53 protein-coding genes (1 of these 53 running past the window's edge) are annotated in these 57,671 nt (G+C 45.7%); 28 read left to right on the top strand and 25 right to left on the bottom strand.

What is annotated here, in order from left to right:
* The 3 genes from psaB to QT979_RS01830 form a co-directional block, all read left to right on the top strand.
* A protein-coding gene (psaB, locus tag QT979_RS01820) for a photosystem I core protein PsaB (RefSeq protein WP_333307843.1) crosses the window boundary here: on the top strand, nucleotides 1–1,915 show its 3' portion. It extends 314 nt beyond the left edge of the window; only the last 1,915 of its 2,229 coding nucleotides appear in the window; the start codon falls outside the window, past its left edge; its stop codon occupies nucleotides 1,913–1,915.
* 164 nt (nucleotides 1,916–2,079) lie between these two features.
* Entirely contained in the window at nucleotides 2,080–3,438 is a 1,359-nt protein-coding gene (locus QT979_RS01825; protein ID WP_333211452.1) for an AAA family ATPase, read from the top strand.
* Nucleotide 3,439: 1 nt separating this feature from the next.
* Nucleotides 3,440–3,976 carry a hypothetical protein gene (locus QT979_RS01830; RefSeq protein WP_333211451.1) on the top strand — a complete coding sequence of 179 codons (537 nt, stop codon included), beginning with the start codon at nucleotides 3,440–3,442 and terminating at the stop codon, nucleotides 3,974–3,976.
* A 47-nt stretch (nucleotides 3,977–4,023) separates the two neighbouring features.
* On the opposite strand, the gene QT979_RS01835 is transcribed toward QT979_RS01830, so the two are convergent.
* The 3 genes from QT979_RS01835 to QT979_RS01845 form a co-directional block, all read right to left on the bottom strand.
* Nucleotides 4,024–4,218 (bottom strand): hypothetical protein, encoded by a 195-nt coding sequence (locus QT979_RS01835; protein WP_333211449.1) that lies wholly within the window; start codon nucleotides 4,216–4,218, stop codon nucleotides 4,024–4,026.
* Nucleotides 4,219–4,376: 158 nt separating this feature from the next.
* Nucleotides 4,377–4,589 (bottom strand): helix-turn-helix domain-containing protein, encoded by a 213-nt coding sequence (locus tag QT979_RS01840; RefSeq protein ID WP_006631308.1) that lies wholly within the window; start codon nucleotides 4,587–4,589, stop codon nucleotides 4,377–4,379.
* An 87-nt stretch (nucleotides 4,590–4,676) separates the two neighbouring features.
* Entirely contained in the window at nucleotides 4,677–4,889 is a 213-nt protein-coding gene (locus QT979_RS01845; protein ID WP_242717445.1) for a helix-turn-helix domain-containing protein, read from the bottom strand.
* A gap of 183 nt (nucleotides 4,890–5,072) precedes the next feature.
* Between QT979_RS01845 and QT979_RS01850 the strand changes: the two genes are divergently transcribed.
* A complete protein-coding gene (locus QT979_RS01850) occupies nucleotides 5,073–5,543 on the top strand; it encodes a hypothetical protein (RefSeq protein ID WP_333307846.1) in 471 nt (156 codons plus the stop codon).
* A gap of 41 nt (nucleotides 5,544–5,584) precedes the next feature.
* Here QT979_RS01850 and QT979_RS01855 read toward each other — a convergent pair whose 3' ends face one another.
* The 8 genes from QT979_RS01855 to QT979_RS01890 form a co-directional block, all read right to left on the bottom strand.
* Entirely contained in the window at nucleotides 5,585–5,791 is a 207-nt protein-coding gene (locus QT979_RS01855) for a hypothetical protein (RefSeq protein WP_172190588.1), read from the bottom strand.
* A gap of 319 nt (nucleotides 5,792–6,110) precedes the next feature.
* The gene (locus QT979_RS01860; RefSeq protein ID WP_333228735.1) at nucleotides 6,111–7,433 is read right to left on the bottom strand and encodes a CO2 hydration protein; all 1,323 of its coding nucleotides are present in this window, start codon (nucleotides 7,431–7,433) and stop codon (nucleotides 6,111–6,113) included.
* Nucleotides 7,434–7,610: 177 nt separating this feature from the next.
* The gene (locus tag QT979_RS01865) at nucleotides 7,611–9,164 is read right to left on the bottom strand and encodes an NADH-quinone oxidoreductase subunit M (RefSeq protein WP_333211444.1); all 1,554 of its coding nucleotides are present in this window, start codon (nucleotides 9,162–9,164) and stop codon (nucleotides 7,611–7,613) included.
* 111 nt (nucleotides 9,165–9,275) lie between these two features.
* Nucleotides 9,276–9,995, bottom strand: coding sequence for a carbonic anhydrase (locus tag QT979_RS01870; RefSeq protein WP_333211442.1), 720 nt, complete (start codon nucleotides 9,993–9,995; stop codon nucleotides 9,276–9,278).
* A gap of 104 nt (nucleotides 9,996–10,099) precedes the next feature.
* The gene (locus QT979_RS01875) at nucleotides 10,100–11,959 is read right to left on the bottom strand and encodes an NAD(P)H-quinone oxidoreductase subunit F (RefSeq protein WP_333307848.1); all 1,860 of its coding nucleotides are present in this window, start codon (nucleotides 11,957–11,959) and stop codon (nucleotides 10,100–10,102) included.
* A gap of 334 nt (nucleotides 11,960–12,293) precedes the next feature.
* Nucleotides 12,294–13,277 (bottom strand): glycosyltransferase, encoded by a 984-nt coding sequence (locus QT979_RS01880; RefSeq protein ID WP_333307850.1) that lies wholly within the window; start codon nucleotides 13,275–13,277, stop codon nucleotides 12,294–12,296.
* A 331-nt stretch (nucleotides 13,278–13,608) separates the two neighbouring features.
* Nucleotides 13,609–14,724, bottom strand: a complete 1,116-nt coding sequence (mraY, locus tag QT979_RS01885) for a phospho-N-acetylmuramoyl-pentapeptide-transferase (protein ID WP_333211436.1) — start codon at nucleotides 14,722–14,724, stop codon at nucleotides 13,609–13,611.
* A 130-nt stretch (nucleotides 14,725–14,854) separates the two neighbouring features.
* The gene (locus QT979_RS01890; protein ID WP_006631296.1) at nucleotides 14,855–15,094 is read right to left on the bottom strand and encodes a DUF3134 domain-containing protein; all 240 of its coding nucleotides are present in this window, start codon (nucleotides 15,092–15,094) and stop codon (nucleotides 14,855–14,857) included.
* 411 nt (nucleotides 15,095–15,505) lie between these two features.
* Here QT979_RS01890 and QT979_RS01895 point away from each other — a divergent pair, with 411 nt between their 5' ends.
* From QT979_RS01895 to QT979_RS01940, 10 genes are all read left to right on the top strand, one after another.
* On the top strand, nucleotides 15,506–17,182 hold the full coding sequence (locus QT979_RS01895) for a glycosyltransferase family 4 protein (protein WP_333307852.1): 1,677 nt from the start codon (nucleotides 15,506–15,508) through the stop codon (nucleotides 17,180–17,182).
* A 140-nt stretch (nucleotides 17,183–17,322) separates the two neighbouring features.
* Entirely contained in the window at nucleotides 17,323–17,907 is a 585-nt protein-coding gene (locus QT979_RS01900) for a PAP/fibrillin family protein (RefSeq protein ID WP_333307854.1), read from the top strand.
* A 321-nt stretch (nucleotides 17,908–18,228) separates the two neighbouring features.
* The gene (locus tag QT979_RS01905) at nucleotides 18,229–18,489 is read left to right on the top strand and encodes a hypothetical protein (protein WP_333211430.1); all 261 of its coding nucleotides are present in this window, start codon (nucleotides 18,229–18,231) and stop codon (nucleotides 18,487–18,489) included.
* 123 nt (nucleotides 18,490–18,612) lie between these two features.
* On the top strand, nucleotides 18,613–19,281 hold the full coding sequence (locus QT979_RS01910) for a Uma2 family endonuclease (protein ID WP_333307856.1): 669 nt from the start codon (nucleotides 18,613–18,615) through the stop codon (nucleotides 19,279–19,281).
* A 169-nt stretch (nucleotides 19,282–19,450) separates the two neighbouring features.
* Nucleotides 19,451–19,753 (top strand): DUF433 domain-containing protein, encoded by a 303-nt coding sequence (locus QT979_RS01915; RefSeq protein WP_333211427.1) that lies wholly within the window; start codon nucleotides 19,451–19,453, stop codon nucleotides 19,751–19,753.
* Nucleotides 19,750–20,115 carry a DUF5615 family PIN-like protein gene (locus QT979_RS01920; RefSeq protein WP_333307858.1) on the top strand — a complete coding sequence of 122 codons (366 nt, stop codon included), beginning with the start codon at nucleotides 19,750–19,752 and terminating at the stop codon, nucleotides 20,113–20,115. Before QT979_RS01915 ends, QT979_RS01920 begins: the two co-directional genes overlap by 4 nt.
* Before the next feature lie 185 nt (nucleotides 20,116–20,300).
* Entirely contained in the window at nucleotides 20,301–21,116 is an 816-nt protein-coding gene (locus QT979_RS01925) for a PD-(D/E)XK nuclease family protein (RefSeq protein WP_333307860.1), read from the top strand.
* A gap of 214 nt (nucleotides 21,117–21,330) precedes the next feature.
* Nucleotides 21,331–23,886, top strand: a complete 2,556-nt coding sequence (locus QT979_RS01930; protein ID WP_333307861.1) for a DHH family phosphoesterase — start codon at nucleotides 21,331–21,333, stop codon at nucleotides 23,884–23,886.
* Between the two features lie 351 nt (nucleotides 23,887–24,237).
* A complete protein-coding gene (locus QT979_RS01935; protein WP_333307863.1) occupies nucleotides 24,238–26,541 on the top strand; it encodes a serine/threonine phosphatase in 2,304 nt (767 codons plus the stop codon).
* A gap of 801 nt (nucleotides 26,542–27,342) precedes the next feature.
* Nucleotides 27,343–28,584, top strand: coding sequence for a protein kinase domain-containing protein (locus QT979_RS01940; RefSeq protein ID WP_333214738.1), 1,242 nt, complete (start codon nucleotides 27,343–27,345; stop codon nucleotides 28,582–28,584).
* Nucleotides 28,585–28,735: 151 nt separating this feature from the next.
* On the opposite strand, the gene QT979_RS01945 is transcribed toward QT979_RS01940, so the two are convergent.
* Together QT979_RS01945 and QT979_RS01950 are read right to left on the bottom strand one after the other, a co-directional pair.
* Nucleotides 28,736–28,954 carry a DUF4327 family protein gene (locus QT979_RS01945; RefSeq protein WP_193973492.1) on the bottom strand — a complete coding sequence of 73 codons (219 nt, stop codon included), beginning with the start codon at nucleotides 28,952–28,954 and terminating at the stop codon, nucleotides 28,736–28,738.
* Nucleotides 28,955–29,422: 468 nt separating this feature from the next.
* Complete coding sequence (locus QT979_RS01950) at nucleotides 29,423–29,560, bottom strand: hypothetical protein (protein WP_333307865.1); 138 nt, start codon at nucleotides 29,558–29,560, stop codon at nucleotides 29,423–29,425.
* A gap of 32 nt (nucleotides 29,561–29,592) precedes the next feature.
* Here QT979_RS01950 and QT979_RS01955 point away from each other — a divergent pair, with 32 nt between their 5' ends.
* A complete protein-coding gene (locus tag QT979_RS01955) occupies nucleotides 29,593–30,573 on the top strand; it encodes an aspartate carbamoyltransferase catalytic subunit (protein ID WP_333214740.1) in 981 nt (326 codons plus the stop codon).
* 137 nt (nucleotides 30,574–30,710) lie between these two features.
* Here QT979_RS01955 and QT979_RS01960 read toward each other — a convergent pair whose 3' ends face one another.
* The gene (locus tag QT979_RS01960; protein WP_333228709.1) at nucleotides 30,711–31,112 is read right to left on the bottom strand and encodes an SH3 domain-containing protein; all 402 of its coding nucleotides are present in this window, start codon (nucleotides 31,110–31,112) and stop codon (nucleotides 30,711–30,713) included.
* Nucleotides 31,113–31,748: 636 nt separating this feature from the next.
* Here QT979_RS01960 and QT979_RS01965 point away from each other — a divergent pair.
* The 3 genes from QT979_RS01965 (at nucleotide 31,749) to QT979_RS01975 (ending at nucleotide 33,753) form a co-directional block, all read left to right on the top strand.
* Nucleotides 31,749–32,240 carry a molybdenum cofactor biosynthesis protein MoaE gene (locus QT979_RS01965; protein WP_333214744.1) on the top strand — a complete coding sequence of 164 codons (492 nt, stop codon included), beginning with the start codon at nucleotides 31,749–31,751 and terminating at the stop codon, nucleotides 32,238–32,240.
* A gap of 107 nt (nucleotides 32,241–32,347) precedes the next feature.
* Complete coding sequence (locus QT979_RS01970; RefSeq protein ID WP_333214787.1) at nucleotides 32,348–33,007, top strand: sigma-70 family RNA polymerase sigma factor; 660 nt, start codon at nucleotides 32,348–32,350, stop codon at nucleotides 33,005–33,007.
* 140 nt (nucleotides 33,008–33,147) lie between these two features.
* A complete protein-coding gene (locus tag QT979_RS01975) occupies nucleotides 33,148–33,753 on the top strand; it encodes a zf-HC2 domain-containing protein (RefSeq protein WP_333214746.1) in 606 nt (201 codons plus the stop codon).
* Nucleotides 33,754–33,921: 168 nt separating this feature from the next.
* On the opposite strand, the gene QT979_RS01980 is transcribed toward QT979_RS01975, so the two are convergent.
* Nucleotides 33,922–36,363: an NACHT domain-containing NTPase gene (locus tag QT979_RS01980; RefSeq protein WP_333307868.1), complete on the bottom strand. Its 2,442-nt coding sequence runs from the start codon at nucleotides 36,361–36,363 to the stop codon at nucleotides 33,922–33,924.
* Between the two features lie 526 nt (nucleotides 36,364–36,889).
* Here QT979_RS01980 and QT979_RS01985 point away from each other — a divergent pair.
* Together QT979_RS01985 and QT979_RS01990 are read left to right on the top strand one after the other, a co-directional pair.
* Complete coding sequence (locus QT979_RS01985; protein ID WP_333307870.1) at nucleotides 36,890–37,174, top strand: ATP-binding protein; 285 nt, start codon at nucleotides 36,890–36,892, stop codon at nucleotides 37,172–37,174.
* A 54-nt stretch (nucleotides 37,175–37,228) separates the two neighbouring features.
* Nucleotides 37,229–37,945, top strand: coding sequence for a response regulator transcription factor (locus QT979_RS01990; protein WP_333214752.1), 717 nt, complete (start codon nucleotides 37,229–37,231; stop codon nucleotides 37,943–37,945).
* A gap of 23 nt (nucleotides 37,946–37,968) precedes the next feature.
* Here QT979_RS01990 and QT979_RS01995 read toward each other — a convergent pair whose 3' ends face one another.
* Nucleotides 37,969–38,373, bottom strand: coding sequence for a gamma-glutamylcyclotransferase (locus tag QT979_RS01995; RefSeq protein ID WP_333307871.1), 405 nt, complete (start codon nucleotides 38,371–38,373; stop codon nucleotides 37,969–37,971).
* A 120-nt stretch (nucleotides 38,374–38,493) separates the two neighbouring features.
* On the opposite strand from QT979_RS01995, the gene QT979_RS02000 reads away from it, so the two are divergent.
* Complete coding sequence (locus QT979_RS02000) at nucleotides 38,494–39,093, top strand: glyoxalase-like domain protein (RefSeq protein WP_333214756.1); 600 nt, start codon at nucleotides 38,494–38,496, stop codon at nucleotides 39,091–39,093.
* Between the two features lie 182 nt (nucleotides 39,094–39,275).
* On the top strand, nucleotides 39,276–40,091 hold the full coding sequence (locus tag QT979_RS02005) for a phytanoyl-CoA dioxygenase family protein (RefSeq protein ID WP_333214758.1): 816 nt from the start codon (nucleotides 39,276–39,278) through the stop codon (nucleotides 40,089–40,091).
* A 110-nt stretch (nucleotides 40,092–40,201) separates the two neighbouring features.
* Here the strand turns inward: QT979_RS02005 and QT979_RS02010 are convergent, their stop codons facing one another.
* From QT979_RS02010 to QT979_RS02050, 9 genes are all read right to left on the bottom strand, one after another.
* The gene (locus tag QT979_RS02010; protein WP_333214760.1) at nucleotides 40,202–41,473 is read right to left on the bottom strand and encodes a bifunctional sterol desaturase/short chain dehydrogenase; all 1,272 of its coding nucleotides are present in this window, start codon (nucleotides 41,471–41,473) and stop codon (nucleotides 40,202–40,204) included.
* A 73-nt stretch (nucleotides 41,474–41,546) separates the two neighbouring features.
* On the bottom strand, nucleotides 41,547–42,170 hold the full coding sequence (locus QT979_RS02015; protein ID WP_333214761.1) for a restriction endonuclease subunit R: 624 nt from the start codon (nucleotides 42,168–42,170) through the stop codon (nucleotides 41,547–41,549).
* 155 nt (nucleotides 42,171–42,325) lie between these two features.
* On the bottom strand, nucleotides 42,326–43,267 hold the full coding sequence (locus tag QT979_RS02020; protein WP_333214763.1) for a hypothetical protein: 942 nt from the start codon (nucleotides 43,265–43,267) through the stop codon (nucleotides 42,326–42,328).
* Nucleotides 43,268–43,270: 3 nt separating this feature from the next.
* Nucleotides 43,271–44,428 (bottom strand): DUF3696 domain-containing protein, encoded by a 1,158-nt coding sequence (locus QT979_RS02025; RefSeq protein WP_333307874.1) that lies wholly within the window; start codon nucleotides 44,426–44,428, stop codon nucleotides 43,271–43,273.
* Nucleotides 44,425–45,576: a DUF262 domain-containing protein gene (locus QT979_RS02030; RefSeq protein WP_333307876.1), complete on the bottom strand. Its 1,152-nt coding sequence runs from the start codon at nucleotides 45,574–45,576 to the stop codon at nucleotides 44,425–44,427. The genes QT979_RS02025 and QT979_RS02030 overlap by 4 nt, the downstream gene beginning before the upstream one ends.
* 159 nt (nucleotides 45,577–45,735) lie before the next feature.
* Nucleotides 45,736–47,385 (bottom strand): family 10 glycosylhydrolase, encoded by a 1,650-nt coding sequence (locus QT979_RS02035; protein ID WP_333307877.1) that lies wholly within the window; start codon nucleotides 47,383–47,385, stop codon nucleotides 45,736–45,738.
* A 359-nt stretch (nucleotides 47,386–47,744) separates the two neighbouring features.
* Nucleotides 47,745–48,143, bottom strand: coding sequence for a photosystem II protein Psb27 (gene psb27 / locus QT979_RS02040; protein ID WP_333214771.1), 399 nt, complete (start codon nucleotides 48,141–48,143; stop codon nucleotides 47,745–47,747).
* Between the two features lie 147 nt (nucleotides 48,144–48,290).
* Nucleotides 48,291–49,544: a DNA replication/repair protein RecF gene (locus tag QT979_RS02045; protein WP_333307879.1), complete on the bottom strand. Its 1,254-nt coding sequence runs from the start codon at nucleotides 49,542–49,544 to the stop codon at nucleotides 48,291–48,293.
* 314 nt (nucleotides 49,545–49,858) lie between these two features.
* Nucleotides 49,859–52,684 carry a cation-translocating P-type ATPase gene (locus tag QT979_RS02050; protein ID WP_333307881.1) on the bottom strand — a complete coding sequence of 942 codons (2,826 nt, stop codon included), beginning with the start codon at nucleotides 52,682–52,684 and terminating at the stop codon, nucleotides 49,859–49,861.
* 486 nt (nucleotides 52,685–53,170) lie between these two features.
* Between QT979_RS02050 and QT979_RS02055 the strand changes: the two genes are divergently transcribed.
* The 6 genes from QT979_RS02055 to QT979_RS02080 all read left to right on the top strand — a co-directional run bounded on the left by QT979_RS02055 (nucleotide 53,171) and on the right by QT979_RS02080 (nucleotide 57,523).
* Nucleotides 53,171–53,518, top strand: coding sequence for a hypothetical protein (locus QT979_RS02055; RefSeq protein WP_333307883.1), 348 nt, complete (start codon nucleotides 53,171–53,173; stop codon nucleotides 53,516–53,518).
* A gap of 335 nt (nucleotides 53,519–53,853) precedes the next feature.
* Nucleotides 53,854–54,372 (top strand): phycocyanin subunit beta, encoded by a 519-nt coding sequence (locus QT979_RS02060; protein WP_333037001.1) that lies wholly within the window; start codon nucleotides 53,854–53,856, stop codon nucleotides 54,370–54,372.
* Between the two features lie 102 nt (nucleotides 54,373–54,474).
* On the top strand, nucleotides 54,475–54,963 hold the full coding sequence (gene cpcA, locus QT979_RS02065) for a phycocyanin subunit alpha (protein ID WP_006631256.1): 489 nt from the start codon (nucleotides 54,475–54,477) through the stop codon (nucleotides 54,961–54,963).
* A gap of 149 nt (nucleotides 54,964–55,112) precedes the next feature.
* Nucleotides 55,113–55,928 (top strand): phycobilisome linker polypeptide, encoded by an 816-nt coding sequence (locus tag QT979_RS02070; RefSeq protein ID WP_333214781.1) that lies wholly within the window; start codon nucleotides 55,113–55,115, stop codon nucleotides 55,926–55,928.
* Between the two features lie 193 nt (nucleotides 55,929–56,121).
* A complete protein-coding gene (locus tag QT979_RS02075) occupies nucleotides 56,122–56,991 on the top strand; it encodes a phycobilisome linker polypeptide (protein ID WP_333214783.1) in 870 nt (289 codons plus the stop codon).
* 247 nt (nucleotides 56,992–57,238) lie between these two features.
* On the top strand, nucleotides 57,239–57,523 hold the full coding sequence (locus QT979_RS02080) for a phycobilisome linker polypeptide (RefSeq protein ID WP_333107417.1): 285 nt from the start codon (nucleotides 57,239–57,241) through the stop codon (nucleotides 57,521–57,523).
* The last annotated feature ends 148 nt before the right edge of the window (nucleotides 57,524–57,671 follow it).

Consider the following 57,671-nt stretch of genomic DNA (forward strand, 5'->3'; position numbering starts at 1 on the left):
TCAAGGGGGCGCTTCTAACCCGGTGGATATCTCTTACTCCGGTGTCTACCATTGGTGGTTCACCCAAGGGATTCGGACAAACGCCGACCTGTATCAAGGAGCTATCTTCTTGCTACTACTGGCGGCTGTCTTCCTGTTCGCAGGTTGGTTGCACCTCCAGCCCAAGTACCGCCCCAGCTTGTCTTGGTTCAAAAATGCTGAATCTCGCCTCAACCACCACTTGGCTGGTTTGTTCGGTGTCAGCTCTTTGGCTTGGACTGGTCACATGGTTCACGTTGCTATCCCCGAATCTCGCGGACAGCACGTAGGTTGGGACAACTTCTTGTCTACCCCACCTCACCCGGCCGGTTTGGCTCCGTTCTTCAGTGGTAACTGGGGCGTATACGCCGAGAATCCAGATGCAGCAAGCCATGTCTTCGGTACTTCCGAAGGCGCTGGAACCGCAATTCTGACTTTCTTGGGTGGCTTCCATCCTCAAACAGAATCCCTGTGGCTGACAGACATCGCTCACCACCACTTGGCGATCGCAGTTCTGTTTATCGTTGCCGGTCATATGTACCGGACTAACTTCGGTATCGGTCACAGCATCAAAGAGATGTTGGATTCTAAGGCTGGTTTGGTCGGCGGCAAGAGTGAAGGGCAGTTCAACTTGCCTCACCAAGGCTTGTATGAAACCTACAACAACTCGCTGCACTTCCAACTGGCATTTCACCTCGCTGCTTTGGGCGTAATTACCTCCTTGGTAGCACAGCATATGTACGCGATGCCTCCCTACGCTTTTATAGGTAAGGACTTCACGACTCAGGCTGCGCTTTACACCCACCACCAGTACATTGCTGGATTCATCATGGTCGGCGCTTTCGCCCACGGAGCTATCTTCTTGGTGCGGGACTACGATCCTGAAGCAAACAAAGGCAACGTGCTCGATCGCGTGTTGCAGCACAAAGAAGCGATTATCTCTCACTTGAGCTGGGTGTCGCTGTTCTTGGGCTTCCACACTCTCGGCTTGTACGTTCACAATGACGTTGTAGTTGCTTTCGGAACTCCTGAAAAGCAAATCTTGATTGAACCTGTGTTCGCACAGTTCATCCAAGCTGCTCACGGCAAAGCTCTCTACGGCATGGACGTGCTGTTGTCTAACCCCGACAGCATTGCTTCTACCGCTTGGCCCAACTACGGCAACGTATGGCTCCCAGGCTGGTTGGATGCGATTAACAGCGGTACTAATTCTCTGTTCTTGGCGATCGGACCTGGCGATTTCTTGGTTCACCACGCGATCGCACTAGGCTTGCACACCACCACCTTGATCTTGGTCAAGGGCGCTCTGGATGCACGCGGTTCTAAGCTGATGCCGGACAAAAAAGACTTCGGTTATGCTTTCCCTTGCGACGGCCCCGGCCGTGGCGGTACTTGCGACATCTCTGCTTGGGACGCGATGTACCTGTCTGTATTCTGGATGTTGAACACCCTAGCTTGGGTAACGTTCTACTGGCACTGGAAGCACCTGGGCATCTGGCAAGGTAACGTGGCTCAGTTCAATGAGTCTTCTACCTACCTGATGGGCTGGTTCCGCGATTACCTCTGGCTGTATTCTTCTCAGTTGATCAACGGTTACAACCCGTATGGTACTAACAACTTGTCAGTCTGGGCTTGGATGTTCTTATTCGGACACCTTGTTTGGGCAACTGGTTTCATGTTCCTGATCTCTTGGAGAGGTTACTGGCAAGAGTTGATCGAGACTTTGGTTTGGGCTCACGAGCGCACTCCTTTGGCTAACTTGGTTCGCTGGAAAGACAAGCCTGTTGCTTTGTCGATCGTCCAAGGTCGTTTGGTTGGCCTAGTTCACTTTACTGTGGGCAACGTCCTCACTTACGCGGCCTTTGTAATTGCCTCGACAGCCGGGAAATTCGGGTAACTCTGAACTCTGGTTTCTAGGTAATTAAATGAAATCCCCTGCCTTCTGGCGGGGGATTTTTTTGTATATGTTGTTTAACTGAAGCTGTTAATCAGGAATCTGAGGCCGATCGATCCTCTAAACCTCATTGTGGGTAATAATAGAGAAAAGCCTGAGTCTTCAACATGGTTCAACTGTCTTCTGACTGGAATAATGAGGCTTATGTGTCTCTGCATCTGGTTCAGACAATGCTAGAGATGGCGGGTTTGCCTCGCAAGAGTAGTTATTCTCACTGGATTCCAGAGTTTAAGGTTAAAGTACCTAAACTGACTGCCCATAGTCAGATAGTTTGGACTCAAAAAGAGGTTGATTTCTTAGTAGAAGACTTGAGTCGGTATATTAACTTTCTGGTTGAAATTAAGACGGCTAAAACTAGACTTGATGCGGCAGCTCGCATTCAGTTACAAACGTATCTCAAATACTCTAATACAAGATTTGGGATACTGATCGATCCGTTTTTAGTGGAGATTTACGAATATACACAAGGACTCGCAACTCTAAAGTGTAAGCACAATATAGAAAACCCAGAACAAGTTCAACCAGTAGCAAATTTCGTTAGAATTTTTTTGGATACAGTTAAAATGCGTACAATTGCAATTTACACAGCTAAGGGTGGAGTTGGCAAAACCACGTTAGTTGTTAACATCGCTTATGAATTAGCCAAAATAGGTAATAGAGTTTTAGTTGTTGACTTGGATGAGCAAGCCAATGCTAGTCTATCTTTGGGAGTTAATAAAGCTGATGAGTTAGATAAGGCTACAACTTTGAAAGAGTTCGTGCAAATCTTAGATTCTTTGAAGGAACGAAAAGAATTGATAAATTTTCTCAAAGAATACGATCAGCCTGGATTTAAACCTAATGAATATATTCAACCTTCAGCTTTGAATAAAATATTAAGCCTCCATAATCAGGCCAACGGTAAAATAGATGTTCTCCCAAGCAGCTACCAAACAACCGATAGTAGCATCTTAAGCTTGGGTTTATATTGCAATAAAAAGCTCGATAATGCCCTGAGAAAAACGGGTTTATCAAAAGAATATGATTATGTAATTATTGATACGCCACCTAGCTTGACTGCTGTTAGTCAGAACGGTCTCCTTGCTGCTCAGTATATCATTATACCTTCGCAAATGGAGTATTTCTCAGTATATGCAATTAGGAGACCCATAAAAAATGCAGAAGAGATTCACGACGATACCAACGGTAGGAGAGGAAATATCTTAGGAATAATTCCTATGATGGTTGAAAATGTCAATCTACACACTACTATAAAATCTTTAGTTTCTAAGGTATTTAAAGATATCCCTCTTCTTCCAGAGATAAAGCGAGCTACCGCTGTTGGTCAAGCTTCTCATGAGCGCAAACCTCTTTCTTTATTTGCTGAGCAGAATAGAGGAGCGAGTAGTGTAGCAACACAATTTTCAAATTTGACAAAACAAATCGTCAAGCAAATAGATCACTTAGAAAGGAATAGCAGTAAGTAACATGGTCAACTTTTACAAAAAAATTGAGAGCCAACCTTCTTTTGTAGTCTTAAATCAGATAGAAATTGCTAGAGAAAATTCAGGCACTTCAACCTCAATCATCAAAAAAGTTTCGCAATCTCTAACAGATTGGAACTTTAACCTGTCTCTGCCGATTGTTTGTCTCACCGATGAAGAAGATCACTACCATTTGTTAACTGGTTTACCCATCTATGAAGCAGCTAAGGCAGCTAATCTAGTCAGGCTGTGGGTGTTTGTGATTGCAGCCAAACAACCAGAAGCAGAAAAGGCTATTGAACAAGCTGTTTTGCAGTCAAAGCTGAACGAAAGAGTTGTTGAGCCTCAAGATGTTACAGATTTCTTGGATTTTATTAACAATCCAAAATCTGACCTTACCTCAATCCCTGGAGTTAAAGATGGATACGCAAAGCTGATCCGTGATAAGCGTGTTTACAGTTCTCTGGAAGATATGCAGAAAAAACTCGGTGCTAAGCGGGGCTTAAATTGGCTAAGAGCATACAAGCAATCAAAAAGCTAAGCTCGCCAGTTCTTGAAATTTTGAGAAGTGCGATCGCCCTTATCTCTTCAAATCTCCCCATTCATCTGCATTTGATGCACCTTGTCCGCCAACTCTTGGCGGCTTTCCTTATCGAGTGCATCAATTGCCAGCATTCCCAAATACACTACTTCTTTCTGAGTTAGTCTGGTCGCTAGCGCTTGTTTTTGAATGACTTCCTTGATCACGGAACTGACCGCGATCGCAGTATTAGTTTTAGCCACGAATAATAATCAACTATTAATAACAACTTTCCTTGATGTTACCATCCTCAATCCGATTAAGTGCAATAATGTTTGACTTACTACAGTTAATCATGCTATAGTGTAAAAAATAGAAAAAAGCGATCGCCCCCGGTCTGGACAACTTAATGCCGATCGACCTATTCCTCAATAATCTCCACCAAGTCCTCAATCATGACATCAAAAGCCCGCGCTAACTTGTACAGGGCGGTAAAGTCAACCATTGATATTTCTGAACGACGAGCATAGCTGGTTATGGTGCTGTAGATCACGCCCGATCGCTCAGCCACCTCCTTGAATGTCCAGCCCCTCTCGGCCGCTAACTCTCGCACTTTTACTCTAACTAAACCCATTTTTGATAAAAAATGCAGTTCCGTTTTAAGATAATTGCATCTGAAAAAGCTATCGCCCTCCGGTCTAGACAACTTAAGGCTGATCGACTATTCCTCTAAAACCTCAACCAAATCCTCAATCATCACATCAAAAGTGCGAGCTAACTTCCGCAGCAAAGTAAAGTCCACCGTTGTCAGCCCTGGACAACGGGCATAATGCTTGACAGTGTTGTACATTACCCCAGAACGTTCTGAAACTTCCTTGAATGTCCAACCTTTCTCTGCAGCTAGTTCTCTGACTTTAATTCTTACTAAACCCATGCTTGACAATGGGTGCTATAACACCTTAAAATAAATTCATCTAAAAAGCCGACCGCCCTCCGGCCTGGAAAACTAAAGAGCGATCGTCTGTAAAACCTAATCTGGACAGATTATTTCTTTCTATCAAAAAGTGCATTTGCCATATCCAGAAGTCTACTAACCATATCCAGAGGTTTACTAGCCATGATATCAGAAACTCCAGCAAAATCGCGAACGATCGCAGAATCGAGAATAATTCACAAATCGCCAATCCTGCATCCGCTGGCGAGATTCGTTACCGAAGAAACAGTTGCACTCCTGTTCAATATCTCAGCAGAGGAGATTTACCGCATAGAATGCTGTCACTACATGGTGTACGTACACGCTAAATGCATCAGCCGCTTTGTTAGCTACGCCGATTTTCCTCCTATTTTACAAGTACAGCCGATCGCACTTCAAGATTTTGGCAGATGGTACAAACGCTGGAAAAGCAAGCAAGCACCAGCATTTTGGACTAAATTCTACACGTACAAGTTCAAAAAAGCTGTTTCAGTTGACAGCTTGCTAGAGTGGGGCCAATTGGTAGCTACTGTTAAATCGGTCATTTCTGGGGCCGCGCTGCAACAGCTACGAGATGTCTATACCCAAGAAAAAGAGTTGATGGAAAAATTTTAAAGTGCGATCAACTTAATCCTACTTGAACTTTCAATTAAATTTTAAAACACTTCATCTTCGATTCCCAGCCACCATTCCCCCAGATTCATTAAATCTTTGTGAAGGTCAGTAAGTTCTGTCATATACTCTTCAGCAGAAATCTCCGATCGCCTTTCTTGCAATTTTTTCAGCCGCAGTTGCACCAACAGCCAAGGTTTAGAAATCCCGTCCTTTGCTTCGATATATTTGGCTAAATCTTTGCTGTCCATAGTTATTGGGGGAGGGGCATAGGGCATAGGGCATCTGGCATTGGATCTTGGACAATTTTACATTTTAGATTTTCGATCAACTGGTAATTTTAATCTAAAATCGGATGGGGCCTAGTAATCGGTAATCATTAAGCTGTCACGCATTTAAACCACTAACGAGGCTTGTAGGGTGCGTCAAGAGTGAACACTTACGCGAAGGATGCGGGAAACACTTCTGTACTGACTCACCCTACTATCGTCTTTTAAATGCCCAACAGCTTAGGAGTTTTTGCAATAACAAATTCCCGATGCCAGATGCCCCATTCCCAATGCGCGATGACTACCTATAATCCGAAGTCTGAATATTCTTGAGCTTCGCAGCATATTTCATACCGTATTCCGGGCGACAGAAGCGATCAAGCTGAGCCTCAAAGAATGCCCTATTTGCCTTCAAATGCTTCGGATTGGGGTCATCCAAAGGATACAAAAGAGCCGTCCGCAACGCTTGAAACACTGCCGAAGTAACGCAGTACATCGATCGCTGAAATGTCACTCCAATTTGATTGAGAATATCATCTTCGCCGCGACAGCGCTGTTTGTAGAAATCCATCAAATAAGGCGGCAGGAAATGCAGCATATCTTGTGCTAGCAAAGTCGGCGGAATCCCCGCCGTACCTACCGGGAATTTGTCTGCATACAAAACTCCGTAGTGGAAGTCTTTTTGGTCGTCAGGAACTTCCTTAGCTTGAGCATTGTAAGATTTGGTTCCTCGGAACGGTGAAGTGCGATAAAATACAGCTTCCACGTAAGGTAACGCTGCTTCATAAAGCCAAGTAAAACCCTTAGATTTGGGGATGATTTCGTAGGTTTCGCCGTCGATTTGAACGTGGTGGTAAATCGGGCGTCCGGCGATCGCAAATATGCCATTTACTAGGAAATCCATCGCCTGTGGGACTGTGGTAACTTTCCCTTCGTCGTACAAGTCGGAAACCTCAAAAAACACCGGCGCCATGACTTCCCAGAATAAACCGAGATTGCTGTAATAAGACATTTGGCGGCACTGTTCTAAAAACATTTCGGGAAATGCTTTGTGAAGTGCCAGCATGAACGGGTCTTTTTTGAAGTAAGCTTTAATTGCCCGATCGGCATTAGCCTTATATTCGTCACTGTCCAAATAAGGATCGAATTGATTGGTGGGCACGTACAAGCCCCGGTGCCAAAGCATTGACCTCATGCACTCTTCCGCAAATTCCATGTTAATGCGATCGTGCCACAAATGGTGAAACAGCCGCGGGAGTTTACCAGTTTCACCCTTCTCCATGAACTCCAAGAGTTCCGGGTGAACGCTGCCAGTCCCGCGCCAAATCCGCAAATCTGCACCGTCACCTGCATAGTGATTTTGTAAATCTAAATACTCTTGGGGTAAAAAGTATTTAAAGAAAGGAAGGGGGTGTAAAAATACCCGTTCGGCGATGTAAAGCAAGTCCCGCCAGTAAAAGTCCATCGGCACCGCGTAAGCTTTCCAAATAGCGATGATTTGCATCAGATTTTCCGGCGTATCTGGAATCATCGCACCGCCTGCTTCTAGCCTGTGAATTACTTCGGCAAATTCGTGTTTAGAAGGAGGTAGTTTTGTTGCTGGTTTATTAGGGGTTTGTACCATTGTTTCTTCCTTTGATTGAGTGAATCTAAATATTTTGAATTATTGCAAAAAGCTGCGATTCTTTAACTGGTTTTCCGGCTCTGCTTGGGAACCGATATCCAGGCCGGCAAGCCGGAAAATTGGAGGCAGAGCCTCTGGATCTGCGTTTCCAGGCAGAGCCTGGAAACAAGTAGATGCTTAGTCTGCCGAGGCGGACTTCGTTTGTGTAGACGCGATTTCCATATCCAAGTGCTCTAGGGGATAGCTAATAGCAACTTGGGTATTTCTGTCAGCCGGCAGAGTAGCAACGATCGCATTTGTAGTAGATTCGCTCCACTTGAGCAGCCAAGCAGGTTGAATTCCCAACACAAAAATGATGCCCGCCAAAACCAGCGCCGGCATATTTTCAGCAAACGTAACTGGAGGGTAGTAAGCCGTGGCATTGTCCAACTTCCCAAAACAGGTGCGGTTGAGCAGAATCACAAAGTAAACTGCTGTTAAACCCGATGCTAAAATGCAGAGTAAAGTGGGAATTGGAAAGATCGAGAAACTGCCTTGAAACACTAAAAATTCGGCAATAAAACCCACCAAACCCGGAATTCCGGCGCTTGCCATGCCACCCAAAACTAACAGGGAACTGGCAGTGGGTAAACCCCGCATCGGGTTCATCAAACCGTTAAGTACGTCCAAATCCCGCGTGCCAACTTTGGTTTCGATGATGCCTACCAAATAAAATAGCAAAGCTAAAATTAAGCCGTGGCTTACCATTTGCCCGACTGCACCGATTAATGCCAGCTTCGTACCCGCGGCGCAGGCAACGAGGATGTAGCCCATATGCCCGATCGAACTATAGGCTACCATGCGCTTGATGTCTTTTTGGGCGATCGCGCTCAAAGCCCCGTACATCACGCTCACAGTCCCAATAATCGCTAAAACCGGAGCTATAATCGACCAAGTTTCGGGAAACATCTGTAAGCCGAACCGTACTAAACCGTAAGTTCCCAACTTCGCCAGAATCCCTCCCAGCAAAATTGCTGTTGCTGGCGAAGCTTCGACGTAAGCATCCGGTAGCCAAGTGTGCAGCGGCACCAAGGGAATTTTAATTCCCAACCCAATTAGCAAAATTGTTAGCAGGATTAACTGCAAATTTCTCGGCAATTCTTGAGTGGTAATCGCACTGTAATCGAAATTTAAAGACCCACTCAGCCAAGCCACACCTAAAAATGCTGCCAGCACTAAAAGTCCCGAAACTGCCGTGTAGATCAAAAACTTCATGGCAGCGTATTCCCGCTGCTTTCCGCCCCAAATCGCAATCAACAGGTAAAAAGGAATTAATTCTACTTCGTAAAACAGTACAAACAGCAGCAAATTTTGAGACATCAAAGCTCCGGCAATACCAGCATTGATCAGCAAAATCAAAGCATAGTAAAGCTGGGGGCGCTCCATCTTTTCGCCGGTGCCGTAAATGACTAATAGCGTCAGCAAAGCGCTTAAAACCAGCAGCGGCAACGACAAGCCGTCAATGCCCAAGTTGTAGCTCAAACCTAATTGTGGAATCCAAGGCAAATATTCTTGAAATTGCAGTCCCGAATTGGCTGGATCGAATTGAGTCAACAGCCAGATATTCAAAATGAAAATAGCTGCCGCAAAAGCCGAGGCTATTGAACGCAGACGCATTCCATTGATATTTCCGGGCAGGAACCCGACTACCGCAGCGCCCAACGCGGGCAACCAGAGCAAGGCACTAAGCATAATGTGTGAAGTGAAGAGTGAAGAGTGAACAATCTATTTTGCAGCCTCTTGTCTTTGATAATTTGAGAGTTTAGATGTTAAACTTTTGCCAATTATCAATCCCAGTTTTCATCACGACTCAGAAAGAATAGTGACTCGACCCGTGTCTAAATCGTAATACCCACCAACAACTTTCAGTTTATTCTCCGCAATTAACTTAGAGATAACTGGAGAGGCTTTCAACTTGTTAGCTTGGAGCACAACATTGGCTTTTGAAGCATTTTCTAGCTTGTCGCCCGTTTGGTTTTTCGAGCTTTCTACAGCAGGCTTAATCGCATCGAGCAAACTGCCAATCTGGCCGGGAACTTGAGCTCCTTTAATGGTTGCGTCTACCGCACCGCAACGTTTATGCCCGATTACCACAAGCACTTTTGCTCCCAATACCAGGGTGCCAAATTCTAGGCTGCCAGTTTCTTCTGGAGTAACAACATTTCCGGCCACACGACAGACAAATAAATCTCCCAATCCTTGATCAAAGATAATTTCCGAAGGAAAGCGGGAATCTGCACAGCCGAGAATAGCAGCAAATGGTTTTTGAGATTTGGCAACTTCGGTGAGGCGCCCAAAGTCTTGGTGGGGGTTTTGGCGTTTGCTGTCAACAAACCGCTGGTTGCCGTCCATTAACTGTTTCAGAGCTGTGTCGGGAGTCAAGTCAGTTTGAGCAATTGCTGGTTCAGGTGCAGCGAAATCAGCGCCTGCTCCTACTGCAAGTATCCCTGTACCAATAGCACCTGCGACAAATTTGAGGGAATTGCGCCGGGAAAGATTGAATTGTCTGTGGTCTGAATTCATTTATGCTGCCTTATTTGAACGAGTTTGAAATCTTTGTTCAAGACTTCATGTTTTTAAGATTTTAGATGAAAACTGCCACCTAAAATCTTCAAGCTTATATTTCTTTACCCGCCCACAATCAGCGACAAGCGAGCTAGAAGTGGCCAGCTTATGAGCAGTCCCAAAACTGCCACTCCGAACAGAATTGTCAAGGCGTAAAACTGAGTTTGACCGTTAACGTTGTATTTGAGGCTTTGCCCGCCAAAAACCGTTGCAAAACCGATTAAGTTCACGAATCCGTCAACAATATTGCGATCGACCCAAGAGATAACTTGAGCAACTAGACCGACTGCAAATATCACTGTCACCCGGTAAAGTTTGGCAGTGTAAAAGTCGTAAGCAAAAAAGTCTTGCAGGGCTTGAGAACCAATTCGCACCGGTTTTTCCCATTTTTCGTTCAGGTAAACAAATGCTCCGGCACCGATGCCGATCGCCGTTGACAAAACTAGCAGTCCAGTGGCGGTATAATTCAAACTTGCCCCTGGCAATAAATGCCACGCAGCCAGCAAGTGCGGAACGTGCAAAGTAAAGCCCATTAAAACAGTCATCGGCAAGATAAAAGGCCAGTGAACTTCCGGCGAGCGTTCGGTCATTTGCTTTGGTTGGCCGCCAAAAACTAAACCAAAGACGCGCACCAAGCCAAAAGCAGTGACGCCGTTTACAAACAGCACTATTCCTAACAAGAAAGGGTGAGTTTCTGAAAGCCCGGATGTGAAGTCTTCTAAAGCCCAGAAGCAGCCGAAGGGCGGCAGTCCTACTAATCCAGCGCTACCGACAATAAACGATATGGCCGATATTGGCCGCTTTCCCCACAAACCGCCGAGAGAGCGGACATCCTGAGTGATGCTGTTCCAGACTACCGAACCGATGCTCATCACCAGCAAACCCATTGCCAAGCTGTAGGCAAATATTAATGTCAGGGCTGTCTGGGCTTGTCCGGTGCCGACGGCGATAAATACTAAGCCCATGTAAGAGCTGACTATATAGGAAAGCGTGCGCTTGATGTCAATTTGGGCGATCGCAATTAATGAAGCACCAACCGCCGTCGCAGCGCCTACAATAATAGTTGTCTTCAGTCCGATCGGCGACAAAGCAATCACTGGCTGCAACTTAATCAAAATCCAAGCACCAGTTTCCACAACTACGGTGTTCCGCAAAATTGTCGCCGGCAGCGGGCCTTCCATCGCCTCATCCAGCCACAGGTGCAAGGGAAACTGAGCGCACTTACCCATCGGCCCGGCAATCAAAGCTAAGCTCAACAGCGTCGCTACAGTAGGGTCAAGCTTTGCAGTCTGAGCCCAAACAGCCAACTCGTCAAAATTCCAAGTTCCAGCCAGCGGCAGAATTGCGACTACTCCCATCAGCAGGAATAAATCTCCCACCCGCTTGGTTAAGAAAGCGTCGCGGGCTCCTGTCACCACCAAAGACTGATTGAACCACAGCCCGACTAGCAGGTAAGTACCCAAAGTCAGAACTTCCAAAATCATGTAACTGAAGAAGAGAGAATTGCACAGTACCAAGCCGCACATCCCCGCTTCAAACAGCCCCATCAAGGAAAACAACCGAGCCCAGCCCCAGTCCATTTCCATATAACCGAAAGCATAAATCTGCGCTAGCAAGTTCAGTCCGGTAATTAAAACTGTCGCCCCGACGGTGACAGCAGAGATTTCAACGGGAATGGTTAAGTCTAAACCTGCTACATTCAGCCAGGGAATGAACTGGTGTTGCGCTGGTTGGTTCCAAATAGCTGTGAGGGCGATGACGCCGTGTAAGAAAGCGAACAAGGTTAAGATGGCGTTCACGTAACCGGATGGTCTTGGCCCCGTGCGACGGGTAATTGCCGGAAACCACAGCATCGACAGAACTCCACCGATGAGTGGATAGCAAGGTATAAACCAAACCGTCTGGAGTAAGATTTGAGCCATTGGCATTACCTGTAAAGGTTACAAAAATTTAAAATTCTGAGAATAATTACGATCGCGCTGACGACAGCACTGAAAAGCCAGAAGGCAGAATTAGAGGCTATTTTGGCGTCAGAATTCGAGTTACTCGTTGTTTTGAGACTAGGGGGAAAGAATAGACTTATTAATTTTATATTAAGTATTGCGTTAAATTATCGTATTTCTGATTCAGCATATTTATCGGTACCGATAAACTCTACTTATAGGTATATATAGGGGCGGATTGTGTACAAACGAATATTTGTCGATCGCAAGTGCGATCGAACAATGATTTATTGCTCTAAAATATTAAAGCCGATTAAAACCGCTCAATGTCCCAAGCTGATTCTGGAAGTTTGGCTTGGCGCTGCCCCATCGCCCTTGCCCTAACATTCAAAAAACCGATCGGCGTATTGAATAAGTCTACCAGCTCCGAAGAGCCGAGCGCACTTTTTGCCGCCGCAACCGGAAATTCCTTTAACAGCCACCTAGCCAGCCGGTAAAAATATTCGCCTGTTGTGAATTCTCGCATCAAATCGACACCGTGGAGTTCGTGCAAATATTTATTAGATTCGCCGTACCGATACCATTGACTTTGCAACTGTTTTATTGTAGAACGGTGGCGGTGTCGGACGATCGCATTTTGAGCAAAATGTAATTGATAGGATGTTTCCCGCAAAATCCGCCAACACAAGTCAGCATCGCCGCCACTGGTGAGGTGAGGGCGAAATAATCCTATTTGTTGTAAAACGAGCCTCCGTACAGCTAAGTTGGCGGTTTGGCCGTAAGGACAAAAAGGGTGAGCGAGTGTATGTTTTTGAGATAAAGTATTTTGGCGATCGGCGTGTTGTTCTAAGATAGTTTTACCGGGCAATGCGAGTATTTCCCCAGCGCTAATTCCTATTTCTAAGTCAACGAATGGCTTAACTAAATTTTCCAGCCAGTCAGATTCCGGGCGACAGTCTGCATCGGTAAATGCAATGATTTCGCCTGTGGACGCGCGAATTCCTTGATTGCGGGCGGCGTAGGAACTTTGAATCTGATTTTCACTGAGGTGGCGAATGATTATTTGATTGAAATTGCTTCCTCCCCCTACCAAAGGGGGGACTGAGGGGGGGTTAGAGGCTGCTGTTTCGAGAATTGCTGAAGTGCGATCGCGGCTGTTGTTGTCTACTAAAAGATATTCTACTCTGTGTGGCGGATAAGTTTGCGATCGCAGGCACTCGATCAACTCCGGCAAATCCCTCTCGCCGTTGTAAACAGGCACAACCACCGAAACCTCCGGTAAAAACGTTTTAGTCATTCAGAAACAACCGTAAACGATAGCATAACTAATATTGAGTAAGATTAAACGAACCGCGAAGGCGCTAAGGAAGATAAATAAGCAAATGTAGTTCTTCCTTTGTCCTAGAACCCTCTTCGCGGTTATTCAAATAATTAAAAAGTGTTACTAATTTCCATTGCATTAACTGAGGATATCAATTCTCAAAATTATAACTTCCGAGCCTTAAACAGGCAAGATGCCTGTTCCACAACTGCATTCAGTTATTGTGGAACAGGCATCTTGCCTGTTTCTATGAAATAGTAGAAAATATCTCTTACATCCCCTGTGCAATCCGTCACGCAATCTCTTCTCAAATGTTGCTAGTTAACATCAGAATCATTAACACTAACGCCCCGTTAGTTAAATAAAAAATGCCAACAACCTGAGTTTCCAACCAGCCACACAACTCTAGATGATGGTGCAGTGGAGCCATTCTTAATAGACGCTTGCCGATGCCATCAGGCCCTTTTGTAGCTTTGTAATAACCTACTTGAGCAATTACTGACAGCGTTTCTACAAAGAAAATCCCGCTGATAATTAATAATATCCAAAGGCTATTTGTTAATAAAGCTACCGCACCCAACGCACCGCCCAAAGCTAAAGCACCTGTATCGCCCATAAACACCTTGGCTGGATTGCGGTTGTGTGCTAAGAAACCGAAACAACTGCCACTGATGCAAGCGCAAAAAATCATTAATTCTGGCGAAGTTGAGGCTACAGATGCACCTAGTCCCAAAAGTGCGATCGCCCCCAAACCTCCCATCAACCCGTCAACACCATCGGTAAGATTAGTAGCATTGCTTTCGGCAACTAGCACAAAAGCGGCCAGCGGCCAGAACAGCAAACCTAATGGCAATACCCAACCGAAAGGCAAAGCAACATTCGTAGAAATTGCAGGTTGATGAAACATAAGCCACAGACAAAATAGAGCAGCAAAACTTATTTGCAAAGCCAATTTCATCCGAGGTGAAATACCTTTGTTCGACTTACGTCGCAGAATTTGCCAGTCATCAATCCAGCCAATGAAACCGTAAGCTAAAGTTAAAGCCGATACGGCAACAACATCTGAGTTAAACTTAGACCAAAGTAAAGCGACTGCTACCCCCGCAGGTATAAAAAAGATGCCTCCCATTGTCGGCGTTCCCGCTTTTTTTAAATGGGCTTGGGGGCCGTCTTCGCGAATTATTTGTCCTGCTTTTAGTTGCTGGAGTACGGGTACAACTGCATAGCCCAACCCCGACGCAACTAAAGCACAAACAACGAGCGGCATAAATAGCGATGCAGGTAAATTCAAAAATCTATCCGCTACTACATCTAAACCGATCGCTAAAGTGCCGAGCCCCAAACCCAGCAGCAGGAATAAATTCTTTCCTGTAAGTTTGAAAGGCAGACTAAAAGGGATTTTCTCATCCAAAAAGTTATCCATAACACTCCTCACCACACACTATTTGAGAATAAGCAATTGACAATGGGGGAATAGGGTGCGATACAGGAGATTGAGAAATCTCTGAGTTTTTCTTCCCTGTTTCCGGTTGATTTCTTCACCCTTCTACCCGTTATTCTTCGCCTACACTCACATCCTCTTCTACTTCCTCTTCTAAATCATCGTAAGGACTGTCGTCAACTGCCATCAGTTCAGAAATTTCTTCTTCGTGCAGATAGTCGGGTTCTTGGACATCCCTTGCTAACAGGCGGTTGTTAGATTCCAACCAGTCTAAAAGAGAAGATTGCTGTTTTAATGGAATTACATCCGCAGGTAAGTGGCGAGGAATTTGACGCAGAGATGGGTTGTACATGATTATCGGTTTTTAAAGACAAAGACGCGATCGAGTGAAGTAACGTTTTGCCGACGAACTACTAATTTGATCAAGCACTTGCAAATCGGGCATTTAGCAAGGCTAAAGCATTATACCACAGGCACTGTTTGGTTCCGGATCGGATAAGATGGGAGACCCAAAAGGCGATCGCCCCCAAGCATGGGCATGAGGATAACACTAAAATCCGCTCTTGCCAATCCTTCTTTAGCCGTAAGCATTGTAATCTGAGACGATCGTCTTTAAGATATCGCGGGACACGAGGCGATCCTATTGTGCAAGTTTCCCTAACGGCAAGGGTTTGATTCACAACAGTCTCCTGGATTTTCATCAAAGCCTGAGCCCGAATGCCCTCTGGCTTTTTCAGTCAACTCTCAAGCAATAAATCTCAGAATGGATATAACGGCAGCGGTTTTATACAACAAAGAGGGCTACCACACCGGAGGCAAAAAACTTCTGGGGCGTCATTCAGCCGGAGAAGGGTTTCTCAAAAGCTTAGTCCAACACGGAACCGCCGACTCTCTCTACTGTTGCGCCGATAGCGAAACAACCTTTAAGGAGTTTTGTTCGCACATCCAACCTTGGCTGCAAAAACCTCGGAAAGTTCGCTGGATTCCGATGGAACGACCGGATTTGCTATCTCAACCGGGCACAATTTACCGACCCGATCCGGTTCTGTCGCAGATGGTGTGGGCGCGCAGATTTGTCGATCAGCGGGCCTACAGCGTTTGTGGCGTTACTCACACGATCGGTACACAATACATCATGGAGGCGATCGGCGATTTGATAACCGCACCCATGCAGCCTTGGGACGCCCTGATCTGCACCTCTGCAGCCGTGAAAACAGCAGTAGAAGGAGTTATGACGGAGTGGTCTGAATATTTAGCCCAGCGCAACGGCGGTAAACCGGAAATTTTGGTCAAATTCCCCGTTATTCCCCTCGGAGTCGATTGCAGCGCGTTTCCGCAGGGTGTGGAAGCAGTTAATAGTCGCCACCAAATACGGCAAGAACTCGGCATTTCTCCCGAAGATATAGTTGTGTTATTTGTCGGTCGATTGACTTTTTCTGCAAAAGCTCATCCGGTACCCATGTACATCGCCCTAGAAAGGGCCGCACAACAGACAAAAGCCAAAATCCACTTAATTCAAGCCGGTTGGATAGAAGATCCGAGAGAAAAACCCGACTTTAAAAATAGCGCACAAATATTTTGTCCCTCCGTGAATGCTATTTTTTTAGATGGGAGACAGCCGGAAATTAGAATAAATATTTGGTCGGCGGCCGACATTTTCATTTCGCTGTCCGACAACATTCAAGAATCCTTCGGACTGACGCCAATTGAAGCTATGGCGAACGGACTCCCGGCCATAGTCTCCGATTGGAACGGATACAAAGAATCTGTACGCCACGAAATAGACGGCTTCCGCATTCCCACACTCATCCCGCCCCCGGAATCTTGTTTAGATTTAGCCTTAAATTATCTTGACGGCAGCTTAAATTGGCCGACTTACATGGGTCACACCTCCCTCGCCACAGCAGTTGACATTGATGCTTGCACCCGCGCGTTGTGCCAATTAATTGAAAACCCAGAAGTGAGAAAGCGGATGGGGGAAAATGCCAGACAAAGGGCGAGGGAAATTTATGATTGGAAAGTAGTAATTGCTGCTTACGAACAATTGTGGCGGGAATTAGCAGAAATTCGCCAGGGGACACCGGAGTCCGCACCTTTAAAACCTGGGAAGCCGCCTTATCCCCTAGGCGACGATCCGTTTCGGGTATTGGGTAATTATGCGACTAGAAGTTTAAGCAATGAGATGATGCTGAGTCTGGGGGCGATCGCCACACCAGAACTTTTAAAGCAGGTACAGACAATTAGGTTTACCAGTTTTGGTGAAGATAGGAGAATATCTGTTAACATTCAGATGGAGATATTGGATACAATTAAGCAGGAAGGTGCGATCAGCGTGGGGGAAGTTATCCGACGCTACGTTAAAAACGAGCAAGAATTAGCATACCTATATCGGACGATGCTCTATCTGGTGAAATTTGGTATCTTAGTTATTAGTCATTAATCAATGTAGGGTGCACACTGGACACAGACAAACCCAATAATAAGCGCGCTAAAAACGACTTGTCGCGTAATTTATAAATAATATTGAACGCGAACTCAAGAATATTTTTTCCTTCTTCATCCCTCTTCCTAAAAAAATATATGCTGAGAAAATCTGCACTCTTAGAGATAATTGCTGGTAAGAATCGCGGTTTGCTGGCGACTCCCAGCGACAAACAAGCAATTTTAAGTGCGATCGCCCAATTGGAAGATTACAACCCCACATCACGCCCTGTCGAAGCCGGAGAGCTTTTAAATGGTGATTGGCGGTTATTGTATACCACCAGCCGCGAACTGCTGAATCTCGACAGTTTTCCCTTGGTAAAATTGGGTCAAATTTATCAATCTATCCGCGTCAAAGAATCTAAAATTTACAACATTGGCGAACTTTATGGCTTGCCTTATTTGGAAGGAATTGTCAGTGTAGCAGCGAGATTTGAGCCAACTTCCGAACGGCGAGTGCAGGTGAAGTTTGAGCGGTCTATAGTAGGTTTAAGCAGGTTGATTGGCTATGAATTTCCGGGGAAGTTTATCGATGAGATTGAGTCGGGGAAAAAGTTCGCGGCTGTAGATTTCGGGATGGATACTCGCGAACAGCAGGGATGGCTTGATATCACTTATTTGGATAAAGATTTGCGGATTGGACGGGGGAATAAAGACAGTGTTTTTGTCTTGACAAAAGAGTGATTTTGTGATGTGTGATTAAGTGCGATCGCCCCTTAACTCATTCTCAATTTATCTTTCTTTCATCCGCGTTTATCCGCGTTCATCTGCGGTTAAAAATCAAAAATATATCACTTCTGCAAACGATTCAACACTTACTAAAACCCTCAAATCCATAGCCGATACAAGCTTCAGATAGGATAACCGTTAAAACTTAGCGTTAAGAATTGACAATTGACAATTCTTGTGATATGTGCTTGAATTTTAATGGAAAAGGCGTTAGTACATTCCCGCCAAGAAACTTACTAACGCCTTTTGTGTACTCCTTACGAATACAACACGATTATGCCACAAAACGGTTATCAACAGGGATTCGCAGCGAATCCTAGTGCGATCGCGTACCAAAAACGCCTTTACCCTTGGGCGATCGCCAAACTCATGCCCAGTATGCAGCGGGCGATTGTGGGGCGATTTCGCAGTCGATCGGATGCTGACGGACACTTGCTGTGTCTGCGTCAACTGATGCCTCAAACAACGCTTGTCGTAGTCTTTGACTTGCAACCAGACTTAGAAGTACCAATTGCGGCGCCCACAGCAATTCGATAAGCACAAGGATCTGATCCCCCCCTTAAAAAAGGGGGGCTATAAAAATTGACAAATACCAATTACCACGACAGATAAATATCAACCTAAGTTAGGATAATTTTATCCTCAATTTGCTTTTAAATCATGACTTCTACAACTGCCAAATTCATCGTGTCTCAAGTGGGAGAAATTCCCCAATGGCAAGCCGCGACATGGGAAGATTATGTAGCAGCCTGCGAAGATCCATCTTTGGAGAAAGCCAGAATATTTTTTTATGAAGGATATCTTTGGATAGACATGGGTAATGAAGGGCCTCAGCACGCCAGATTTAACGATCTGTTTACTATCATATTTTTCGTGTGGTTTACTACCAAAATAGGACAAACTTTTGATTCTCTCAGCGGTTGTGTAATTGAGAAACCTAAAGTGGGAGCGGGTGCCCCAGATAAAGTTTTATACATCGGCGGAGATTTCCACCAATGGCAAAAAGGGAAACCCCGCCGAATTAATCTGAATCAGTCGCGAGTTCCCGATTTAGTCGGGGAGATAGCCGATACTACTTTGGCCAGCGATTTAGATGAAAAAAAGCGGTTGTATGCTGCTTTGGGAATTCCTGAGTATTGGGTAGTAGATATTAAGGGCGAGAGAGTTTTGGCATTTCGCTTGCAGGAAAACGGGAAATATCAAGAATGCGAAATTTCCGGTGCGCTTGAGGGATTGCCAATTGCTTTGCTGTCGGATACTCTGAAACTTTTGGGTGAGGGAAATGGGACGGCGGCGATGTGGTTTGCTCAACAAATTGGGAAGTTGTAGAGAAGTGGGCGAAAAGTGCGATCGAGCGTAGCTATCCCGTAGGCAATCGCCCTTAATGCTTCTAAATCTTGTACGCAATTATCGCTTAAATAGAACCCTCAAGGGCATAAACAGTTACACATTTTTAGAATAAATCTATATAATCAAGTTAAGTGACTTGAGAAAATGTATGACAACAACTGTAGTAGACATCGGGACTTTAATTATCCGCAATCCCAACCTTCGAGGCGGCCGTCCGATTATTGCTGAAACTGGTACTTCTGTCCGCCGCATCGCCGTTTTGTACAAGCAGGGTAACAGTGCGGAAGAAATTGCTAGGCTGATGACTCACTTATCGATCGCACAAGTTTATGCAGCTTTAACGTATTATCATGCTAATCGAGAAGAGATTGATACAGATTTAGCTGAGGAACAAGAAGCTTACGAACAGTTAGCAGAGTTACACTACAAAAACCTCAAGACAAATTCATGAGCATTATTCTACTGCTGCTAGACGAAGATGCGATGAATTCGGCTCTGCTAGATGCTCTACGCCTGCGGAGTGTTGATGTTATTTCTGTGGCAGAAATAGGAATGCTGTCTCGCAGCGATGAAGAAATTTTGTATTGGGCTCATGAAAATCATCGAGTAACCTCTAGTTTTAATACTAGGGATTTTTATCGATTGCATACTAATTTTAGCACGCAAGGGGAAGAACATATGGGGATAATCTTGGGACAGCAGAATTATTCAGTTGGGGAACAATTGCGTCGCTTGCTAAAAATTATAGCTAGTAAATCCGCAGAGGAAATGTACAATCAAGTCGAGTTTTTAAGTGCTTGGGGTGAAGGATAAGCGATCGCACTTGGAAAAAAGTGCGATTCCCTACGGGATAGCTACGCTCGCGCGTACTCTCCTCTAAAAACGCGATCAAAATTATCGGCGTCCATCTCCGTCCATCTGCCTCAATCTGCGGTCAAAAAAAGATTAATAGCCTCGCTTACCAGCCCAAAAAATATAAAATCTAAAATCATAAAAAAATGCTCCGACTCTCCCAAACCCAACTCAAAATTCTCGAAGAATGCCCCCGCAAATTCCAACACAGCTACCTCGAACTACTCGCCACCACCGCATCCCCAGAACACAAAGAAAAACTCACATGGGGAAGCCACTTTCACCTATTAATGCAGCAGCGAGAACTCGGACTTCCCATTGAATTCATCATCCAACAAGACCCCGAACTGGGACGCTGTGTAGCAGCATTTATCAACACAGCACCCGAACTTTTCGCCAATTCAGAAAATAGCGATAGAATTTTCCGCCAAGCCGAACACCCCCGCACCCTAATTTTCCAAGACTACCTATTCACCGTTATCTATGACTTGCTAATAGCCGAACCAAACGCCGCCCAAATTCTCGACTGGAAAACCTATCCCCGCCCTCAAAAATCAAAATGGATAGCCGAAAGTTGGCAAACTCGCCTCTATTTATACGTCTTAGTAGAAACCAGCGACTATTCCCCCGAACAAGTTTCTATGACATACTGGTTCGTACAATTGCAAGGAGAAGAACCGCCGCAAAAACTCACGTTTTATTACAACCAAACAGAACACGATCGCACCAAACAAGATTTAACCCACCTATTACAGCAGCTAACCGACTGGCGACAGCGCTATACCGAAGGCGGCGAATTCTTACCCCAAGTAGAAATTAGTTCCAATCTTTGCGATTCCTGTCAATTTGCCACTCGCTGCAACCGCACAACAGACACAAAAACTCCCTCAGCAGATCTTCTCGCAGAAACTCCCACAGATTGGCTACCAAATCTTGCTATAATCGACGAAATATTTATTTAATATATAAACAAGCCCCCATATTTTACTCGTTACTAGGCTCTGCCTCCAATTTTCCCGATCGTAAGTGAGGCAGAGCCTCTGGAAATGGGTTCCCAGGCTCTGCCTGAAAACCAGTTACCAGTTACTCGGTTTAAGTTTTATTTAACATACAAACAAGCCCCTAGATTCATCTGTGGTCACAATCTAAAATCTAAAATCTAAAATCTAAAATCGAATGACAGAACTACTTCAAAATTTACCAACTCAACCCCTATCCGAACCCCCAGATTGGCTGCTCCAAGCTGTCAGAAACCATGCACCCGAACTACCCGGAAACTATGCCGCTACACTTCTGTGGTATAGAGGAATTCACAACCCCGAACAAATACCCGGTTTCTTAAATCCCCAACTTTACCAACCAGCAAGTCCCTTTGAATTCGGGCTAGAAATGAACTGGGCGATAGAAAGAATCCAGCAAGCACGAAACAGCGGCGAAAAAGTCGCTATTTGGGGAGATTTCGACGCCGACGGCATTACCTCAACCTCCGTACTTTGGGACGGACTGGGAGAATTTTTTGCTCAAAACGACCAACTAACTTATTACATTCCCAACCGCTTAACCGAATCTCACGGACTCAATATCCCAGGAATAGATGCCTTAGCAAAAGCGGGAATTAGCTTAATTATTACCTGCGATACGGGCAGTACAAACATCGCCGAAATCGAATACGCCACCAGCTTAAACATCGATACAATTGTCACCGACCATCATACATTACCTGAAGCTCGCCCGCCAGCTACAGCCATTATCAATCCCCGCTACTTCCCCCCAAACCACCAATTATTTAACCTTTCAGGAGTTGGAGTAGCTTACAAATTAGTTGAAGCACTATATCACACATTACCGGATATTCCGCAGCGCCCGATCGCAGATTTATTAGAATTAGTAGCGATCGGCTTAATTGCCGATTTAGTCCAACTCACAGGAGACTGCCGCTACCTAGCACAACTCGGAATCGAACAACTGCAAAAACAACTCACAAATCCCACCCGCCCAGGAGTTGCAAAATTGCTCGAACTGTGCAAAAGATCGGGCGATCGCCCAACCGACATTTCCTTCGGGCTCGGCCCCCGAATCAACGCCGTCAGCCGCATTCAAGGTGACGCTAGCTTCTGCGTAGAACTCCTCACCAGCCGCGACAAAAAACGCTGCGAAGAACTAGCAAATTTAACCGAAATTGCCAACTCCCGGCGCAAATCTTTACAAAAAGATGTTGCCAAAGATGCCGCCACCAAATTAGCCAAACTCGACCTCTCAACTACTAGCGTCATCGTCCTCAGCGACCCTCAATGGCCCGTAGGAGTATTAGGATTAGTAGCGGGACAAATCGCCCAAGAATATGGCCGGCCCGTGATTTTATTCAGCACAGAAGGAAGTGAACAAATTAATAAAAATTCCCCGGAAACGCAATTTACATCCTTATTAGATTCAGAATCACCAACACTTTCCCCATCCAAAATTGCCAGGGGTTCCGCCCGTTCCGCCAATCAAATTGACCTTTACCAATTAGTCAAAGACCAAGCGCATTTATTGCACAGATTTGGTGGTCATCCCTTCGCCGCCGGATTAAGTCTCGCAGTTGAAAATATCCCTCTCTTTACCGATGCGGTAAATCAGCAACTGCGGCAACAGTACAGCACCGATAGTTTAACAGCCGCCCCCGTTGAAGCAGACCTAAAAATTACTGTCTCCGAATTAGGCAAAGACTTATTTCAAGAACTAAAATTGCTCGAACCGTGCGGTATGGGCAACCCCGCACCCAAATTGCTGATTGAAAACTGCTGGTTTGACAATCTCTGGAATCAAAAAATTAAGGATTTGAAAGGGCAAAAAATAGAATATATTAAAACAGAATTTACAATTAGGGATGAATCTACCGATACGGGATTTCCCGGCATTTGGTGGGGACACAATCAAAACGAAGTTCCCCAAGGCCGCTGCGATGTTACGGTTGAACTAGATTTTAATACTTACAAATCGCGGTATGAAGTGCGCCTCGTAGCACTACGGGAACGCACGGAAGACAGCCAAATAAATTCTCAGACTAAAATAGATTGGATCGTAGACTGGCGCAATAGAAATAACGATGAAGAGTTGTTAGCTGCTAGCACAAACTTAGAATCTCCAATGCCGATCGACAATCTAGTTTACAATTCCGAAAAGGTCGATCGCGAAAACTCGATCGTCCTCGAAGAATGCCCCGCAAGCTGGGACGAACTGCGGATCTGGTTTCGGCAAGCACAGCACACTCAGAAAAAACTCGCGATCGCCTATACTTTACCTCCACTCGTACCCCCACAGCAAATCTGCCAACAGCTAATCGGCATCGCCAAATACCTCAGCCGCACCAACAAACCCGTCACCAGACAACAACTCCGCCAAAAACTAGGTATCAGCGACACATCGCTGCAACTAGGGTTCAAAACCCTAACATATCTCGGTTTTAAAATCAATTATCGCGATCGAGCTTTCCACATCACCAGACAACCCGAAACCGCACAGCGTCAAGACGCGCCCGATCAAATCCCCAAACCCTTATTAGATAGCCAATCCCTTCAATTCTCAGTGCCAAATTCCCCGATTGCTGCCCGTTTTGCATCGCAATTCCTAGCAGCCGTCTCCGAAGAACAATTCCGGCGGAAATATTTCTGTGAAGTACCCCTTTCGACCATTTTGTCGATCGCGCGAGAAACCGTTTTCCAAGAAGATTCTATAGCAATTCCCTTCTAACTGAGATATTGCACCATTGTTAAGAACGGAATCTCCGGCCCGTTCCACTCATGAGATAACTTTGCTTATGGGTTACACACGCTGTTACCACTGGTGGGGCTGGCTTTTGGTCTCCTGAAGCGAGAGAAATTTTTGTCGGTCTCGCTTAAGAGGTCTATTCCTGACACGGAGGCAACATCTCAGTTCTAAGAAATATCTTAGTTCTGAATTCATCCCGATAAAATAAGGCATAGGGCAATGCGAGTTATCCGTTGCGAGTCAGGCCCAAAACTCATAACTCCTAACTCACAGCCCAAAACCCAAAACTCCCCACCGCCAAACTCGCTCGCCCATCTCTCATTTAAAACCCCTATGCTTCTGTGTCCCCGCTGCCAATTTGAAAATCCCAATCCAAACAAGTTTTGTCAACAGTGCGGAAATTCCCTAATTTACAAACCTTGCCACGAATGCGGTGCCCAAGTCGCTTTTAGCGCCAAAGAATGTCAGAATTGTGGCGTCGCAACAGGTCAAGTGTGGCGGGCCATTATCTGCGGTCGATCGAATTTTCCAGCAGTCGAGCCAGACGAGTCAACCCTACCCCCAGCCGAGTTTCCGCAAAAACCAGAGATGGTTCCAGAAATCGCATCGCCCCAAAACTCTCCTGAACCAATCACAGACGCCATTAAAACGGAAATCACCACCCCACCCGAACCCCAAACAGCAGTCGCACCAACTTCTCCACAGACCGAAGCCGCCGAATTCAGCAGCGCAGAAATAGACGCTGTGGTAGCCGTGGGGGCGATCGCACCAGCCTCCTTGCAAACAACAGAAAAAAGCTCTACTACAGCACCAGAGCGCGAAATAACCCCATCTGAACACAATTTTACAACCGCACCACAGCCTCAACAAATCCAGGAAGCAACCGAGAACCCCCACAGCCCAAACATAGCTGACACCTCCCCTCCATCTCCAGAAGTCCCCATCCCCAATTCAGAATATTTAATCCCTTCCCAGCCAGCCGGAGCTTATTTAGACACTCAGCAGCGCTACCAACTCCTAGAAACCGTGCCGCCGAGAAAACGCTCAGACACAGTAGAAGTAACAGTATTGGACTGTCAGCCACTGGAAATGTCACCCCTCAAAGCCATGCTAGCAGCCAACTCTGCCAGCGTCGCCAGACGAACATCCCCCTATACCGCAGCAATCAAAGGCGGAGAAAATTCAACCAATCCCGCCTTAGCAGAGCTTTGCCAAGGCATAGCTGAACCTTACCTGGCACTCCGGTGGCAATTCTCTCAAAACCTGCCAGTCATTCACGATAGCTGGTCAGACAACGAACAGGCAGTCCTGCTCCTAGAAGACTGCTCCCAATGGCCGCTGCTGGTAGAACGGTGGAATCAGCCCGAAACTTCCATCCAGCAAATTTTATACTGGCTGCACGAAATGACAGAACTGTGGGCTGCCCTAGAACCCTGGCGCTGTCGGCAAAGCTTGTTGGAACTGACAAATTTGCGAGTCAACCCCGACTCTTCCTTTTCCTTGGCTTCTTTGCGGCTGCAATACCTCTATCCCGAACCCGCCGGCTCAAACCTGCAATTGGTAGATTTGGGGCAATTGTGGCAGGTGATATTTAGCCAGTCCGATCATCGCACTCAGTTTGGCGCCTTGCTCGAACTGCTGCAACAAATGTACAGAGGCGAGATTAACACAATCGAAGAATTGCGATCGCGCCTAGAAACAGTTCCCCTCGAACTCCAGCCCGCACCTTCACCAAGCTCAACCCCGACACACAGGCATTACCGCAGTCCCGACGAGTCGCCCCCCGAGGTGGGCGAGGTCTTAACCCAGCCCATGCCACTTCAGATTTACAGCTTAGAAGACGCAGGTCTCACCGATGTTGGCCGCACGCGCGACCACAACGAAGACTTCTTCAGCATCTGGACTCAGCTCAACAAACTCGAAAGCTCCTTCGGTCGCATTTTTCAAACCAAAGGGCTTTACATTCTCTGCGACGGCATGGGCGGACACGACAGCGGAGAAGTAGCCAGCCAACTAGCGGCTGAAACCCTCAGAGAATTCTTTCAAACCCGTTGGGAAAATCAACTACCTCCGGCAGACACCATTCGCGAGGGAGTGCTGCTAGCCAACAAAGCCATCTTTGAAATCAATCAAAAGGACGGACGCTCCGGCAGCGCCCGCATGGGCACAACTCTAGTCGCAGTCTTAGTTCAAGACACCCACTTCGCCGTTGCCCACGTCGGCGACAGCCGCCTCTACCGACTGAGAAAGGGACAAACCCTAGAAAAAATCACCTCAGACCACGAAGTCGGGCAGCGCGAAATTAAGCGCGGAGTTGACCCGGAAACTGCTTATGCTCGTCCCGACGCCTATCAACTAACTCAAGCCCTCGGCCCGCGAGACAGTAATTTTCTCAAGCCTGACGTGCAGTTTTTAGACTTGTGCGAAGATACCTTATTAATTTTGGCTTCCGACGGCCTGACAGATAATGATTTGTTGGAAAGTCACTGGCAGAACACTCTCGAACCCCTGTTCAATCCCCAAGCTGATCTCGACCAGGGAGTTACCCAGTTGATTGAACTCGGTAACAAACGCAACGGTCACGACAATATCACGGCAATTATCATTCGGGCGCAGGTAGGCGCATTTCGATTTTAGAATGTGGATGCTGCCAACTTTTTCAAAGGTGGCGTCTTTCCTACGTGACGCCCTGGGCTAAACCTGGAATTCTTGCAGAGAAAAAAACAGCTTCTGCCGTTTCCGGGCAAGGCTTTACTGCTCGCTCTGTTCTTAGCTATCTGGTGTTAAAACAGCTTCGGTTTGAGTGATCAAAAACTGATTACAGACCCATACTATTGCAGACAAGCTGTAGAGTACCAACCATTTATCCGTAGCTTTAATTTTGAGACTCTGTTCAGGGAATCTACCGGAAAAAGTTGCTTGAGAGTAAGTGGATTCATCATAGTTGAAAGAGCTTTTACTTACAAAAATAGTTGGTCTAATGAAAAAAAATCCACTAAAATGAAGTGAGTCCGCAGGCTGGCTAATGCGAAATCTGTTTTATACTCGATCGCTATCGGGGCAACGTGGGAAGTGTCTGCTCTACATATATATGTGGGGCTGACATCACAATCTGCTGCTACATCAAATTTACGTAAAAGTTTAGCGATTGTTTACCTAGTTTTTGTTGTTGCAATTTTTAAATTGATAGACTGTGTTTTAAGGAGCGATCGACTCCTCAGAATTTTTACGAATAATTGTTCCCCAAAAACTATTGATCACTTATTGTTTATGAAATCTTTAATCATAATCAGGATATTATAAAGTTTTCCTGAAAAAAACGTCTGAAGCTCATAATTAATTTTTAATTTCTAATTTTTTAAAGCCCTACGCCCCAAATCTGTAAATTTCCGCCAACTCTCACTGCCACATCAGGGAGTTCAACCACATCAATCGAAAATGCTGCTGACTCTTTTAGATCCAGAAAAACAGACCCCCCTGCAACAGTGGAGTTTCGAGAGCGAATCCATTATTCGCATCGGCCGCTCTCCAGACAATCACGTTGTGATCCCCAATGCTCTAGTGTCGCGGCAACATCTGGAATTGCAAAGAGTTAATAACGGGAGATCCAGTCAGTGGTACTTAGTCAATTCGGGGACAAATGGCACTTTGGTAAACGGTATTCTCATGTCTCAGGGTTGGATATCCGACGGTGCCCTGATCCAGTTGGCACGAGGCGGCCCTATTCTGCATTTCCAAGTTATTAATATTGAACTTGGCGGCAAAATTGAGGCGAACCCCACTGTCAATCTCGCGACCCCGAGGTGTACCCATGCGGGAAACCCGCCGGGGAATTTATTCTGCATCCACTGCGGCGAACCGATTAAAGTCGATCGCACGGTGCGTCACTACCAAGTGCTGCGAACTTTGGGCCAAGGCGGTATGGGGACAACGACTTTAGCCTGGGATCGAGATAAAGCGAAAGCTCAACAACCCGGAATTTCCCCCGCTGCTTCTCTGGTAGTCCTCAAGGAAATGAATGCTGATATGGCTCAAATCGCCAAAGCTCAAGAACTGTTTGAACGTGAAGCTAAAACTCTCAAAGCCCTCCACCATCCGGGAATTCCTCAGTTTTTTGACTTTTTTGTGGAAGGGGGTAAAAAATACTTGGTGATGGAAATGCTCCACGGCGAGGATTTAGAAAAACGCATCTATAACCGCGGGCCAGTTGCTCCCCAACAAGCAATAGAGTGGATGATCCAAACCTGTGAGGTTTTGGACTACATTCACTCTCAAAAACCCCCGATCGTCCACCGGGATATTAAACCAGCTAATTTGCTGGTGCGCCACCGCGACAATTGCATTACAGTGCTGGATTTTGGAGCCGTTAAAGAAATCGGCACTCCACCAGGGACTCGCATCGGCGTTGAAGGCTACACCGCACCAGAACAAGACCGGGGACAGCCTCTCCCTCAGTCGGATTTATATGCCATTGGGCCTACTTTGATTTTTTTGCTGACGGCCCAAAGCCCTCAAAACTTTTACGGGAAAATAGCTGGAGGTTACGGGTTTAAGATCGAAAATATTCCGACGATCGCCCCCAAGCTGCGGGACACCATTTTGCGAACCACGGCAGCTAAGCCTGGGGATCGTTTTCAAACTGCTCAACAATTAGCTCGAGCTTTAGCAGCTTCCCTTTAAATAGAAGTCAGAATTCAAAACTCAAAAGCCAAAAGTCAGAATTGATTAGGAAGAGGGAAGAGGGAAGAATTTAGCAACAGAAATTTATGAAAGAAAATTTACCGATCGCCTCGAAATTTCTCTCCGACACCCCAGTCCTCCGTCTTCTCTGTTATTCTTCGTCCCAAGCTTCTACAGCTATCAACTCGCTCACGGGGTCTTGCATAGAAAAATCAAACTCTAGCAATTGCTGTTTCCAGTACGGCCATTCGTCGCCGTAAAGCAGAGCAATTTTCCAAATACTGTCTGTCGGTTTGATAATGTCAGACGTGACAAGAGAATGCACCTGACGCTGGAACTTAACCATCGGCTGTATAACCTTCTGGCTCATAATACCTCTTGAATTGTTTAAATTTTGTGAATTACCACTTCCGATCTCACACTTTTTACCGCAGTTTCGCCAAGAACAGTCTCGCCAAGATACGTGTAGATTTTTGTCGGGAAGCTACATATTCAACTTGTATCTTAACACAGTTCGTTTTGACAAGGGCCTATAAGCAGGACTGAAGAGTCAAGACCGACTTCAAAGAATTAATCATCTTTAAAATGTCCCGCTATATGCTGTCGATCGACAGTGGGAGGTTTGCCACCTCGATTGTTTCCACATAGTGGCAGATGCAAGAGCTGCGTTCGGCTTGTTCTTGACAAGGCTGAGTTTGGGTAGGAGAAACTGCAACTACTGCGCTTTCGCTGCTACAGCGTAATTTCCGCTTTCCTGCGGGTAAACCACACCTGTTTCACCTTCGACGCTGGGTTCGCTGTGAGAGTGGGATGTGAACTACATAAACTGATTATAGCTCTACTCACCGCAAAAGCGATCAAAAATTGTTGGATACTGTTGATCGCCACCCCTAAATGTCGATCGAACATTCAAAGGCGACAGCAGGGCGGGCGTACAAGCAAGTTCCCAACCCATCGTCCGTCCTGATTGAGTCAATCTAAAATCTCAAATCTCAAATCTAAAATTGTATGACTTGGACAAGGCGACACATTCTCACTCTGGCTGATTTTACCTCGGACGAATACGATACGGTGCTGCAAACTGCAGCCAGTTTTCGGGATGTGCTCGGCCGCCGCACGAAGAAAGTGCCGGCCCTGCAGGGTCAAGTGGTCGCGAATTTGTTTTTTGAACCTTCTACCCGGACTCGCAATAGTTTTGAGTTGGCGGCGAAGCGGCTGTCAGCGGATACGCTGAATTTTACCCCTGGAAGTTCTTCTCTAACGAAGGGGGAGACTATTCTGGATACGGCTAAGACTTATCTGGCGATGGGAACGGATTTGATGGTAATCCGGCACGAACAAGCTGGAGTTCCGAGCACAATTGCTTCGGAAATGGATCGCTTGGGTTCGAGAGTCAGCGTTCTCAATGCTGGAGACGGCCAGCACGAACACCCATCGCAAGGTTTGCTAGACTTATTTACTATTTGTGCTCTGTTAGATACCGAACGTCCGCGGCTGGAACTTTTAGCGGGTAAAAAAATTGCTGTGGTGGGGGATATCTTACATTCGCGGGTGGCTAGGTCTAATATTTGGAGTCTAACGGCTTCTGGGGCAGAGGTTCATTTGGCCGGGCCGCCAACTTTGCTACCGCTGTTGTTTGCTGAGTGTGGCGATGGTAGGGAAGGCAAATTATTTTTGCATTGGCAGCTTGAACCGGCTTTGGCCGATGCTGATTTTGTGATGACTTTGCGGCTGCAAAAGGAACGGATGAGCGACCATTTGCTGCCGAGTTTACGAGAGTACCATTCTTTGTACGGGATTACGCGCGATCGGCTCAAACTCTGCAAGCCGGATGTGAAGGTGTTGCACCCTGGCCCAGTTAACCGTGGCGTGGAAATTAGTTCGGATTTGATGGACGATGCCCAGTTTAGCCTGATATCTCAGCAAGTTACCAGCGGCGTGGCGGTGCGGATGGCATTACTTTATCTAATCGGCGGCGGTAAAGTTTAGGCTGTTAGTTGTTAGTCATGAATTTCGGATATTTGATTATTTTCACTCTCCATCGCCTCTTTACAAGAATCGTTACCCAGTATGGCCGGGTAACGATTAAAACTCTTTCTAGAAATGTCAAGTGCTCTAGTTAAGAGTTAGGAAAGCCAGGATGCAGATACCCAGCCACCACCTTTGAGTTGGGCCCAGCCATTTTTGTAACGACCGGTCAATTTGATGTGGTCTCCATAATATAACTTGCCGATTACACCAGAACAGCTACTGGGGCGGTGGCGGATATTCAGTCGGCCGCCATTGGTGACAACTTTGGCGTAGCTGTGATGGCTGTGATGGGCGCGATGGCCACACTTGCGGTAGCAACCTGCAGCCTGGGCTTCGCCACCGACACTCAGAACAGATAGGGCTACTGCCATACCTGCAACGCCTATCCATGCAGAATTAGGAATTTTCAAGCCCAGTTGGTCTAACGACTTGACTTGGAGTTCGGACTCTGGAGATTCATAAGCAACAAAAGAGTGGCTCAATGCTAGTGCTTCCATAGTTTCCTCGTGATTGTTGTTAACCTTTCTTGGTGCAGACTCAGGTCAAAACCTCAATTAACAGCCCAAATTATTAACTTATGTTTCATAAAAGCCACAAAAGGGCGTTAAGGTCTTGCTTTTGCCGAGTATTGGCTAATGTTCCTGAACTCTGCACAGGTATATCATGTCATTTATGTAGCTTTCCGGAACAAAAAAATAAATAAAGTTTACATCTGCTGCTAAAAATTTTGCCGACGCGGATTAGAACTCCGGGCAGAATTAAACTTAACTGTGTCATTAAAAAGGGAACGAAGTTATCGATTGGGGTTGGGAATTGCTTGTACTGAGTTGCGAATGACACTACTTGTTTTGCTACTTATTTATTGAATTGCTACAGCAAGATGGGCAGTTAATTCGATCGAACAAGCATCCGGCTCGTCTTCAAGCACAATCTTAATTTGCTTCTGGTCAGTCATAGTGTAGCCGATCGCACTCGTGCAGAAGTTCGGGGCGATGGCGCCGGGCCCTCGGCAGTGCTACAAGATGGGTCTCAAGATTAGTCGCCCTATGTCCCCGACAAGAATGTAAGACAAATCCATCGCGACTTGATTTGTGTCAAGATCAATTAACTTCTCCAGCACCACTTCTTTCGCAATGAACTCCTTCGCTACACTTTCGATCGGCACAATTCCTCAACGCCATGAATCAGACAGCTTCGCCATTACCTTAGCGCCGTTGTCTGTAGAGGAAATATACGCTTTGGCAGATGACCCCGCGAACGGAGCCGTGGTAATGATGAGCGGTACAGTCCGCAACCAAACTGACGGTCAAGCAGTAATTTCCCTAGAATATCAAGCCTACGAACCGATGGCAGTGCGAGTATTCCAGGAAATTGCTACTGAAATCCGCCGCCAGTGGGCCGAGGTCAATCGGGTCGCTATTCACCACCGTGTCGGACACTTGCAGGTGGGCGAAATCAGCGTAGTGGTGGCTGTTGGCTGCCCCCACCGGGACTCAGCCTTTGCAGCTTGCCAGTACGCCATAGATACGCTCAAACACAATGTACCGATTTGGAAAAAGGAACATTGGGCTGACGGTTCTAGCAGTTGGGTTAGTATTGGAGCGTGCGAGGTTGTCGGGCATTAGTCAAGGGATTTAAGATTTGAGATTTCAGATTGGAGATTGCAGAGGGGAACTTGTTACGATCCCCTAACGTCAAAAAGTGTGGAATGTTCGATGAGCCAATTCCACCGATGAGCGACTTTATTTCCGTGTCCTGGTCTGCGGTTGTGGCGACCGTTCAAAGAGTGCAATTGCCAGCCGAAAAACTCTCTAATTATGACTTGGTGTTGCGGTGTCAGGAAGGAAATCGACCTGAGACCACGGCCTTTTCAGAACTGTTGAAGCGGTATCAGTCCCACGTAGACAGGGTTCTCTATCACTTGGCCCCTGACTGGCAAGACCGAGCAGACTTGGCTCAGGAAGTGTGGATTCGGGTCTACCGAAATATTAACCGTTTGCAAGAGCCTGTTAAATTTCGGGGCTGGCTGAGCCGCATCGCCACTAATTTGTTTTACGATGAGTTGCGGAAGCGCAAACGGGTGCGAACTCCGCTGTCGCTGGACGTACCCCGTACTCTGGAAGATGGCGAGGTTGATTGGGAAATTCCGGCAGACAGTCCGGGGCCTGATGAAGATTTGACAACTAGAGAATTTTACGACCAGTTGCGGGTGGCGATCGCAGATTTGCCTGAAGTATTCCGCACGACAATTATTTTAAGAGAAATTGAAGGTTTAGCCTATGAGGAAATAGCCGAAATGACGGGAGTTTCTCTGGGAACTGTCAAGTCGAGAATTGCTAGAGCTCGCCAAAGATTGCAGTTGGAATTGCAAAAGTATCTCGATGGTAATTAGCAAGAGTAATTTCAGAGGTGGGTTAAGAAGATTTGGTGATGTTTGCTGTGACATCAAAACTTCTCTTTTAAAATATAAATAAGCAGTAAATCATTCTAATAGCGAGTGCGTGATTCCCCAATTAGAGCAAGTCTGAAATTATGAATAATAACTTTGAATCGGATAAAAATCAGAATCAGCAAGGTGTTGGGGATTCACTCGCTGAAACTCAAGTTAACAACAATTATGCCCAGGGCAATGTAACTACTATGATGCGCGATCGCTTTGAATTGCTAAGTGCCTACCTAGACGGTGAAGTGACGGCGACAGAACGCCGGCAAGTTGAGGAGTGGCTGACAAATGACCCCACTACGAGGCGTTTGTACTCGCGACTGCTGATGATGCAGCAGAGTTTTCAGGCAATGCCGGTACCTGCTGCGGAACAATCTGCCGAGGAGTTGGCGACGAAGGTTTTGCAGCGGGTGGAACGCAAGCCGAAACAAACTTGGATTTTGGGTGGAGGTGCGATCGCAGCTTTGTTGGTTGCGGTGGTGTCCGGTATCGGTGGCGATCGCCAATTGTTTGCTCCTCAGTTTGCTCGATCGCCCGTTCCTGCTGAATCTGACGGTTTGATTATGGCTTTAAACGAGCCTCTGGTGGAGATGGTTAATCCCAACGATTTGATGCTTGGGGTGAATGCACCGATCATGGATATTCCCAAAGTTGGTGTAGCAACCCCTCAAAAGTCATTGCCAAAGGCGCAGTAGAATTTCTGTTTTGATCAATAACGCCAGTTGCTAAGCTCCCTAAAAAAGGGGGCTTTTGCCGTTTTTCCCAGTTTTTCAAGGTGGATAGATCCTTTGACACTTCCCTGGCTTTGAATGACGAATTGTGGGGCGATCGCATCTTGATATCGGAGTAGGTAGCGAGTGGAATTAGACCGGGCGAGCGCACTTGTCATCGGTTTTTTGCAGATTTGCGATCGGCAACAGCAATGTTCCTTCAATTTCCTGCCGCACAGCAGGAGATACGTTACAACCGCTATTGAGGCAACATACCAGCAATTTATTAGCATTGTAATACTTCCTCAGCAATGACTTCTCCTCTTCGCTGAACTGCCAAACGCGACCCAGATCGCGATACAAAATCATCATTTGTCTTAATCGCTTATCCCAAGCCTGACCGTTATCTTGCCACCATTTTGCAAATATCTCTTTGTCACTTTTTGGATCGGGCAGTTGTTGCAAAAGTTCTTGTATCGCTTGCCTTTGTTCAGGCTTAAGGGAAGGTACAAGGTGGCAGTCAAGAACAAGGTCAAGGTTAGGGACGAGGGTACGTTCAATGGTAAGGCGGATGTAACCAAGAGTAGGCTCAAGCGCATCCTTAAGGACGGTATTCAGGGCAAGGTCAAGAGCACCTTCAAGCGCAAGGTTAAGAACCTGTTCCAGAGCTTGTCCCACAACTTTTTTCAGATAAGGGTCAAGAGAAAGGGCAAAGCCACAGTCAAGGAGGGGATATTCAAGGGTAAAGTAAAATGCTCTAACTGCCGCAGGTTTGTAGGGAAAATCAACAGAAAGGGATTTTTTGTTGACCCAGAGTAGGAATTGCTGTAACTGCTCATCGTCAGCGACGAGTGCATCAACTTGCTGTTTTATTAACAGCAATAAGTCATCAGCTTTTTCCAACATCCCAACTGCTAACAACAAGACTTCTCGCCAACGCTTCTCGGTTAGGTGGCTGACCAGTTTTTCCAAAACTTGTGGATCGGAATTGTTAACTATTTCTATAGCAGTGAAATACTCTTGAAATGTTAGATGAGAAAACGAATAAATCCCTCTTGCCCTCTCCACTAATAATCCATGTTGTGTCTCGATCGCCTTCAGGACAACCTCACTATCCATTTCTAAATGAACGCGGTCAGTTGTGGCATCGGGTAAGTTAGCCAGATAGTCGGCAATCAATTCCTGAACAGTATTTTTTTCAAAAAAATAATCGCCATGCTCAAAAGTAATAGCGGCCACAAAAGCAAGTAAATGTTGTTTGCGGGAATAATTCAAATCTCGATAAACTTCATCCCGTTGAATGCCTCTAGTTTCATCCCATTTTCTGAGCATAATTTCCATTCCTTCCTCATACAACTTGGCTCGGTTGGATGGAAAATCTGCTTTGGCTTGGAATACCAAACAAGTCAGATTAAGCAAAATTGGCGTTACTGCTAGTTCTCGAATTTGCTGATTTTTTTGCAGTGTCAGCGTCTCTATAAATTGAGAGGCTAAAGCTTTCCCTGCCTCAAGATTCTGGGAAAATGCTGCAAACCAATTTTTAGCAAAGGCAGCGGTTTGCTCGCAAGTAAAATCCGCTACCTCAACACAGGTAAAGGCTTCGTCGTGAAATCGGTACTTAGCAGCGGCAATTCGACAGGTAATAATAAACTGATTGTTGTAATACTTTTGGACAAACTGACGAATCTGTCTGACGACTGCATCGCTATCAGATTCGGGCAATTCATCTAAGCCGTCCAATAAAATCAAACCTCGGCCTTGACTGAGTACAGATTCAGTTTGCGATCGCGCCTCAACTCCGCAACTGGCAAATTCGTCGCTGATATATTCTAATAAGTCAAGATTAGCGATTTCAGCAAAGGTTTTCAGAGAGATAAAAATCGGTATTTTGTGTGCTTCAAATTCTGAGCGATCGCACTGAATGGCAATGTGTTTCAAAAAAGTAGTTTTACCGGAACCAGGTTTGCCGAGTACCATCAGTTTAGAGTGATATTTCACCGCATCCAATCCTGGTACTCGTTTCTGGCGTACTTTACCTAAACCTAAGCGGTTAAAGTTATCCGCATCTGGGTTGAAGTCTCTCAGTAAGTCGCTAATTTCTCCCGGCTGCCAACTGGTAATTTCCTCCAAAATGTTGACTTCAACGTAGAGGTTGCTGACATCAACGGGCTGTGCAATATCTAACAGTTGCATTTTGCTGTAAAGCTGTTGGATTTTGCTGTGGCATTTTTGCCGTATCTCTTCCACTACCGCATCAATAGGCTGTTGGCAACAATCTCTAACCTTCCCAACCCTCCCTTGGTAAGAGGGGGCTACAGGAGGACGATCGACAATTTCTTCCCAATTCAACTGCAAAACCGTACAAAAAGCCTTGAAAGCATTAGCTTTAATGGGTTCTCTTCCTGCTAAAAAGCGCCTCCAAGTTGGCAGCGACAGGCCATCGGCATAGGGGCCGGCCTCTGTCCAAGTTCGATCGGGTTCTAATTTTTGACTAGCTTCTACTAACCATTTGGGGTCTTCTATTGTCGAGCCCCTTTCTCTTCTCGCTTGCTTAATTTTTACTAATCCCTCCTCAGAGGCTTTGAGGGTCGTCATTATATAATTTACTTCTCTAATTGTCAATGTCAATTTTAGATCAGTTTAGCGATCGCAAACTGAGTTTGTCAAGACCCCAGCAACAAAGAGAAAATGATCCTGACAACAACTGCAGGGCATACGGGAAAAGTCAGCCATAAATCAGGCAAAATTAACCTTGCAGAATGCAATTCTGTTGTGTCTCTAAAAATTACCTATTAAATAATGAGAAAGGATAGCAACATGAGAAATAGTATAAATGATCTTCCCTCCTGTGGAATAGGCATAAAACTTATTAGCAAAATTGCCGATAAGCTAAGCTATACACGCACTTCTGACGAGCGAAACTGTCTATTAATTGTGAAATATTTTCATCCAGGTATAATACCACCCCAACCTCCGCCTCAATCTGGTTATTTAAAGCGGGTAGTTGATTTGTGGAATGCCTTTATTTTGGGGTGGCAAAAGCAACGAAATTACCAATCTTGTCAAACTTATAACCAGCCCATTAAAACTATTCACCTTCAACTAAATACTGACCTCAAGAGTGTTGTTCAAGTTTTATGGTGGGTCGAGCAGTTTAGAGTATCTACCTATTCCCGAAGCAGTTTTGCAGCAGTGCAAACTTGCTACGATAGAAGGGTTTACAAATGCTGTTCGCCACGCTCATAAAAATCTGCCCTTGGCAACTCCGATCAACCTTGAAATAACCGTATTTAACGAACGCCTAGAAGTCAAAATTTGGGATATGGGAGAGCCTTTTGACCTCCAAGCTAAGTTAATTGAAGAATTACCGGTTATTTGGAGCGAGCTGGGATTTATGCTTGACTAAAGCTGTTCTGTAATTCCCAGCTTTAAATTGACAACAAAAAGAAACTTTTTTGTTATGAATACTGATACTACTCCCAAGATTCTCGTGGTGGATGATGACGCTTCCATCCGCACTCTAGTTCATCGTTTTTTAACTCATAAATATCAAGTAGATTCGGCAGCAGATGGCGAGACGGCTTTAGAATTGTTTGAGAAATTAAAGCCACTGCTAGTAGTTCTCGACTGGAATTTGCCCGATACTACAGGCTATCACCTCTGCCAGGAAATGCAGCGCCGTACTAATGTTTTTGTGATCATGCTCAGCAGCCGCACAGACGAAGCTGATAAACTTAAAGTCCTGTCCGCCGGTGCTGATGATTATATCTGTAAACCCTTTGGTTTGGCAGAGTTGGCAATTCGTATAGAAGTTGTGTTGAGACGGATGAGACCTGTGACTCCATCACGTATTGTATTCGATCAATTCGCGATCGATTCAGCGCGCCGGGAAGCAACACTCAACGATCGCATTATCAAGTTAACAGCCTTGGAATTTAATATCCTGTATTTTTTGGCAAGTCATTCTGGTCAATCTTGGAGTCGCCAACAGCTAATTGAAAAAATTTGGGGGTGGAACTGCCACGACACAGGAGAAAAGCAACTTGTTAGCGTACATATCGGTCAGATTCGCAAGAAAATGATTGAAGTTGATGCTACTGGATCGCAGTTTATTAAAACTATTCGGGGTTATGGTTACAGGTTTGAGCCGCCTTCGCCCACTGCAATGGCTATTTAGTAAGCTCATCGGCATTAACCACCTTATTTGGTGAAAAACCTATTTTCCCACGTGCCGTCGGGCAGCCAGATGCCTCCTAGGGAACGAACGCGATCGGGTAACATGAAGTAAGACCAAGCCGTGCCTAAAGGTTTGAGGTGTCGATCGAAGATTTCGATTTCCTGTCGCTGATATTCGTTGTGTGTCGGTTCCCGCAGCGGATGATAATCTTCAAGTTGGTCTAAATCGTCCAAAATAGCCGAGGAAGCGAAACAGAGGAGAAAACCGCAGACTGTGCCATCTCCGGCCATCATCGCAGGATAGCCGATCGGCAGCGCAAAAAGTTGACCGCGGGCGATCGCGGGGTAAGCATTCACAACTTTTCCTTCGCAGTAGCGAAGGTAGTTGCACTCCCCCGGTTTGAGAGTGCCGTAGACAAAGACTTTCATCGGGTAGGGCCTAACCGCTAGTTTTTGCTAACATAGATGGCTAAGCTAATAGTTTAAGTCTCGCGGGCGATCGCGACTGCAATCTTGATAAATTTCGTTGTTTACCCTTTCTTATAATTCATGACTCTAGCAGTTAGTTTTATTAATTTTGGACTTCGGCCTTTGTACTTGAGCTCTTTTTTGCCGTCCCTGCCCCTGGACAGCTTGTTTTCGACTCAAGGGATTATGGTGATGCTGCTGGCTGCCTATGCGGGGGCGATGTGGATGTTTCTCACCAGTGCTCCGAAGGTACACACGGTGATGGTATCGGATCTCGGACAAGCGAGGGAGTTCTATGAAGGTATGCTAAACTTGCCCGTAGCAGAAGTGCCGCTGCACTACTACTACAATTACGAGCAAACTTTGGGCACAACTGGTATCGATCCGCTGTATTTGTCGCCGAATGTCGGGAGGGCAACGACCTCTCAAACGCTGGGGAGTCCGGATGGTTTGTGGTATCAGTTGATGAAAAATACCCAACTGCACATCATTAGCGGGGCCGGTGCAGGGGAAAAAAATCGCCAGCGTCACGTTTGTTTCGATCGCGATTGTTTGGATCAGCTATTGATGAGGGTACAAACTCGCGGCATTAGTTATAAAATTCGCCGGGAAAAGCCTCTGAATTTTTTGGTCAAAGATTACGATGGTCGCGTCATTGAAATGGCTGAGGTTAGTAATTAAGCTGACAGGCAAAAAATTTTAGATATAGAAATCCGGTTTCTCCCAGAAAGCGGGTTTCTAAAGTTACGAGTTTGCCAGTCATTGTTGCTATGACTTCTTCGTCTCCGTTACAACTTAACTAAATCTTTAATTTCTCCCAAACATTGTTTAAAACCGAGAACTTGATTCAAGAGGTAAAGCAGATGGGACAGACAAAATTAGTCGATCAGTTTAATCAAGATGGATATGTTAAGCTCCGGGGGTTTTTTTCAGAAGCCGAGATGAGAATACTGATCGAGGATATTAAAGAAGCCGATCCGAAGCACATTGACAATAATCTGAATAAAGGAAGCTTAACTTTTCACAGTCAGCTATTCCAATACAGTGAAAAGATCCAAAACTTCATCTCTCAACCCCGACTTGTGGAACTGCTTGCACAATTCATTGGTTCAAATTTCTGGGTGCGGTGGGATCAGGCAGTAGCCAAAGGACCAGGAGCAGAAACCTTTCCTTGGCATCAGGACAATGGCTATAGCAACCTTAAGGATAATCACTATCAACTGTGGATTGCACTTACCCGAATGACCCCCGAAAATGGTGGGCTGTGGTTACAACCGGGCAGTCACAAAAAACGGCTGCCGCACAAAGTTGAAGGTAACTATGCTGTGTATGATGGAACTCCTGACAGTCCACTCTTCATTGAAGCAGAAGCGGGGGATATTGTTTTGTTTTCCTCGCTAACACTTCACAGTACCACACCTAATGTTTCGCAGGAAACCCGCTGGGCTTACGTGATTGAGTACATGTCCCTCAATCACGTCGATCCTTCTATCAAACCACCCTATTTTGTGGTTGCCCGTAACGGTAAACCCCAGCCAGAGTTTGTTAATCTTCATACAGGTTTCCTGAACCCCTGGAATCATTTGAAATACGTTGGTTATCGCTGGAATCTCAAGCAAATGTGGCCAAGCAGGCTGAAACTACTTCTAAAGAGAGCAGAGTTGCTAGGAAAGAAGTAATACCAATTCTTACTGTACCCTCACTAGGTGAAGCCCGAACGTACTTCGTAAGTCATTCGTACTTCACCTAGAACCCTAGAAGCATTAGGTTGATTTAACCGGATTTGATATCACTTAGTTATTACTTCAACGCCTGATCGCTCTAATTCTATATCTGTCAAAGAGACTGCTTTCCGGCTGAAAATTTGGAAGTAGAGAGAAACAAAAAACTCTTTGACTGGAAAAACTATAAAAGTCAAAGGATTAATTGTCACGATGATATTGCGGGCATCGGCTTGAGCTTGTTTGACAATTTGCTGCGCTACCCAGTCGGGAGACATAATGCCGATCGGGTTTAAGTTGCTTTTAAACGGCCCTAAAATCAGTTTGCGAACGATGCAGGGTGCGTCCAGCCGCCGCAGGGTGACTAAATCTCCCAGGGCGCGCTTGCTGAGTTCGTACAGGGGACTGACAGCGGGAATTACTTCTGCTTCGGAAGTGTTGATCCAGACTTCTTTGCAAGCGATGTTTTCGTTAGTACGGACTGTTAAGAAAAAGAGTTCCATCAGCCGCCACGCGGAAAAAGTGTTAATTTCGTAGGAGTTTGCGATCGCCTCTCCTGTTCTTTCTCGCTGTACGTTAATCCCGTGATTAATGACGAGAATATCGATTTTTTCTAACAATAAGGCTAAGTCTGCTTCTTGGCCAACTTGCCAAGTTACGGTTTTTACAGGTAAATTTTCGCCGTCTATATTCAAAGTAATTTCCTCATTTCCCGAGGAGAGGGCGATTACTTTTGCACCAGCTTTGTGCAGGTGTTTGAGAAGCAAACGTCCTAAAGTTCCCGATGCACCGGTGACGGCTACAGTTTTGCCTTTGAGAGAAAGTGCTGTACCCATAAGTTTGTCTATTAAGGTGAAAGTACCGCAATAGTAAGCATTTTGATTGTCGAAGTGGTGCCGCCAGTGATAAGGTTTATTAACTAACCACTTGCCAGGGGGAGTAAGGAAGTCTCCGGGTTGGTGGGTGATGTCGGTTAATTCGTCTGCGCCTTTGATGCCGCACGCCCGGGCGATCGCGCTCAACAAAAAGCCTAAAGTATAAATACAACCCGCTGCTGCGCCCCAGTGATATTCCGGTAGCCCAAAATAAGCTACAACCCACAGCAACAAGCCCAAAACCATCATCGCCGCAGCTTCGGGCACGTCGTGACGCCAGTGTGCTTGCTTGTAAATTGTCTCGCTGACGGGGGTTAAATTCGGGCGGAAAACGCGGTGATGCCAAGTGTGCAGCTTTTGCAGGGGTGCCCAATAATGGGACACGACGTGATAAAAGTCTCGTATTATTTCTGCCCAGCAGACAGAAGCTATTGCCACAGCGCCGACTATCCAGTAATTTACCATGCTCGCATTAGTTTGAAATTTGAGATATTAGAGATTGTCTGTTTTGAAAGATAACTCAAAATGGCTTTTATTGCTAGTCTGGAAGTTGACTCAGGCGTTTTAAAATCTGCAAAACGCGGTACAATTCATTGCCGGGATTGGAAATAACAAATTCAGCCGATCGCGCATACTGGGGAGTTTCGCCTCTAACTAACTTGACAAAATTGAAGTTAGCACCTGTGGAAATCATGCCAAAAGTAGGATTTTCTGGGTTCGGATATGCCAGCATATATGTCAGTAGTTGTGGGAGTGCTTCGTCAGTTGAAAACGAAAGTTGTTTGGATTCTATTACTGTCACCCACAAGTTTGCTTTCATAATTAAAATATCTATTCTGCCTTCAATGATTCTGCCTTCGTCTTCCTCTTGAATGAATATCGACTTTTCGGCTTTTACTTGAAAAGGAGACTCATACAGACCGGCAATAAACAAAATGGGGCTGATGATTGTTAGCTTGACTGCGTTTTCCAATACAGGCGGGTTGTCTACCAAGTTGAAGTATATGTCTTGGACGCGATCGAGCAATTGTTTTTCTGAGTCTGTTACTTCAGGTAAGTTTTCTTGCCATTCTGTGAAAAATTCGCTGTTGCGAAGTCGCTGCAAGCCGAAGTTATCGATTAGATAGCGGAGGTTGATATCTCTTGCTTGTAGTTTTTGCATGAGGATTAATATATGTTTTTATGGTTATTAATAAGTTTAGCATAATTGGGATTTTAACCGCAGATGAACGCAAATGAACGCAGATGAAATTATGAGTAAGTTAATTGTGCTGAGATGTCTGTTCATCGGGATTTGCGAACACAATTCGCTGTAAATTATTTTATTTTGGGGCCAATATACCCAATGATTATCTTTCCGGGCCCTAATTCTGTGCAGAAATGGAGTCGCCAAGCTCCCGGTGTCATGCGGACGTGCCAACTGAAAATACGCTTTTTCCCGTCAAGACACTCAATATTTAGTTGCTCTTTAAACTCCTTAAGCCTTGACTCGCTCTCTGGAGATACCTTGCTAGGAAGATTATCCAAATCCAGCGCTCCGTCTGTCCAATTTTTGGATAATTCATCAAGCTCAAATAACTTTCTGACAACTTGTCGTAACATTTTCGGATCGACAAGGCTTTCTATCTGTTGGCTAACCCGATCGCAAAATTCCAGGCTGGAGAATAACTCAGCTCGACGTTTCCAAAGCTCCAAACCGTCAACCACCGCTGTTTGCTGACGTTTCTTAATCCAATCAGCGTGTTCGAGAACGTGGTTTTTCTGACTAGCATGAAGAACCTCTACACTTTCTTCTATCAGCTCCCCATTGTCGTCAATTTGTATTAGTTCTAAATTGAGGCGACTGCTATTCCACAATGACTCTGAATTCAGACTAATTGCCAATGTTTCAAGGTAATAAGAAACTTTAAATCCTTCGGCTTGAATACCCTGTAAACTCAACTCACAATCTGGAGCTTCTACTTTTATTTTAATACTTACATCAGAAATATCAACAGATAAAGGAGTTTTAGTTGCAAGCGTTTTCAGAAAAGTCCGCTCGTCTTTATTAACTTCAGGATCGTTACGCCAACAAGAAAGAGGATAGCTTTCAGCAAGAATCATAGCATGAAAATCCGCTTGAATGCGAATTCCCTTCAGCCCACACCCTTTAGCTGCAACCATTGTCCTAATCAATTCTGACATCCATTGTCGTGCCGTAAAAATATCAGGAGCAAGAGTTCGTGCAGACAGTTCATTAAACACCATCTCCAAATCCATCGCTTATTCTCCTTCCACCGCAGGTTCCAACAAAATCTCCAAGCTGTTGTCCCACTCATCAAAAAAACCCTTCGGCCATCGATCAATTCGTCCGTTGCGATCGATTTTTGGCGATATTACCTCAGTCACAGCTTGTCTTTCTTTTTCTTTATTGTCACGGTGGAAGTAGTGCAACTGAACATCTTTCGGGTCAATTTTGCCACCGTGAACCGCAAGACGAATCCCATTTAAAACATGATCGCTGTGAGTTTCTATCACAACTTGAACGCCACCGCTAGCCGCCAAAGCTAATAATTGACCCATTTTAACTTGTCCTTGCGGATGGAGATGCGCTTCAGGATTTTCAATTAAAATGATTGTACCAGGTGTTGATGCAAGTGCCGCTACAATAATCGGTAAAGTGTAGCTAATTCCAAATCCCACATTAGTTGCCCGGTAAGGATTGCTATCTCCATAGGAATATTGAAAACTCATCAAATCGACATCTGATTTGGCATCAATTTTGAGTCGCGTACCCGGACTCACTTCACCCATCCACGCCTCAACTTGGTCGATTAAATCCATTGATTTTACTAAAGGTGCACCAGGTTGAGTCTTGGATTTTTTTACATTGGGATGGCTGAGACTACTATTAGGAATAGTCTCTCCCCCTTTAACAGAAAGAAAATGTGCAGTATATTCACCTTTGATACCGAGTTGACCGAGCTGTCGTACTTGGTAATCTGACATTTCATTAAATGGGCGCGGCCCAATCCGTTCTGCCTGAAGATAGTGAAACTTATTGCCAAAAAGATTTGATTTATACAATTCTGAGCTAACTGGTTCCGAGTCAATTTTCAACACGTCTACCTCTTTGTCATATTTGAAACGCCATTTCCCCTCGCTGTTGTTTTCCCAAACAATATTAAAACCAATAAAGTCTTCTTTTGCTCCCTCAAAAAGTGCATCCTGAGCAGTACCAATATTCACGAAATCCCCATTAAGCGCCAACCCTTTTTCTGGCAATAAGGCCTGTTGGTAAGATTGGCGCAGCAGCAAGAGCGATTGCATGACAGAAGACTTCCCCGTGCTGTTTAAACCAGAAAATAAAGTGAGTTTTTTGAATTCCAATAACTGATTTGCAAAAGGTTTAAAGTTGACCAAGTGCAGCGAAGTAATCATGCCAGAACCTCCTGAATTATTTTTTCAATTATCCTAAATCTGTACTCGATTTTTTCCGTAGCCTGAGAGATAGAAGTCAGAAAATCTCGATCGCTATCTACATACTTTCTAAATTTTTCAATCAATTGCTCCTTGTGCTGCTTTAAGATATCAATTTGCTCGTCGCTAAGTAAACTGAGATTAACTGACCAAACTTCAAACAATGCTTTATTAATTGGAAAGATTTTTTTCTGGTTTTGAGATACTTTACGGAAGGCATTTTCTTCAAAGATTTCCCAGGCTGCAACCATAGCTTTTTTAAAATTCTTTTCAATGGCTTGCAATTCTGCTTCAGACATATTATTAACTTTATATAATGCTTTACTCAAAAATAAATTTCTTTTTTCACCTTGATAATCTTTATAAGATGTAAGCGTAAATGCTAAAAAACCGAGTATAAATTCCCGATCGTCCATCCGCATTTTACGCAAATTACTCAATTTGGTAACTTGCTGAAATTCATGAGATGTAGCAAGTTTAGCTAAAAACTTTGTTGCCTTACCTGGGTTTAGAGCATGGCGGAGCTCTTGGGGAGTCATGGGTAATCCCCCTGTATTGATGCGTTTAAAAATATTATATTTAACTTCAGGAGGCGTACCTTTTTCAATCAAATAAACTGTAACTTGAGTTTCTTGAATACGACGCTGGTATCTGCGTTCAATTTCATCATAAGTTTTACCTTCAAAATTGGTTAAGTATTCTAGTCCGCATAATCTAAGTGTTTTATCGTTCATAAATTGCTTTAGAGCAGAGAGCCGCTGCAATCCATCTACAACTAACCAATTATCTTCATCAGTTGCATCTATATAAAAAGCGGGTAATGGAATACGAATCAGGATCGACTCAATCAGTCTACTTTTAGCCTCATCTTTCCAGATGTTTGCATAGCGCTGAAAGTCGGGTGCTAAATCAAGAGCTTCCTCGTCGATTCTTCTTAGAAGTTGCTCGATAGTTGGTTCTCTGGTGAAAATATTAATTTCATCAGGATCGTATATCAATTTGTCTTTTTCATATGGTTCATCACCGTTATCTTCTTCTTGACTCAAATTTAAGTCATCAATTGAATCTTGGTTGGATAGTTGCTGTTCTAGTTCGGGCTGACTTACCATAGGGAATACTCCTTTGTGTTAACTTTTATTACAATCCGTCTTGTCCTAATAAAACTTGAATGATTATCCGCTCCTAACAGAAAGGAACATTTTAAAATATTATCGCACAAATCTCCTCTTGTAGAGACGCCACGAACCGCATCTCTACAAATAATCTCCTTACAATCGGCAAGTTTGCCGTGCCCTTTCATCCTCCGGTTCTTGCCACCCAAAAGCAAAATGACTCACCGCATTAATTTGCGGCGCCGCCGAGCGAATTGCCGCCATTTGAATCTCCAAAGATGGCCTATTTTTCAGAGGTTTTCCCCAATCTCCAGCAATGGCAGGAATGATTTTTGCTCCCGCAGGCGCTAAACTTACTGTTCGCTGCACCTGCGGCACAATGCAGCTTACATCCCCGCAATTTCCGTAAGACATGGCGTGGAATTCTATAGCAGCCGGAAATGTGTCCCAAGGCTGCAATCTCGAATCATATCCCCCTTGATTTATCGCTTGATTTGCAGTCGGAAAAAACACTGCTCCTACAGGAATTCCCATCCTTTGAGCAGGTTGAATTGCTATCCCCAAAAAATCTAAAATCCCTTGGACTGCGTGAGCAACGCTCAGTTTCCACAGGTCTTTTTGCAGAATGCCGGTATCGGGAAGCCGCGGTGTCGGTGTCGGTTTTGGTGTGGGAGTTGTAGGGTTTGGCTTGTTAGCGGCGGGAGTTGTTGAGGCCGATCTTGATGCGGGATTCTGGCTTCTAGTAGCTGTAGTTGCTACTGACATCGCCTGCGGAATTCGGCCCTGCCAAAGAGGTTCTCGCTCAGTTGGATACTGTTTGACTACTGCTTGAACGTCATTAGAATTGATAAATCCTTTAGTCAAATACCGCTGAATTAAATCTCGGCCTTGCTGATTGCTAGCCCGCTGCAAAAGAACTTGCTGCGATGCTGGGCCGTAAATCCACAAGTCTTGAACTTTGGTAGCAACTGAAGCGGGTCCGATGCCCCTTAGATAGCGAATGTAGTCGAATAACATTCCTTGCGGCTTGCGCTTGACTATTTGATTTACTAACAAAGTATAGTCTTGCCGTGCTTGTGGGTTGTAGGGATCGATAAAGGCTTGATTGCCCGGAACTTCTCCGAAGTCCTCGTTAATTGCTGCCTCTTCACTTACTGTTAAACTTGTCTGATTTTTACCGTTGATAGCGAGGGTTTGCTGTCTGTCTGGACGCTGAGAATAGCTATAGCCAAAGTTCATGGTAAATAACCAGGCGTATACTTTTAAACCTCGCTGTTTGCCTTTGGCGATCGCCTTTTCTAACAAGTCGTATTTCTCGTAACCGCGATTTCTCACAACAGAAGGCCAAGCCGTAGGATTGTCGGCTGCTGGGAGAAGCACTTGACCATCGTAAAACACTTCGACATAGACTTGGTTGTAGCCTTTATTCACAACTTTGTCTAATACCCGATCGAGTTCTCCGGGTCTGACATCGCAGGGATACAAACGCAGCCAAACTGCTTGGGTTTCGGGCCAAGTTTTTTTACGGCATTCTGCTATTTCCCGCGCGTGTTTGTTCAAAACAGCAAAATATGCTTGCTGAGATTCCGGTTTTCCCGACAGCGCGGCGCGGCGCAAGTCTTCTTTTTGATTGACCTGTTCTGGGGATAATTGGCAATAGGCTAATGTTTGGGCAAAAGCTGGTTGATTTCCGATAAACGGCCAAACAAGCTGGCTGATGAAGCTACTGGTTAAAACAGCAGTTACCGCACTTAAAAAGCGTCGCTGGTGTTGAAAATTCGCGATGCGAGTTGGTGCAATTTTCATGGGAGAATTGAATGGGGTTTTCTAGTTTAAATTGGGTGGCGATCGCATTTTTGCGATCGCGCTCAACAAGCAGCTACAAATTTTCTACTTTTTTCGGTTGACTTAGTTATGGCACAAGTCGATCGCACAATGCAAATTCTATCTGGTGGCTATTTAAATCCAATAAGGGCGATCGGGTAAGACAAGACTCCGCGATTAAACCCTTTTGCAGTATTTTTTCCCTAAATGCTGCATAAAAAAGCGCCTGGATACAGTGGGCGCTAAAAGCAGTTGATATTTCTACTAAAAATTGTTAACACTCAAATATCAAGGATGCAAGATGAATTATTAAAATTTATCCTCAATCCTAAATTTTGAGATTAAGCTCCTCTGTTAAGAGCAGCTTCAATCTGCTGAAATTCTGACTCAAGACGCTTTTTCAATTTTTCAGGAACAGGACGGTTTGGATAGGAACTGTAATGTCCGGCCAAAGAGTTTAATGCCGTCCGCATTGTCGTGAAAGAGGCCAGCTTGGTAAGAGCGGGATCGCGGCGGTATTCAGCAAAAAAATCGTTGATACTTGTGCGAGCCTTGGCTTGAGCGGCTGATTTTTCCGGCGTACCCTCTGGCAAAGTGAGCGCTGTTCTCAAGCTCTTCACTAATGCTAATGTGTCTTGGCCATAATCTCCACTCAGAGTGGCGGGAACATTGGTACAGCCCGCTACGCCGATGACAACAACTAATACTAGGGCTAACAGACGGGAAATGTAATGCTTCATAAGGTTTAGAAAAATGGAAGCGAAAGCGGCAATCAAAATTAACCTTTATCCTATCTTGAATTGAGCTAATAGTGCCAATTTCTCAACTTTTTTTCAGCTTTACCATGAAACATAAAATTTGTCAATCTAAAATCTAAAATCTAAAATCTAAAATCGATTGATTTGTCCAGCAACGACGGAGAGAATTTGGGTTTGTCGCAGCCACTGAGCATCAAAAGCGCCTAAGTGAGTTGTAGTAATCAGAGTTTGAAATCGTTCTTGAATTGTTTCTAAAAGTTGATTTTGGCGGCTCAGATCGAGTTCTGCAAGTACGTCGTCGAGCAACAGTAAAGGCGCTTCGCCGACGACTTCTTCAATAAGCTGCAATTCGGCTAATTTTAATGCTAATACCAGAGTTCGCTGCTGACCTTGGGATGCGTATTGACGAGCTGGGGTATTGTTAATTGTAAATGTAATGTCGTCGCGGTGGGGGCCGACTAAAGTGGTTCCTTGAAACTGTTCTGCGATCGCCCTTTTTTGAATTTTCTCTAAAAACGCTTGCCGCACTCCTTCGAGATTATCTTTAGCGATAAATTCTGAACTTACTTCAATATTAGCATCGTATTTTACATCTAAAACTTCTGCTGAACCGCTAATGGAACGGTGCCAATTTCGAGCTAAAGGCATCAAACGCTCCAAAATTCGATCGCGCCTGCGGATGACGCGAGCACCCGCTGTCGCCAACTGCGCGTCCCACAAAGCTAATTCCGAACTGGGAATGGGGAATTGGGAGTTGGGGATTGGGAATGGGGAATTGGGCATTGGGCATTCTGCGATATTTTGGTCTTCGGGAGTTTCAGATCCGATAAATCGCATTTTGTCAAAACTGTCGGAAAATTCCGTTTTCCTGATTTCTTTAGAACGTTTCAACAGAGCGTTTCTCTGGCGCAAAATTTGGTTGTACTGCTGCAAAATGTGAGCGTAAATCGGTTCTAATTGGATGACTAGGCGATCGATCCAATTGCGCCTTCCTTCGGGTCCGCCACGCACTAAGTCCAAATCCAAACAAGAAAATTGCACTACATTTAAGACGCTCAAAAAGTCTAAATGGCGGCGCAGCGGTTCACCGTTGAGCTTCAGTGTCCGACGCGCCCCAGAGCGAAGAGTTAAAGCTAAGTCGATCGCTCCGGTTTGACGTTCGAGTGTAGCATCAATTTGCCCGATCGGCTTTGAGTCGAGTATTAAATCGCGATCGCGTCCTACCCGGTGGCTTTTTAATGTCGAAAGCAACTCTACCGCTTCTAACAAGTTAGATTTTCCTTGAGCGTTATTTCCTACTAAAATGGTTTTGGGAGCGTCAAAGGCTACCTTTTGATCGAAGTAGTTCCGAAACTGCCGTAGGTGCAGCGTTTTCAAATACATAATATTAGTAAGTGGTAATCGATAATTGGTAATCGGTAGTTGGTAATTGGTAATACAGTAATCGTAGGGCGCAGCTTACGGGTTGTAAACGCGAGCCTTTGCTATGGCTATTTTCGCCTAGCGTAACGCTCGCAATGACATTATAACGAAGTAATAAATGTTTAATCGTGACACAATCTATTTAGTCTTCATAGCGATGATTTTAGCTGTGAGCCAGGGGTTAAAACCCCTGGCTGATCTTCTTGAAAATAGCGCCCAATGCGAGGGATTTAGGTAATAGTAAAACATGGCTCGCTATCCGTCAGCCGTTAACACTATTTCCTAGATTTGTTGTAAAAGCGCAAAAACAGTTTTTCCATTTCGATCCAGACAAACATCAGGGCGCTGAAACCGAAGCAAACTAGCAACTCAAACCCCGTTAAATAATGAGTGCCAAAAAAAGCTCTCAGTGGCGGAACATAAATCAGCATCAATTGCAGAATAGTAGTCACAATGACAGCCCCCCACACAAAAACATTAGTGAAGGGATTTAACTCGATAGTTAGCTGAGTGTTAGACCGAATTGCGATCGCGTGACCCATTTGTGCCAAACAAAGAGTTGTAAACACCATTGTTTTCCAAGCCTCGGGATCTCCGACATGGTTGGGGTTGGTGGTATATCCGTAAGCCCAGGACATCATCGCGATCGTCAAAATTGCAAAAATAATCCCGATCCGAATTATGTAAGAACCCAAACCCCGCGCAAAAATACTTTCTCGCGGGCTGAAAGGAGGCTTTCTCATCACGTTCGGTTCCCCCGGTTCCACGGCCAAGGCCAAAGCGGGAACGCCGTCTGTTACTAAGTTCATCCACAAAATTTGCAGCGGCGTCAGCGGCACTCCTCCCAAACCCATTAAAGGTGCGGCCGCAATTGTCAAAACTTCGCCGATGTTGCTGCCCAAAATGTACTTAATAAAGCGGCGAATGTTGCTATAAACCACTCGCCCTTCTTCAGCGGCGGCGACAATCGTTGCGAAGTTGTCGTCGAGGAGCACCATATCGCTAGCTTCTTTGCTGACATCGGTGCCGGTAATCCCCATTGCGATGCCGATATCGGCTTGTTTCAAGGCGGGGGCGTCGTTAACGCCGTCGCCGGTCATTGCGACAAATTTTCCCCAACTTTGCAAAGCTTGGACTATTCGCAATTTGTGTTCTGGGGAAACGCGGGCGTAAACGCTAACCTGTTCGACTTGCTGTTTGAGTTCTTCTTGGCTGAGCTTTTCTAATTCTTGACCGGTGAGAACTCGATCGCCCTCTGTTGCAATACCTAAATCGTAGGCGATGGCTTTTGCTGTCAACTGGTGGTCTCCTGTAATCATCACCACCCGAATCCCAGCATTGCGGCACTTCCTCACTGCTTCCCGCACTTCCGGGCGCGGGGCGTCCAGCATACTGACGAGTCCCAGCCAAATCATGTCTTGTTCGCTGGTTTCCTCAGAACCTTCGGGCGGTATGTTTTCCCAGAGTTTGTACGCAAACCCGAGGACTCGCAAACCGCCGCTTGCCATGTTGTTGTTTTCGACGAGGATGCGATCGCGCATTTCCTGGGTTAAAGGTTGTACTCGATCGCCGACTATAATCCCTTTGCAGCGCTCCAAAGTCAACTCTGGAGAACCTTTGGTCAGCATCAAATAATTGGGCTGCTGTCCTTCAACTGCTGGAAATCCCGAATGTCCCGATCGGCCGGGCACTTCGCAAATTACGCTCATCCGTTTGCGTTCGGAAGAAAAAGGAAATTCCGCCGTCCGCGGCAGCAATTGAGACTGTTTTTCCTTATAAATGCCTGCTTTTCCGGCTACACAAAGCAGAGCTCCTTCTGTGGGGTCGCCTAAAATCTGCCATTCTTGCTGTTCTTGTTGCAATACTGCGTCGTTGCAAACTGCACAGGCAATTAATAAAGATTCAAGTTCTGGATATTCCTCTAAATTATTAATTTTGGCAGATGTCAGGCGATCGGTAAAATCTCCGATCGGCGCATAGCCGTCGCCTGCGACGGCGACAGTGCAGTCGCCCGTAGAGACTAGCTGAACTACCATTTTATTTTGAGTCAGAGTACCTGTTTTGTCAGAACAAATGGTTGTTACCGAGCCCAAAGTTTCTACCGCAGGCAGTTTGCGAATCAGGGCGTTTCGCTTCACCATCCGCCTAGTTCCGAGTGCCAGAGTAACTGTCACGACTGCTGCGAGCCCTTCGGGAACCACAGCCACAGCCATGCTTAGAGAAACTTCTAGCAACTCTTCCCACCTGCTGGTATCCAACCCGATGCTGCCGTTTTGGAAGGTAATCATGCCGCCGATGACGACAATTGCGACTAAGGCTAGGGCACCGGAGACAAGAACATTTCCCAACTGGCCCATCCGCTGTTGCAGGGGAGTCGGTTCGCTTTCTACTGACTGAAGCATGGCGGCAATTTTGCCGAGTTCAGTTTGCATTCCGGTGTTGGTGACGATCGCCTTTGCTCGTCCCTGAACAACTTCTGTGCCCTGAAAAATCAGGTTGAGTCGATCGCCCAAGGAAGCATCTTCGGGAAGTTCTAGATCGGCTTGCTTGGTTACTGCTAGGGCTTCCCCTGTCAAAGCTGATTCTCTGACTTGCAAGTTGGAAGATTCGATCAAGCGTGCGTCTGCTGCTATTTTTACCCCCGCCTCCAACAGCATCACGTCTCCAGGTACGAGTTCCTTGGCTGCTATTTCTGAAGTTTTGCCGTCCCGCAGGACTCTGACTAGGGGAGAAGCGAGGTTTTTGAGGGCTGCGAGGGCTTTTTCAGCACTTTGCTCTTGGAAATAGCCGAGAATGCCGTTGAGTATGACGATCGCAAAAATGGCGATCGCATCTTTGGGAAAAGTATTCGACCGAAAGTCCAAAAAACCCGAAATCACGGCCACACCCATCAGCATCAACAACATGATGTTGGTGAACTGATCGACAAAAATCGACCACGGACTGCGGCCTCCTGTTTCTTCTAGTTCGTTGGGGCCGTATTGCTGCAAGCGTTCTGACACCTGTTGGCTGCTCAATCCAGCGTCTTTGTTGCTGCTTAGCTGCTGGAGAGTTTGGTCAATTGCTACGGTGTGCCAAGAAGAGGGAGAATTTGAAGACATAAATTACGATCGATCGTGGGGCATAAAGGTGGTTGTGGCCGGACAGCTACAGCCGATCCATCTGGCTGATTACAGTGAGAGAGTTTTAAGTTTTGAGTTCTGAGTAAAAAACTGTTTAACTTGCGACTCGTTTTGGGCGGTTCGATGCCGGGGAAGCAAAAAGCTTTTAACTTCACTGCGTCTGGCGGCTCGATCGAGCCGTTTGTAGACCTACCGCTGATAGCACCTATCCACCTTACCAAAAATAATGGGTTTAAAGCCCCGGCATAAGCTTGACGGAAGCCCAAGCAGTGATTCTTGGAATCCTGCGGTACGGCCGGGGAGGATGTCAATATATAGATGAAGCAAGTTTTTTTGCAACCGCTGCAGGACAAACAGTAGAGGCTTGCTGGGGTCAAGTCCAATGACTCCCCAGACCAAGCATCCCCGCGTTATGAAATACCGGGCCCGGTCTTTCAACTTCCAAAGGCTGAGTTTGGTCACTCAATGCTGATAGTTCTGGTAAAAGCTGAGGCTGTGGCGAGGGGGTTCACAATCTTTTGGATTTTTCCCACACCGAATTTTGCAGGCCTCCTGACATTGGGCAGAATTTTTGGTTTTTTCCCTATTCCCCAGCCTTCTTTTACGAAAACTTTAATTTACTTAATACTTCTTAACAATTCTGCTTTTCCAGAGAAAGCCAACAAAGGCGGTAGAAACCACCGGAACCGTCCGGTGGTTTCTACCGCCACGGCAGGGCAAGAGAAGCAAACTCTTCCTTTATGGATACCCTCGCGCATCTACCCTAGGGAGGAGATTTGCCCGCAATTGCCCCGTAGATATTTACCTTCTTAGAGAGATAAGTTTCTGTAATAATTTGTAATAAACAAAGGCGAGCGAGCATTGTATAAAGATTATCAGAGGGTTGAAACGACAGGCCAAAGTTAACAAAAACCCTGATTGACAAGGTTTGTCGCATCTCATAAAAGGTGTAAAATTTTCTAAGGTTTCTTAAACCTCCGTTGCAATGTAACAATAGTGCAGGTAGCGGAAAGGGAGAGATCGATGGGACCAGCAGATTAGCTGGCATCAAATTTCAACCCTTGCAGGCACTCGTAGCCTGAACAAATTTAACTTAACGGTTTTATACCGCAACCAAACTCAATTAACTCAAATAGGAGAGTTCTTTCATGTTTGACGCATTTACAAAAGTGGTTTCCCAATCTGACGCTCGGGGCGAATTTCTAGCTCAGGGTCAACTAGATGCTCTCAGCAGCATGGTTTCCGACGCCAACAAGCGGATTGACGCAGTAAACCGCATCACCGGCAACGCATCCAGCATCGTAGCCAATGCAGCTCGCACCCTGTTCGCTGAACAGCCTCAACTGATCGCTCCTGGTGGTAATGCTTACACCAACCGCCGCATGGCAGCTTGCTTGCGCGATATGGAAATCATCTTGCGCTACGTCACCTATGCAACATTTGCAGGCGACGCCAGCGTTTTGGACGACCGCTGCTTGAACGGTCTGCGTGAAACATACCAAGCTCTGGGAGTTCCCGGTGGCTCAGTTGCAGCCGGCGTGCAAAAAATGAAAGAAGCAGCGATCGCGATCGCTAACGACCCCAACGGTGTTACCCGTGGTGATTGCAGCTCGCTGATGTCTGAAATCGGCAGCTACTTCGACCGCGCAGCCAATGCAGTCGGCTAAAAATAGCCAAGCGAACCTTTCTTGTAAAGAAGCGAGCATCGCATTTTTGCAAACAATCATTTTTGTACAAAAACAACACAACATTAGGGAGAAACCAGAACAATGAAAACCCCTTTGACTGAAGCAGTAACCGCAGCCGATTCTCAAGGCCGTTTCCTGAGCAGCACAGAACTCCAAGTCGCCTTCGGACGTTTCCGCCAAGCAGCAGCAGGTTTGGAAGCAGCTAAAGCTTTGACCGCCAACTCTCAGCGCTTGATCGACGGTGCAGCTCAAGCTGTGTACAACAAATTCCCGTACACACAACAAATGCAAGGCCCGAACTACGCTTCTACCCCAACCGGTAAAGCCAAGTGCTCTCGCGACATCGGCTACTACCTGCGGATGGTAACCTACTGCTTAGTTGCAGGCGGCACCGGTCCAATGGACGAGTACCTGATTGCAGGTGTTGACGAAATCAACCGGACATTTGAATTGTCTCCTAGCTGGTACGTTGAAGCTCTCAAGTACATCAAAGGCAACCACGGTCTGAGTGGCGACGCTGCAACTGAAGCGAATTCCTACATCGACTACGCAATCAACGCTCTGAGCTAGATTTGCGTGATGCCCGGAATTGTAAGCTGCTGTTAGCTTAAGTGTTAGCGGTTGTTTAGAATTCCGGGCATCTGCGATCGAAGCCTAGTTTTGCAAATACTTTTTTTAAGCAGTTTTCAGTTTTTAAAGCAAAAAAGGGAGAAGCGAAGATGGCGGGATTAGGTGCAGCAGAACGGTTGGGAATAAAAGCATTTGAAGAAGCGGGACGAGTAGAACTTCGCCCCCACTGGACGCAAGACGATGCGAAAGCAGTAATTCGCGCTGCTTACAGCCAAGTTTTCGGTAACGAGTATTTAATGTCGAGCGAACGACTTACCAGTGCAGAATCTCTGCTGATGCAAGGGCAGATTTCAGTTAAAGATTTTGTGCGGTCAATTGCACATTCCGAAACTTATCGGAAAAAGTTTTTTTATCCGAACTCGCAAACGCGGTTAATTGAGCTTAATTATAAGCATTTGTTGGGCCGCGCTCCTTACGACGAGTCGGAAATTGCTTTCCACGTTGATTTGTACAATGCAGAAGGCTACGAAGCTGAAATCAATTCTTATATTGACTCAGTTGAGTATGAAGAAAATTTTGGCGACAGTATAGTGCCTTACTATCGCGGTTTCGCGACCCAAAGAGGTCAAAAAACCGTCGGTTTTAACCGGATGTTTCAATTGTACCGGGGTTTTGCTTCTAGCGATCGCTCGCAAAACCAAACCCAAGCCCGGCTGACTTGGGAAGTAGCGAGAAATATGGCTTCGCCGATATACACGGCCTCCACCGGAAAAGCCCTTGGCGGGACTTCCGGCGGTTCTCGCGACCAACTCTACCGAGTCACCGCAATGCAAGGTTCGGCTAAGTTTTCGCCCCAAGTGCGGCGGACAACTACCGAATATCTCGTGCCTTACGAGCAACTTTCGAGCCGCTTGCAGCAAATCAACAAACGTGGCGGCAAAGTGGTAAGTATTACCACAGCTTAAAGTTTGTGTATTGACGTTTTTTTGAAACGTCTTTAGCAAATTAGGACTAAGGATAAAAAATTCTTCAATTTTATGTGTATAGGTAAGGTGTGCAGTGCACACCCTACTTTGAGGCATATTATCCTTAGTCCTAAAAATTTCAAGTGCAACCAAGCATTAAACTTTTGTCATTAATAATTTAGGAGAAAATCTGGTGGCGATTACGACAGCAGCGTCCAGACTGGGAACATCCGCATTGAGCGATGCGCCGAAGGTAGAACTGCGCCCGAACTACAGCAAAGACGACGTTGAAACTGTGATTCGTGCGGTTTACCGTCAGGTGCTGGGCAACGACTATTTAATGAAATCCGAGCGACTTACCAGTTCCGAGTCTTTGCTGCGGGACGGCAGTTTGACTGTACGAGAATTTGTACGGGCTGTAGCTAAGTCAGAACTGTACAAAACCAAGTTTTTCTACAACAGCTTCCAAACTCGGACGATCGAACTAAACTACAAACACTTGCTCGGTCGTGCTCCCTACGACGAATCTGAAGTAGTTGAACACTTAGATTTGTACCAAACACAAGGCTACGACGCTGATATTGATTCTTACATCGATTCAGTAGAGTATCAAGAAAACTTCGGCGAAAGTATCGTACCTTACTACCGCGGCTTTAACACCCAGCGTGGTCAAAAAACCGTTGGTTTTACCCGGATGTTCCGCCTGTATCGCGGCTATGCAAACAGCGATACATCTCAACTAGAAGGCAATAACTCTCGCTTAGCTGTCGAACTCGGCACTAACACCGCTACGGCTGTAGTTGGGCCTTCCGGCGGTAACGAAGGTTGGGCATATCGGCCTTCTGCCAGAAACGTAACTCCCAGCAGCACTTTCGGCGGCGCTGCTGCTTACGGCAAAGAAGGGCGGCTGGTGCGCGTGGAAGTTTCGGGAATTCGCACGGGCGGCTATCCCAGCGTGCGCCGCAGCAGCAAGGCTTTCATCGTACCTGTTGAGGAGTTGTCCTCGCAAATGCAGAAATTTCAACGCCTGGGCGCGAAAATCGCCAGCATTACTCCAATTTAGTCATACCAATTTAATGTGAAGTTGCACATATCTCGATCCCCCTAAATCCCCCTGGTTGTTGGGGGACTTTGAGAAGAATCTTGTCCCCCCCTTATTAAGGGGGGTTAGGGGGATCAGATTCTATGCAGCCTCATAAAAAATTGGTATCAGTTGGCAGTTGGTAGTTGGCAGTTACTAGCTTTTAGTCAACAGTCAACAGTCAACAGTCAACAGTCAACAGTCAGAATTACCAATTACCAAGAAGCTTATGTTGGGTCAAATTGTAGCTGGAAAAAGTGGCAATACAGCTTCGGCTGGTCGCTGCTTTCGGTATGAAGTTGTGGGCTTGCGCCAAAGCGATGAAACAGATAATGTGGATTATTCGATTCGATCGAGCGCGAGTACATTTATCACTGTGCCTTACAATCGGATGAATCAAGAAATGCAGCGAATTACTCGCATGGGCGGGAAAATTGTCAGCATTCATCCTTTAAACGCGGGTGCAGAATCATCGCATGAATCATCCCATGAATCATCGCACGATCACCAATAGTTTGGTTGAAGGGGCGATGAAAATCGCTCCGACACAAGCTAGAAGGGGCGATGAAAATCGCTGCTAGACAAACAAAGTCCACTCCAAGCGGACTAAGGAATGAGAATTAAATAACTTACAATTTTGATGGTTCTTGTGGGATGGGCGT

This window comes from Microcoleus sp. w2-18bC1 (assembly GCF_036700365.1).
GTDB lineage: Bacteria > Cyanobacteriota > Cyanobacteriia > Cyanobacteriales > Microcoleaceae > Microcoleus.

Bases quoted from the DNA above. Each gene is read 5' to 3' on its own strand.
- QT979_RS01825 (WP_333211452.1), top strand. From the start codon at position 2,080: ATGGTTCAACTGTCTTCTGACTGGAATAATGAGGCTTATGTGTCTCTG.
- QT979_RS01830 (WP_333211451.1), top strand. From the start codon at position 3,440: ATGGTCAACTTTTACAAAAAAATTGAGAGCCAACCTTCTTTTGTAGTC.
- QT979_RS01840 (WP_006631308.1), bottom strand. From the start codon at position 4,589: ATGGGTTTAGTTAGAGTAAAAGTGCGAGAGTTAGCGGCCGAGAGGGGC.
- QT979_RS01845 (WP_242717445.1), bottom strand. From the start codon at position 4,889: ATGGGTTTAGTAAGAATTAAAGTCAGAGAACTAGCTGCAGAGAAAGGT.
- QT979_RS01850 (WP_333307846.1), top strand. From the start codon at position 5,073: ATGATATCAGAAACTCCAGCAAAATCGCGAACGATCGCAGAATCGAGA.
- QT979_RS01855 (WP_172190588.1), bottom strand. From the start codon at position 5,791: ATGGACAGCAAAGATTTAGCCAAATATATCGAAGCAAAGGACGGGATT.
- QT979_RS01860 (WP_333228735.1), bottom strand. From the start codon at position 7,433: ATGGTACAAACCCCTAATAAACCAGCAACAAAACTACCTCCTTCTAAA.
- QT979_RS01865 (WP_333211444.1), bottom strand. From the start codon at position 9,164: ATGCTTAGTGCCTTGCTCTGGTTGCCCGCGTTGGGCGCTGCGGTAGTC.
- QT979_RS01870 (WP_333211442.1), bottom strand. From the start codon at position 9,995: ATGAATTCAGACCACAGACAATTCAATCTTTCCCGGCGCAATTCCCTC.
- QT979_RS01875 (WP_333307848.1), bottom strand. From the start codon at position 11,959: ATGGCTCAAATCTTACTCCAGACGGTTTGGTTTATACCTTGCTATCCA.
- QT979_RS01880 (WP_333307850.1), bottom strand. From the start codon at position 13,277: ATGACTAAAACGTTTTTACCGGAGGTTTCGGTGGTTGTGCCTGTTTAC.
- mraY (WP_333211436.1), bottom strand. From the start codon at position 14,724: ATGGATAACTTTTTGGATGAGAAAATCCCTTTTAGTCTGCCTTTCAAA.
- QT979_RS01890 (WP_006631296.1), bottom strand. From the start codon at position 15,094: ATGTACAACCCATCTCTGCGTCAAATTCCTCGCCACTTACCTGCGGAT.
- QT979_RS01895 (WP_333307852.1), top strand. From the start codon at position 15,506: ATGGATATAACGGCAGCGGTTTTATACAACAAAGAGGGCTACCACACC.
- QT979_RS01900 (WP_333307854.1), top strand. From the start codon at position 17,323: ATGCTGAGAAAATCTGCACTCTTAGAGATAATTGCTGGTAAGAATCGC.
- QT979_RS01905 (WP_333211430.1), top strand. From the start codon at position 18,229: ATGCCACAAAACGGTTATCAACAGGGATTCGCAGCGAATCCTAGTGCG.
- QT979_RS01910 (WP_333307856.1), top strand. From the start codon at position 18,613: ATGACTTCTACAACTGCCAAATTCATCGTGTCTCAAGTGGGAGAAATT.
- QT979_RS01915 (WP_333211427.1), top strand. From the start codon at position 19,451: ATGACAACAACTGTAGTAGACATCGGGACTTTAATTATCCGCAATCCC.
- QT979_RS01920 (WP_333307858.1), top strand. From the start codon at position 19,750: ATGAGCATTATTCTACTGCTGCTAGACGAAGATGCGATGAATTCGGCT.
- QT979_RS01925 (WP_333307860.1), top strand. From the start codon at position 20,301: ATGCTCCGACTCTCCCAAACCCAACTCAAAATTCTCGAAGAATGCCCC.
- QT979_RS01930 (WP_333307861.1), top strand. From the start codon at position 21,331: ATGACAGAACTACTTCAAAATTTACCAACTCAACCCCTATCCGAACCC.
- QT979_RS01935 (WP_333307863.1), top strand. From the start codon at position 24,238: ATGCTTCTGTGTCCCCGCTGCCAATTTGAAAATCCCAATCCAAACAAG.
- QT979_RS01940 (WP_333214738.1), top strand. From the start codon at position 27,343: ATGCTGCTGACTCTTTTAGATCCAGAAAAACAGACCCCCCTGCAACAG.
- QT979_RS01945 (WP_193973492.1), bottom strand. From the start codon at position 28,954: ATGAGCCAGAAGGTTATACAGCCGATGGTTAAGTTCCAGCGTCAGGTG.
- QT979_RS01955 (WP_333214740.1), top strand. From the start codon at position 29,593: ATGACTTGGACAAGGCGACACATTCTCACTCTGGCTGATTTTACCTCG.
- QT979_RS01960 (WP_333228709.1), bottom strand. From the start codon at position 31,112: ATGGAAGCACTAGCATTGAGCCACTCTTTTGTTGCTTATGAATCTCCA.
- QT979_RS01965 (WP_333214744.1), top strand. From the start codon at position 31,749: ATGAACTCCTTCGCTACACTTTCGATCGGCACAATTCCTCAACGCCAT.
- QT979_RS01970 (WP_333214787.1), top strand. From the start codon at position 32,348: ATGAGCGACTTTATTTCCGTGTCCTGGTCTGCGGTTGTGGCGACCGTT.
- QT979_RS01975 (WP_333214746.1), top strand. From the start codon at position 33,148: ATGAATAATAACTTTGAATCGGATAAAAATCAGAATCAGCAAGGTGTT.
- QT979_RS01980 (WP_333307868.1), bottom strand. From the start codon at position 36,363: ATGACGACCCTCAAAGCCTCTGAGGAGGGATTAGTAAAAATTAAGCAA.
- QT979_RS01990 (WP_333214752.1), top strand. From the start codon at position 37,229: ATGAATACTGATACTACTCCCAAGATTCTCGTGGTGGATGATGACGCT.
- QT979_RS01995 (WP_333307871.1), bottom strand. From the start codon at position 38,373: ATGAAAGTCTTTGTCTACGGCACTCTCAAACCGGGGGAGTGCAACTAC.
- QT979_RS02000 (WP_333214756.1), top strand. From the start codon at position 38,494: ATGACTCTAGCAGTTAGTTTTATTAATTTTGGACTTCGGCCTTTGTAC.
- QT979_RS02005 (WP_333214758.1), top strand. From the start codon at position 39,276: ATGGGACAGACAAAATTAGTCGATCAGTTTAATCAAGATGGATATGTT.
- QT979_RS02010 (WP_333214760.1), bottom strand. From the start codon at position 41,473: ATGGTAAATTACTGGATAGTCGGCGCTGTGGCAATAGCTTCTGTCTGC.
- QT979_RS02015 (WP_333214761.1), bottom strand. From the start codon at position 42,170: ATGCAAAAACTACAAGCAAGAGATATCAACCTCCGCTATCTAATCGAT.
- QT979_RS02020 (WP_333214763.1), bottom strand. From the start codon at position 43,267: ATGGATTTGGAGATGGTGTTTAATGAACTGTCTGCACGAACTCTTGCT.
- QT979_RS02025 (WP_333307874.1), bottom strand. From the start codon at position 44,428: ATGATTACTTCGCTGCACTTGGTCAACTTTAAACCTTTTGCAAATCAG.
- QT979_RS02030 (WP_333307876.1), bottom strand. From the start codon at position 45,576: ATGGTAAGTCAGCCCGAACTAGAACAGCAACTATCCAACCAAGATTCA.
- QT979_RS02035 (WP_333307877.1), bottom strand. From the start codon at position 47,385: ATGAAAATTGCACCAACTCGCATCGCGAATTTTCAACACCAGCGACGC.
- psb27 (WP_333214771.1), bottom strand. From the start codon at position 48,143: ATGAAGCATTACATTTCCCGTCTGTTAGCCCTAGTATTAGTTGTTGTC.
- QT979_RS02045 (WP_333307879.1), bottom strand. From the start codon at position 49,544: ATGTATTTGAAAACGCTGCACCTACGGCAGTTTCGGAACTACTTCGAT.
- QT979_RS02050 (WP_333307881.1), bottom strand. From the start codon at position 52,684: ATGTCTTCAAATTCTCCCTCTTCTTGGCACACCGTAGCAATTGACCAA.
- QT979_RS02055 (WP_333307883.1), top strand. From the start codon at position 53,171: ATGCTGATAGTTCTGGTAAAAGCTGAGGCTGTGGCGAGGGGGTTCACA.
- QT979_RS02060 (WP_333037001.1), top strand. From the start codon at position 53,854: ATGTTTGACGCATTTACAAAAGTGGTTTCCCAATCTGACGCTCGGGGC.
- cpcA (WP_006631256.1), top strand. From the start codon at position 54,475: ATGAAAACCCCTTTGACTGAAGCAGTAACCGCAGCCGATTCTCAAGGC.
- QT979_RS02070 (WP_333214781.1), top strand. From the start codon at position 55,113: ATGGCGGGATTAGGTGCAGCAGAACGGTTGGGAATAAAAGCATTTGAA.
- QT979_RS02080 (WP_333107417.1), top strand. From the start codon at position 57,239: ATGTTGGGTCAAATTGTAGCTGGAAAAAGTGGCAATACAGCTTCGGCT.